General features: G+C 69.4%; 50 protein-coding genes (2 of these 50 only partly in view). 27 read left to right on the forward strand and 23 right to left on the reverse strand.

Going from position 1 to position 56,143, the window contains the following annotated elements:
• The 4 genes from BLP83_RS12095 to BLP83_RS12110 form a co-directional block, all read left to right on the forward strand.
• A protein-coding gene (locus BLP83_RS12095) for a general secretion pathway protein GspB (protein WP_176764170.1) crosses the window boundary here: on the forward strand, positions 1-41 show its 3' portion. Its footprint begins 856 nt before the window's first position; only the last 41 of its 897 coding nucleotides appear in the window; its start codon lies off the left edge, out of view; the stop codon is at positions 39-41.
• A gap of 16 nt (positions 42-57) precedes the next feature.
• Complete coding sequence (locus BLP83_RS12100) at positions 58-741, forward strand: rhomboid family intramembrane serine protease (protein ID WP_091243307.1); 684 nt, start codon at positions 58-60, stop codon at positions 739-741.
• Positions 742-842: 101 nt separating this feature from the next.
• On the forward strand, positions 843-1,163 hold the full coding sequence (locus tag BLP83_RS12105) for a DUF1820 family protein (protein ID WP_091243101.1): 321 nt from the start codon (positions 843-845) through the stop codon (positions 1,161-1,163).
• A gap of 30 nt (positions 1,164-1,193) precedes the next feature.
• The gene (locus BLP83_RS12110) at positions 1,194-2,051 is read left to right on the forward strand and encodes an NYN domain-containing protein (protein WP_176764171.1); all 858 of its coding nucleotides are present in this window, start codon (positions 1,194-1,196) and stop codon (positions 2,049-2,051) included.
• Positions 2,052-2,073: 22 nt separating this feature from the next.
• Here BLP83_RS12110 and BLP83_RS12115 read toward each other — a convergent pair whose 3' ends face one another.
• On the reverse strand, positions 2,074-2,502 hold the full coding sequence (locus BLP83_RS12115; RefSeq protein ID WP_091243106.1) for a universal stress protein: 429 nt from the start codon (positions 2,500-2,502) through the stop codon (positions 2,074-2,076).
• Between the two features lie 141 nt (positions 2,503-2,643).
• On the opposite strand from BLP83_RS12115, the gene BLP83_RS12120 reads away from it, so the two are divergent.
• Positions 2,644-4,029: a GGDEF domain-containing protein gene (locus BLP83_RS12120; RefSeq protein ID WP_091243110.1), complete on the forward strand. Its 1,386-nt coding sequence runs from the start codon at positions 2,644-2,646 to the stop codon at positions 4,027-4,029.
• Positions 4,030-4,308: 279 nt separating this feature from the next.
• On the opposite strand, the gene BLP83_RS12130 is transcribed toward BLP83_RS12120, so the two are convergent.
• From BLP83_RS12130 to BLP83_RS12145, 4 genes are all read right to left on the reverse strand, one after another.
• Positions 4,309-4,845, reverse strand: a complete 537-nt coding sequence (locus BLP83_RS12130) for a phosphatase PAP2 family protein (protein WP_091243112.1) — start codon at positions 4,843-4,845, stop codon at positions 4,309-4,311.
• Positions 4,842-5,978: a glycosyltransferase family 4 protein gene (locus BLP83_RS12135; RefSeq protein WP_091243309.1), complete on the reverse strand. Its 1,137-nt coding sequence runs from the start codon at positions 5,976-5,978 to the stop codon at positions 4,842-4,844. Before BLP83_RS12135 ends, BLP83_RS12130 begins: the two co-directional genes overlap by 4 nt.
• Before the next feature lie 266 nt (positions 5,979-6,244).
• The gene (locus BLP83_RS12140; RefSeq protein WP_091243114.1) at positions 6,245-7,237 is read right to left on the reverse strand and encodes a zinc-dependent alcohol dehydrogenase family protein; all 993 of its coding nucleotides are present in this window, start codon (positions 7,235-7,237) and stop codon (positions 6,245-6,247) included.
• Between the two features lie 201 nt (positions 7,238-7,438).
• The gene (locus BLP83_RS12145; RefSeq protein ID WP_218121247.1) at positions 7,439-8,569 is read right to left on the reverse strand and encodes a hypothetical protein; all 1,131 of its coding nucleotides are present in this window, start codon (positions 8,567-8,569) and stop codon (positions 7,439-7,441) included.
• Between the two features lie 112 nt (positions 8,570-8,681).
• Here BLP83_RS12145 and BLP83_RS12150 point away from each other — a divergent pair, with 112 nt between their 5' ends.
• Complete coding sequence (locus BLP83_RS12150; RefSeq protein WP_091243312.1) at positions 8,682-9,992, forward strand: metal-dependent hydrolase family protein; 1,311 nt, start codon at positions 8,682-8,684, stop codon at positions 9,990-9,992.
• Positions 9,993-9,998: 6 nt separating this feature from the next.
• On the opposite strand, the gene BLP83_RS12155 is transcribed toward BLP83_RS12150, so the two are convergent.
• The 3 genes from BLP83_RS12155 to BLP83_RS12165 all read right to left on the reverse strand — a co-directional run bounded on the left by BLP83_RS12155 (position 9,999) and on the right by BLP83_RS12165 (position 16,600).
• Positions 9,999-13,298, reverse strand: coding sequence for a hybrid sensor histidine kinase/response regulator (locus BLP83_RS12155; RefSeq protein WP_091243118.1), 3,300 nt, complete (start codon positions 13,296-13,298; stop codon positions 9,999-10,001).
• A gap of 16 nt (positions 13,299-13,314) precedes the next feature.
• A complete protein-coding gene (locus BLP83_RS12160) occupies positions 13,315-14,340 on the reverse strand; it encodes an extracellular catalytic domain type 2 short-chain-length polyhydroxyalkanoate depolymerase (protein ID WP_245680033.1) in 1,026 nt (341 codons plus the stop codon).
• An 85-nt stretch (positions 14,341-14,425) separates the two neighbouring features.
• A complete protein-coding gene (locus BLP83_RS12165) occupies positions 14,426-16,600 on the reverse strand; it encodes a TonB-dependent receptor (RefSeq protein ID WP_091243121.1) in 2,175 nt (724 codons plus the stop codon).
• 184 nt (positions 16,601-16,784) lie between these two features.
• Here BLP83_RS12165 and BLP83_RS12170 point away from each other — a divergent pair, with 184 nt between their 5' ends.
• Positions 16,785-18,098 carry a GntP family permease gene (locus BLP83_RS12170; protein ID WP_091243123.1) on the forward strand — a complete coding sequence of 438 codons (1,314 nt, stop codon included), beginning with the start codon at positions 16,785-16,787 and terminating at the stop codon, positions 18,096-18,098.
• Positions 18,099-18,204: 106 nt separating this feature from the next.
• Here the strand turns inward: BLP83_RS12170 and BLP83_RS12175 are convergent, their stop codons facing one another.
• From BLP83_RS12175 to BLP83_RS12210, 8 genes are all read right to left on the reverse strand, one after another.
• Entirely contained in the window at positions 18,205-19,659 is a 1,455-nt protein-coding gene (locus BLP83_RS12175; protein ID WP_091243125.1) for a S8 family serine peptidase, read from the reverse strand.
• Positions 19,660-19,859: 200 nt separating this feature from the next.
• Entirely contained in the window at positions 19,860-20,984 is a 1,125-nt protein-coding gene (locus BLP83_RS12180; protein ID WP_091243128.1) for a DUF4397 domain-containing protein, read from the reverse strand.
• 270 nt (positions 20,985-21,254) lie between these two features.
• The gene (locus BLP83_RS12185; protein ID WP_091243131.1) at positions 21,255-22,580 is read right to left on the reverse strand and encodes a sensor histidine kinase; all 1,326 of its coding nucleotides are present in this window, start codon (positions 22,578-22,580) and stop codon (positions 21,255-21,257) included.
• 327 nt (positions 22,581-22,907) lie between these two features.
• Complete coding sequence (locus BLP83_RS12190) at positions 22,908-23,633, reverse strand: response regulator transcription factor (protein ID WP_091243133.1); 726 nt, start codon at positions 23,631-23,633, stop codon at positions 22,908-22,910.
• A gap of 216 nt (positions 23,634-23,849) precedes the next feature.
• Entirely contained in the window at positions 23,850-24,566 is a 717-nt protein-coding gene (locus BLP83_RS12195) for a CsgG/HfaB family protein (RefSeq protein WP_245680034.1), read from the reverse strand.
• Positions 24,567-24,727: 161 nt separating this feature from the next.
• Positions 24,728-25,561: an amidohydrolase gene (locus BLP83_RS12200; RefSeq protein ID WP_091243139.1), complete on the reverse strand. Its 834-nt coding sequence runs from the start codon at positions 25,559-25,561 to the stop codon at positions 24,728-24,730.
• Positions 25,562-25,565: 4 nt separating this feature from the next.
• Positions 25,566-26,714, reverse strand: coding sequence for a pyridoxal phosphate-dependent aminotransferase (locus tag BLP83_RS12205; RefSeq protein WP_091243317.1), 1,149 nt, complete (start codon positions 26,712-26,714; stop codon positions 25,566-25,568).
• 160 nt (positions 26,715-26,874) lie between these two features.
• On the reverse strand, positions 26,875-30,975 hold the full coding sequence (locus BLP83_RS12210; protein WP_091243141.1) for a S8 family serine peptidase: 4,101 nt from the start codon (positions 30,973-30,975) through the stop codon (positions 26,875-26,877).
• A gap of 316 nt (positions 30,976-31,291) precedes the next feature.
• Here BLP83_RS12210 and ccmA point away from each other — a divergent pair, with 316 nt between their 5' ends.
• Genes ccmA through metX form a run of 10 tightly spaced genes read left to right on the forward strand, consistent with a single transcriptional unit; the run spans position 31,292 to position 39,430 of the window.
• The gene (gene ccmA, locus BLP83_RS12215) at positions 31,292-31,984 is read left to right on the forward strand and encodes a heme ABC exporter ATP-binding protein CcmA (RefSeq protein WP_091243318.1); all 693 of its coding nucleotides are present in this window, start codon (positions 31,292-31,294) and stop codon (positions 31,982-31,984) included.
• Positions 31,977-32,660, forward strand: a complete 684-nt coding sequence (ccmB, locus tag BLP83_RS12220; RefSeq protein WP_091243143.1) for a heme exporter protein CcmB — start codon at positions 31,977-31,979, stop codon at positions 32,658-32,660. The genes ccmA and ccmB overlap by 8 nt, the downstream gene beginning before the upstream one ends.
• Positions 32,657-33,406 (forward strand): heme ABC transporter permease, encoded by a 750-nt coding sequence (locus BLP83_RS12225; RefSeq protein ID WP_091243145.1) that lies wholly within the window; start codon positions 32,657-32,659, stop codon positions 33,404-33,406. The genes ccmB and BLP83_RS12225 overlap by 4 nt, the downstream gene beginning before the upstream one ends.
• On the forward strand, positions 33,403-33,594 hold the full coding sequence (ccmD, locus tag BLP83_RS12230) for a heme exporter protein CcmD (protein WP_091243148.1): 192 nt from the start codon (positions 33,403-33,405) through the stop codon (positions 33,592-33,594). Before BLP83_RS12225 ends, ccmD begins: the two co-directional genes overlap by 4 nt.
• 10 nt (positions 33,595-33,604) lie before the next feature.
• Entirely contained in the window at positions 33,605-34,156 is a 552-nt protein-coding gene (locus BLP83_RS12235) for a cytochrome c maturation protein CcmE (protein WP_091243151.1), read from the forward strand.
• 31 nt (positions 34,157-34,187) lie between these two features.
• Positions 34,188-36,167, forward strand: coding sequence for a heme lyase CcmF/NrfE family subunit (locus tag BLP83_RS12240; RefSeq protein WP_091243153.1), 1,980 nt, complete (start codon positions 34,188-34,190; stop codon positions 36,165-36,167).
• The gene (locus BLP83_RS12245; RefSeq protein ID WP_091243321.1) at positions 36,167-36,709 is read left to right on the forward strand and encodes a DsbE family thiol:disulfide interchange protein; all 543 of its coding nucleotides are present in this window, start codon (positions 36,167-36,169) and stop codon (positions 36,707-36,709) included. Before BLP83_RS12240 ends, BLP83_RS12245 begins: the two co-directional genes overlap by 1 nt.
• On the forward strand, positions 36,706-37,143 hold the full coding sequence (locus BLP83_RS12250) for a cytochrome c-type biogenesis protein (protein ID WP_091243155.1): 438 nt from the start codon (positions 36,706-36,708) through the stop codon (positions 37,141-37,143). Before BLP83_RS12245 ends, BLP83_RS12250 begins: the two co-directional genes overlap by 4 nt.
• Before the next feature lie 5 nt (positions 37,144-37,148).
• Entirely contained in the window at positions 37,149-38,315 is a 1,167-nt protein-coding gene (locus BLP83_RS12255) for a c-type cytochrome biogenesis protein CcmI/CycH (protein ID WP_091243157.1), read from the forward strand.
• On the forward strand, positions 38,312-39,430 hold the full coding sequence (gene metX / locus BLP83_RS12260) for a homoserine O-acetyltransferase MetX (protein WP_091243160.1): 1,119 nt from the start codon (positions 38,312-38,314) through the stop codon (positions 39,428-39,430). The genes BLP83_RS12255 and metX overlap by 4 nt, the downstream gene beginning before the upstream one ends.
• 114 nt (positions 39,431-39,544) lie before the next feature.
• On the opposite strand, the gene BLP83_RS12265 is transcribed toward metX, so the two are convergent.
• A complete protein-coding gene (locus tag BLP83_RS12265; RefSeq protein WP_091243162.1) occupies positions 39,545-39,700 on the reverse strand; it encodes a 30S ribosomal protein THX in 156 nt (51 codons plus the stop codon).
• Positions 39,701-39,857: 157 nt separating this feature from the next.
• Here BLP83_RS12265 and BLP83_RS12270 point away from each other — a divergent pair, with 157 nt between their 5' ends.
• Positions 39,858-40,346, forward strand: coding sequence for a DUF4442 domain-containing protein (locus BLP83_RS12270; RefSeq protein WP_091243164.1), 489 nt, complete (start codon positions 39,858-39,860; stop codon positions 40,344-40,346).
• Positions 40,347-40,550: 204 nt separating this feature from the next.
• Here BLP83_RS12270 and BLP83_RS12275 read toward each other — a convergent pair whose 3' ends face one another.
• Positions 40,551-41,021: a MerC domain-containing protein gene (locus BLP83_RS12275; protein WP_091243166.1), complete on the reverse strand. Its 471-nt coding sequence runs from the start codon at positions 41,019-41,021 to the stop codon at positions 40,551-40,553.
• A gap of 143 nt (positions 41,022-41,164) precedes the next feature.
• On the opposite strand from BLP83_RS12275, the gene BLP83_RS12280 reads away from it, so the two are divergent.
• Entirely contained in the window at positions 41,165-43,252 is a 2,088-nt protein-coding gene (locus BLP83_RS12280; protein ID WP_091243169.1) for a TonB-dependent receptor, read from the forward strand.
• A gap of 313 nt (positions 43,253-43,565) precedes the next feature.
• Here BLP83_RS12280 and BLP83_RS12285 read toward each other — a convergent pair whose 3' ends face one another.
• Both BLP83_RS12285 and BLP83_RS12290 read right to left on the reverse strand, forming a co-directional pair.
• Entirely contained in the window at positions 43,566-43,784 is a 219-nt protein-coding gene (locus BLP83_RS12285) for a hypothetical protein (protein WP_091243170.1), read from the reverse strand.
• 91 nt (positions 43,785-43,875) lie between these two features.
• Complete coding sequence (locus BLP83_RS12290; protein ID WP_091243173.1) at positions 43,876-44,442, reverse strand: hypothetical protein; 567 nt, start codon at positions 44,440-44,442, stop codon at positions 43,876-43,878.
• Positions 44,443-44,627: 185 nt separating this feature from the next.
• Here BLP83_RS12290 and BLP83_RS12295 point away from each other — a divergent pair, with 185 nt between their 5' ends.
• The 4 genes from BLP83_RS12295 to BLP83_RS12310 are packed head-to-tail and all read left to right on the forward strand — an operon-like array spanning position 44,628 to position 48,717.
• The gene (locus BLP83_RS12295) at positions 44,628-46,247 is read left to right on the forward strand and encodes an ATP-binding protein (protein ID WP_143006668.1); all 1,620 of its coding nucleotides are present in this window, start codon (positions 44,628-44,630) and stop codon (positions 46,245-46,247) included.
• Positions 46,248-46,266: 19 nt separating this feature from the next.
• On the forward strand, positions 46,267-46,635 hold the full coding sequence (locus BLP83_RS12300; RefSeq protein WP_091243178.1) for a hypothetical protein: 369 nt from the start codon (positions 46,267-46,269) through the stop codon (positions 46,633-46,635).
• On the forward strand, positions 46,622-47,953 hold the full coding sequence (locus BLP83_RS12305; RefSeq protein ID WP_091243180.1) for a hypothetical protein: 1,332 nt from the start codon (positions 46,622-46,624) through the stop codon (positions 47,951-47,953). Before BLP83_RS12300 ends, BLP83_RS12305 begins: the two co-directional genes overlap by 14 nt.
• Entirely contained in the window at positions 47,953-48,717 is a 765-nt protein-coding gene (locus BLP83_RS12310) for a response regulator (RefSeq protein WP_091243183.1), read from the forward strand. The genes BLP83_RS12305 and BLP83_RS12310 overlap by 1 nt, the downstream gene beginning before the upstream one ends.
• A gap of 16 nt (positions 48,718-48,733) precedes the next feature.
• Here the strand turns inward: BLP83_RS12310 and BLP83_RS12315 are convergent, their stop codons facing one another.
• The 3 genes from BLP83_RS12315 to gltX form a co-directional block, all read right to left on the reverse strand.
• Positions 48,734-50,407: a succinylglutamate desuccinylase/aspartoacylase family protein gene (locus BLP83_RS12315; protein ID WP_091243184.1), complete on the reverse strand. Its 1,674-nt coding sequence runs from the start codon at positions 50,405-50,407 to the stop codon at positions 48,734-48,736.
• Positions 50,394-50,900, reverse strand: coding sequence for a Fur family transcriptional regulator (locus BLP83_RS12320; RefSeq protein ID WP_091243187.1), 507 nt, complete (start codon positions 50,898-50,900; stop codon positions 50,394-50,396). Before BLP83_RS12320 ends, BLP83_RS12315 begins: the two co-directional genes overlap by 14 nt.
• Positions 50,901-50,964: 64 nt before the next feature.
• Positions 50,965-52,359 carry a glutamate--tRNA ligase gene (gltX, locus tag BLP83_RS12325; protein WP_091243189.1) on the reverse strand — a complete coding sequence of 465 codons (1,395 nt, stop codon included), beginning with the start codon at positions 52,357-52,359 and terminating at the stop codon, positions 50,965-50,967.
• Positions 52,360-52,558: 199 nt separating this feature from the next.
• On the opposite strand from gltX, the gene BLP83_RS12330 reads away from it, so the two are divergent.
• From BLP83_RS12330 to BLP83_RS12345, 4 genes are all read left to right on the forward strand, one after another.
• Positions 52,559-53,206 (forward strand): peptidylprolyl isomerase, encoded by a 648-nt coding sequence (locus BLP83_RS12330; protein WP_091243191.1) that lies wholly within the window; start codon positions 52,559-52,561, stop codon positions 53,204-53,206.
• 66 nt (positions 53,207-53,272) lie between these two features.
• The gene (locus BLP83_RS12335; RefSeq protein ID WP_091243194.1) at positions 53,273-53,983 is read left to right on the forward strand and encodes a UDP-2,3-diacylglucosamine diphosphatase; all 711 of its coding nucleotides are present in this window, start codon (positions 53,273-53,275) and stop codon (positions 53,981-53,983) included.
• A 96-nt stretch (positions 53,984-54,079) separates the two neighbouring features.
• Positions 54,080-54,577 (forward strand): LEA/WHy family protein, encoded by a 498-nt coding sequence (locus BLP83_RS12340; RefSeq protein WP_143006669.1) that lies wholly within the window; start codon positions 54,080-54,082, stop codon positions 54,575-54,577.
• A gap of 27 nt (positions 54,578-54,604) precedes the next feature.
• Positions 54,605-56,143: the 5' portion of an acyl-CoA dehydrogenase C-terminal domain-containing protein gene (locus BLP83_RS12345; RefSeq protein WP_091243198.1), read on the forward strand. It continues 258 nt past the right edge of the window; the window shows 1,539 of its 1,797 coding nt (coding positions 1-1,539); its start codon is at positions 54,605-54,607; its stop codon lies off the right edge, out of view.

Below are 56,143 nucleotides of genomic sequence, written 5' to 3' on the forward strand. Positions count from 1 at the left end.
TGGAGCTCGACGGTCGTCGTTATCTGTTGCCTCGTCCATGAGCTGGCGCGCATGAATGTGTTCGTGAGCGTGCCGGGACGCCGCCGTCCGCAGCGGCGCTGGGTGACGCCGCTGATCGTGGCGCTCAGCATGGCCGGCTTCGTCTGGCTGGCACCGCTGGAGCCCGCTGCGCGCGCGGAGTTCCTGCTGCGCTGGGGTACGGTGCCGGCCTCGCTGTTCTCGCCCTCGGTGCTGACCTCGGCCCTGCTCGACGGCCGCGCGCTCAGCCTCGTCAGCGCACTGTTCCTGCACGCCAACTGGCTGCATCTGCTGGGCAACTTGCTGTTCCTGCTGATCTTTGGCCTGCCCGCCGAGCGCAGCTTGGGGCCGCTGCGCTTCCTCGCGGTGTTCTTCCTCTGCGGCGTGGCCGCCAATCTGAGTGCGGCCTGGTCGCTGGACGGCACGGCGGCGGTGATCATCGGATCAAGCGGCGCGGTGTCGGGGTTGATCGGCGCCTTCCTCGTCCTGTTCCCGCGTGCCGAACTCGCCATCGTCCTGCCGCTGGGGGTGTTCCTGGAGTTCGTGCGCACGCCAGCCTCGGTGCTGATCGGCATCTGGGCCCTGCTGCAGCTGATGTTCGCCTACGTCGGCCCGACCTTTGGCGCGGTCGCCTGGTGGGCGCATCTCGCCGGCTTCGCGCTGGGCATGATCCTTGCCTTGCTCATGCGACGCGGCGTCGAACGCAAGCTGCGCCGGAGCTGAGGCCAGGGCGGATCGCCCCGGCTGGCTTTTGCGGCCACCCCGCGCGACGCCTATACTCCGCCGTTCGCCCTCGCCTGGCATCGCCCTTTCGCCCCGTTTGCATGAGCAGCCGTCTGTACAAGGTCACCTTCCTCAACGCCGGCAAGATCTACGAGCTCTACGCACGTCGCGTGGCCAGCAGTGCGCTGTGGGGCTTCACCGAAGTGGCCGAGTTGGTGTTCGACGCCAGCGATTCGCTGGTGGTGGACCCGACTGAGGAGCGCCTGCGCAGCGAGTTCGGCGACACCCGCGTCCTGCACCTGCCCATGCAGTCCATCGTCCGCGTCGAGGAAGTCGAGCGCCGCGGCCAGCTCAGCATCCGCGACTCCGCCACCGGCGAGAGCGTCATCACTCCCTTCCCGTTGCCGGGAAAACCGCGCTGACCGCGCCCCACGAACCCTATGGACGCTTGCATGAACCGAGTTGCCGTTTTCATCGACGCCGGCTACCTCTACGCCTCCGCCATCAAGCTGCTCACCGGCATCAAGCAGTCCCGCAGCGCGATCACCCTGTCCTACGAGGACTTCCTCGAGTACATCATCAAGCAGTCCGAAGCACTCACCCGACGTGAGTTGCTGCGCGTGTACTGGTACGACGGCACCAGCTCCGGTCCGACCGGCGCGCACCGCAAGCTGGCCTACCAGGCCAACGTCAAGCTGCGGCTCGGCATGGTCAGCCTGGCCGGTGAACAGAAGGGCGTCGACTCGCTGCTCATCATGGACATGGCCAACCTGGCGCAGAACCGCGCGATGAGCGATGCCGTGGTGCTGACCGGCGACGAGGACATCCGCGTCGGCGTGGTGCTGGCCCAGCAATATGGGGTGCGCGTGCACCTGGTCGGCATCGCCGATCCTGACGGCGAGCGCAACCAGAGCTCGATGCTGCAGCAGGAAGCCGATACCACCGGCCTGATCAGCCTCGAAGAACTGCAGAAGTTCGCCACCGTGAACGACCGCAGCGGCAGCGAGCACGGCGAAGACGATGAGTACGGCGACGACCCGGCTGCGGCCGCGATGGTCCAGCAGCTGCTGGATGAAGCCGCTGCCTCGCTGATCGCGATGCTGAACCCGGAAGAGCTGATCCAGGCCCGCATCGGGCTGGGCACCGGCGCGCAGTCGGTGCCGCCGATGCTGGATCGCCAGCTGCTCACCGTCGGCCGCCAGCGCATGCAGCGCGACCTGATGCCGCACGAGAAGCGCCAGCTGCGCGCCCGCTTCGTCACCCAGCTGAAGCGCGCCGCCCCGGACCCCAACGAGCCGGCCGAGGGCTGAGCAGCCGCGCCGACCGGCGCGGCTACTTCACCAGCAGCACCGGCACCTTCGACATGTGCACCACCCGCGTCGCCACCGAGCCCATCAACAGGTTGGAGACGGCTCCCATGCCGCGCGTCCCCATGATGACGGTGTCGCACCCCTGGGCCTCGACCGCGCGCGCCACCTGTTCGGCGACCCCGCCCAGCGCAGTATGGCTGTGGGCTTCGATGCCCGCGGCGGCCAGCTGCTCGCGGCCGCCGGCCAGCACCTCGTCGGCCGCGCGCAGGGCAGCCTTGCGCAGGCTGTCGAGCAGGCTGGCGGTGAGGTAGTCACCGTAGACGACCGGCTCGTCCTGCACGTTGAGCAGGTGGATCGACAGCCGCCCGTACTCGCGGACGAAATCGATCGCGTACTGCAGGGCGCGCTTGGCGCCATCGGAACCGTCGAAAGGAATCAGGACGCTGCGCATGGCCTCTCCTCACCTGGGTCGACCGGCCGGTCGGAGCCCCCAGTGTGCCGCGCGCGGAAGGCACCGACTTGAGCGCGGTCAAGCCACGCCGCGGCACGTGGCTTGCTACGCTGGCCCGCGCCCTCGCCGCCCGGCCCCGCCATGCCCGACAGCCAAGAACACTGGAAGGACAAGTACCTCGACGCGATCGACCGCTTCGAGCGCGAGGAAGCGCGCTGGAACCGCATGGACACGACCCTGCGCCGCGCCGTCGGTCGGCTGAGCATCGCCTGTCGCGGACTGGACAACCGCCTCGATGAGGAATTGACCGAGCTGACCCAGGCGATCCGCCAGAAAGTCGACATCGACGTGCTGGATCGGCGCATCGACGCCCTGTCGGAAGCCATCGTTGCGCTTGATGAGGCCCCCGCCGCGCCGGCCTTCAACCCGCCCCCTGAACTGAAGTCGCTGGCCAGCTCAGCGCCGGCAGCACCGCCGCCAGCACCGGGCGATCACGGTGCGGACCTGCTGAAACGCATGCTCGGCCAGCTGCGCCTGGAGCCGCCGCTGGCGGGCCAAGTCGAGGCCCTCGGTGAGCGCCTTCTCGGCCTCACCGACAAGGACGCCCTGGGCGGCGTCGCCGATGCCCTGGCCGATCTCATCAATCGTCAGCAGCAGCAGCTCGCTCGCGAGCGTCTGGGCATGGAGAGCCTGTTGGCCCAGGTCGACAGCCGGCTCGACGAGTTCGCCACCTATCTGCTGCAGGACCGCGACGCCCGGGTCGATGAGCGCGAAAGCCGCAGCGAGCTCAGCACCCGCATCAGCAGCGAGGTCGACTCGCTGGGCCGACAGACCCGCCAGGCCACCGAACTGGAGCAGCTCAAGGCTCAGGTCAGCACGCGCCTGACCGCGATCGACACCCACGTGCAGGACTACCGCAGCCGCGAGGAGCAGCGCATCGCCAAGCTGGAAGAGCGCGGCGACGCGATGCGCCAGCGCATCGACGAGCTGGAGCGCGAAACTTCGCAGCTGCGGCAATCGCTGCAGGCCGAGCAGCAGATGGCCGCCACCGACCCCTTGACCCGCATCCCCAACCGGCTGGCCTACCAGCAGGCCGTGGTCGACGAGATCAGTCGCTTCCGCCGCTTCGAGCGGCCTCTGGCGCTGGCGGTCTGGGACATCGACGCCTTCAAGGCGATCAACGACACCTACGGCCACAAGGCCGGCGACAAGGTGCTGTTTGCGGTGGCGCAGGTGCTGCGCAAGCACCTGCGCAGCACCGATTTCGTCGCCCGCGTCGGCGGCGAAGAGTTCGTCAGCCTGCTGCCCGGCGCCGAACTCGCCCAGGCCCAGCGACTGTGCGAAGAACTGCGGCGCAAGATCAGCGCGATTGGCTTCCACTTCGGCGGCAAGCCCGTCAAGGTCACGACTTCGGTCGGCCTGACCGCGCTGCGCCCGGAGGACGATGCCGACAGCGTCTTCGAACGCGCCGACCAGGCGCTCTACCAGGCCAAGCGCAACGGGCGGGACCGCTGCGAGGTGGGGTGATTGAGAGCCGGGATTCGGGATTCGGGATTCGGGATTCGGGATTCGGGATTCGGGATTCGGGATTCGGGATTCGGGATTCGGGATTCGGGATTCGGGATTCGGGATTCGGGATTCGGGATTCGGGATTCGGGATTCGGGATTCGGGATTCGGGATTCGACCGAAGGTCGTGGCGCCTTGGCGGGCATAGGACTGAAGTCGCGACACCCGCCCGGTCAAGTCTTGAAGCGCGCAGCGCGACTTGCGCGCTCTTGCGAATCCCGAATCCCCAATCCCGGCTCTCAAGCAAACGGCCACCCCATCCCGCCCAGCCACAGTGACGCGCCGCCGATGCCGCAGGCGATCGCGGTCGCGGCCAGGACATCGCTCGGATAGTGCAGCCCCAGCACCACGCGCGAGACGCCCACGCTGGCGGCGAACGGCACCAGCAGACCGACCAGCGCCGGGTAATGCGCCAGCGCGACCAGACTGAAGGCCACCGCGTGCAGGGTGTGGCCGGAGGGAAAACTGAATTCGTCCAGCGGGCGCACCAGCGGACGGATACGGCGGTCGGAGGCGAACGGCCGCGGCCGCTTCGTCCAGCGCTTCAGCGCCCGATACAGCAGCAGGGCGGCGGCGCCGGTGGCCGCGATGTGGGCGGAGGCGGCGAGCCCCTCGTAGCCATCCCAGAGGACGATGGCGGCCATCAGCACGTACCAGAACACACCATCGCCCAGGCGGCTGACGGCCGAGAAGTAGGCACGCACCCAAGCGCGGTGCCCCCAACGGTTGGCGGCAAGACAGAACGCGGCTTCGCCGCGGACGAAACGCGAATTCATGCAGCGCTCCTTTCGGCCAGATCAGTCAGCAGGGCAGCGAAATGCGCGGCGACGGCGGCCGGGCTCAGTTCTGCGACAGCCTGGCGCGCGTGCGCGCCGCACTGCCGACGGCCGGCGTCGTCCACGCCGAGTGCGAGCACCGCGGCGACATAAGCCTCCTCGTCCGCGCTGGGCACGGCAGCACCATGCCGACCGTCACGCAGGTGCTCACGCGCCGCGCCGTAGTCGAAGGCGACCGTGGCGACGCCGCTGGCCATCGCTTCGAGAGTGACGTTGCCGAAGGTCTCGGACAGGCTCGGGAACACGAAAAGATCAGCGCTGGCGAAGTGCGCGGCCAGCACCTCGCCGCGCAGCACGCCGGTGAAGAGGAAGTCGGGGTTGGCCGCCGCCAGCTCGGCGCGCGCCGGGCCATCGCCCACGAACACGAAGCGCGCGTCCGGGCGCTGCCGCTGCAGGGCGCGGAAGGCGCGTACGGCGAGGCCCAGGTTCTTTTCCGGCGCGATGCGTCCAACGTGGATCAGCAGCAGCTGCTCTGGCACGAGGCCCAGCGCCGCGCGCACGGACTCGGAGCGCCGCTGCGGCTGGAACAGCTGGGTGTCGACGGCGCGTCGCAGCAGACGGGGATGCAGGAAACCGTTCGCCCGCAGAAACGCCTGCAGCTCGAGCGTGGGTACCAGGGTGGCTCGCGCGCTGTTGTGGAAGCGTCGCATCCAGGCAAAAACCCAGGGGCGGAGGAAGCCGACACCGTAGCGGCTGGCGTAATCGTCAAAACGCGTATGAAAACCGGTGGCCACCGGAATCCCGAGTCGGTTCGCGGCCCGCACCGCCGACCAGCCGAGCGGGCCCTCGGTCGCCACATAGATCGCGTCGGGTCGCTGCGCCTGCCAGCGCGAAAGCAGGCGACGCCCGGCGGGCAAACCGAAACGCAGGCCGGGGTAGCGCGGCAGCTCCGCCCCGGGCATCAGCAGTTCGTCGCCACGCGCCTCGCTTTCGCTCTGGCGCGGCCGGACCACCTCGACCGCATGACCCAGCGCACGCAGCCCGCCCTCCAGCCCGGCGACGGTCAGGGCGACGCCGTTGACCTCGGGCGGATAGGTCTCGGTGACCAGCGAGAAGCGGCGCGCGTTCGACATGCCGCCAGCCTGTGCGGCGGCCATGTCGCTGCGGTGACGCGCGGGTTAAGTGCGGATGACAGCCGCTGGAGCGGAGACGCTCAGCCTAAGCCCGCTCAGTGCGATGAGGACGCAGGAACGGGCAAGCCATAACGCGGGCCGCTAATTGCAGCTCCGCGCCCCTCGCTCAGCCAAGGAACAGATCAGCCGCCAGGCGGGGCGCCTGGAAACGCCGCTCTGTCGAATCCCGAATCCCGAATCCCGAATCCCGAATCCCGGCTTCCGAGCTACTCCTCCGCCCCCGGCACCACCAGCACCTTGCCGCTGCGACCGCCGCGGGCGGCCTCGGCGACGGCTTCCTTGATCGCCGCCACCGGGAAGGTCGCGGCGATGCGCGCCTGCAGCTGGCCCTGGGCGATCAGCCGGGTCAGCTCGCCATAGACCTCGGCCTGCTCGGCGCGAGTGGCATGGCGGAACCAGCGCGCCAGCCAGAAACCGACCAGGCGCACGTCGCGGAACACCAGCGAGCCGGCCGAGATCTGGCAGGGCTCGCCGCTCATCATTCCGTAGTTGACCACGGTACCGCCGCTGGCCACGCAGCGGGCCAGACGCTCAGTGGCCACGCCGCCAACCGCATCGATGCCGAGCCGGATCTTCGCCTTGCCGGTGGCCTCGGCCACGCGCTGGGCGAGGTCATCGCCATCGACCAGCAGCACATCGCCGGGCGCGTCCTGCATCTGTTCGATCGCCGAACCACGGCGGACGACGTTGACGGTCTTGAGGCCACGCAGCTTGGCCAGCTCGATCAAATAGCCACCGACCGCCGAGTTGGCGGCATTCTGGATCACCCACTCACCGGGCTGCAGGTCGACGAACTGGCGCAGCATCAGCAGCGCGGTCGGCGGATTGATCGCCAGCATCGCCAGCTGACGCGCATCGGCGCCTTCCGGCAGCGGCACGAACTGCGCGGCCGGCGCCTGCACATGCGTGCTCCAGGTACCGCAGCCCACCGGCAGCAGCACCAGCTGGCCCGCACTGAAGCCCTGCACGCCCTCACCCAGCTGCTCGACGCGGCCGACGCCCTCATTGCCGCCAATCGCCGGCAGCGGCGGCAGCTGGCCGTAGTCGCCGGTGAGCGTCAGCACATCGCTGGGGTTGATGGCCGCCGCCACCACGCGCACGCGCAGTTCGCCGGGCGCAGGTGCGGGCAGCTCGAAGTCGACGGCGTGGATCACATCCTGCGGCACCGGGCCGCGGGTTTCGTATTGGGCGCGTTTCATGTGAAGCCTCGGGAATCGGGAATCGGGAATCGGGAATCGGGAATCGGGAATCGGGAATCGGCGCGAGCGTAGCAAGCCCGGCGCCGACAGCCTCGCCCAACGCATTCTGTCGCTGGGCGAAATGCATTCCCCGCGGCACGGACATCGACGCGCCGGGCCCAGCGTCACCCAAAGCGCCCCCCACAGCCGACACGCTGCGGCTCATCGTTCGCTGGGAGGTTCAGGCGCGAGCCCGGCTTCCATCAGCGACAGACGCAAGGCGGAAATCTCGGTGGCACCCGCTTCACGCATCCGCTGCATGACGAGACGCTGGTACCCCGGCTTCAGGAAGACCTCGGCCGCTCCTTGCTGCAGGTACTCGTATTGCAGTCTGGCCCGATCGGCACGCTCACGCTCGACCTCATTGCGCGCGATGCGCCGCATCAGAGAGGAACCCAGGGCCAGATCGATCGCGGATTCCGCGTCCCCCGTAAGCAGCTCAGCGACGCGCCAGCAGTCCGCAAGCGCCACAGCCTCGATGCCGGAGTCGAGCGCGCCGCAGAACTCGATCAACGCCTGCAGGCGTGGCAGCGCCTCGGCGAACAGCAGGCCAGTTAGAAACACCTGCGTGGACTCGACGGGGCTTGGGTCGAAGTCCAGACCAGAGGACGGCCGCACATCGGCTGCCACATCAGCCAGTCGTTCAAGATCAGCGCGCAGACCCTCATACATGTGGGCGTCGAGGCGGGTGCTGTTTGCCGCGGCCTTTATCCGCTCCGGAGTCCAGGACTCGTCGCCAGAGGACAGCAGCCAGACCTGCAGGTTGTCGGGCTCTGTGCGTCGCAACTCGGCGATCGCGCGATCTCGCAGTTCGGGGGCTTCGCGCTGGAACAGATCCCAGGTCATGGCCCACAGCAGCCTTGGATCCTCATGCGACCGCGAAGCCACCGAACTCAGCAGAGCCCGCACCCGATCACGTTCAGGCTGGGGTGGATCGAATCCCGACGCCGGGTCGCGACGGATGTCGCCGATCGAAAGCATGCGGGCGGCCAGCAGGCAGCTCGCAACCTCTCGTGCCGGCGGGCAGGCCCCCTCTGTCCGTTGGCCCATCAAAAGGCGCTCGGCGACTTCCTGCCAGTAGGCGTGCTCGGCTTTGCGGCTTGCCTCATCGCGCGCCGGCTCGTCCGAAGCCGCCATGCCATCGGGATCGGCAGCTGGGGTCGCGACTGCCGGGGACAGCACCCACGCGGGCAAGCCTAAAGCACAGGCCAAGAGATACGGGATCAAACGCATCGAAATCTTCATGTTCGGTTCCCAAGGGAAGGAGCCAAGCGTGACGTCGCGGTTGGTCATGCGTGACCGGCCACCCGCGCATCAGGACTTTACGGACATCGCCCACCGCCGTCTGCCGCCTACACTCGCCCTATGAGGGCCTGCCGGCCGACCCGCATTCCAGGAGTTGATCATGCACATCCGCACCCCGCTCGCCGCCGCACTTTCGCTCTGCCTCGCCCTGCCCGCCTCGGCCGCTGATCTGCTGGTACAGGCCGGGCGCTTGCTGGACGCGCCGGGCACGGCGCCGCGTGCGGCCAGCACCCTGCATGTGCGCGACGGTCGCGTGGTCGAGGTGCGTGAGGGGCATCTGGATGCCGCAGCCTTCGGACTGGCGTCGGCCGAGGTGCTCGACCTGCGCGCCCACTTCGTGCTGCCCGGGCTGATCGACAGCCATGTGCATCTGTCGTCCGACAAGGGCGGCGTCGCCGGTCAGCTGGCCGGCGTGCAGATGAACCCGGTCGATGTCGCCTACGAGGCGCAGATGAATGCGCGCAAGACGCTGATGGCGGGTTTCACCACGGTGCGCAACCTCGGGGATTCCGACGGCGTGATCCGCGCCCTGCGCGATGCGGTCAAGGCTGGCAAGGTCGAGGGCCCGCGCATCCTCACCGCCAACAGCAGCATCTCGGCAACCTCGGGCCATGCCGATCCCACGCTGGGCTTCCGCAGTGACCTGCGCGCCGCGGTGAATCGCAACGGCAACGTCTGCGACGGCGTCGACGCCTGCCGGCGTGCGGTGCGCACGCAGATCTCGGAAGGTGCTGACGTGATCAAGATGACGATCACGGGCGGCGTCAACAGCCGCATCGGTGCGGGCCTGGGCGTGCAGATGTTCGAGGACGAAGCCCGCGCCGTGGTCGAGACCGCGCGCATGTACGACAAGAAGGTCGCTGTGCACGCGCACGGTGCGGATGGCATCAACCTCGCTTTGCGTCTGGGCGTGGATTCGATCGAGCACGGCACCCTGCTCGACGACGACAGCCTGAAGCTGTTCCGCGACAGCGGCGCCTACTACGTGCCGACCCTGTCGACGGTCAACGGCTACCTGGAGCGGCTGGCCAGCAACCCCGAGGCCTACACCGGCGAGGTGCGCAGCAAGATCGACTGGCGCATCGGCATCACCGGCAAGGCGCTGGAGCGCGCGGTACCGGCGGGCGTGAAAATCGCCTTCGGTACCGACGCCGGGGTCAGCCTGCACGGCCGCAACGCCGACGAGTTCGAGCTGCTGGTGAAGTTCGGCATGAGTCCGATGCAGGCGATCGAAGCCGCGACCACGCACGCGGCCGATCTGCTCGGCTTGAAGGGCACGGTGGGCGCACTCACGCCGGGGCATGCGGCGGATCTGATCGCGGTCCAGGGCGATCCGCTGGCCGATGTCACCGTGCTGAAGCAGGTCGACTGGGTGCTGCGCGACGGCCAGGTGCTGAAGCGCCCGGAGTAGGGCCGCTCAGCCGCCCAAGAGCCGCGTCATCAGGCTGCGCAGGGCCAGCGGCTTGAGCGGCTTGTGCAGCAGCCAGCAGCCTGCGTCGGCGACGTCCGCGCGCACCGCCTCGCTGTGGTCGGCGGTGATGATGGCGCAGGGAATCCGCGTTGCCGGCTCGCCCAACCGGCGACGCAGCTCGATGCCGGTCAGGTCGCCGTCGAGGTGGTAGTCGAACAGCAGCAGATCCGGCGGCGTCGACGCGAGCGCCGCGCGGATACTCGAGGGCTCGGTCAGCGCCAGCACCTCGCAGCCCCAGCCGCTCAGCAGGGCCTGCATGCCGGCGAGCACGCCCGGGTCGTTGTCGACCACCAGCACGCGCGCGCGCAGGCTCGGCTTCGCCGCGCGCGCCGGGCGGTCTCCTGCGGGTGCCTGCGGCTGCGCGCGCGGCACTTCAACGGCGAAGCAGGTGCCGCGCTGCGGCTGCGAGCTGAGCGTGAGCGGCAGCGCCAGCAGGCGCGCGATTCTCTCGGCGATCGACAGCCCCAGCCCGAGGCCCTGACCGCCGCGGTCCAGCCGGCGGAACTCCTCGAAGATCAAGCGCTGATGCTCGGGCGCGATGCCCGGGCCCTGGTCGTAGACACCGATCGCGATGCGCCCCCCGCGCCGGCGCACGCCCAGCACCACGCGACCCGACTGTGCGTAGCGGACGGCGTTGGACAGGAAGTTCTGCAGCACGCGACGCAGCAGGTGGGGGTCGGTGCGCACCCACACATGCGTGCGCGTGGCACGCAGGCGCAGGCCCTTGTCCTGTGCCATCAGGCTGAACTCGGACGCCAGCCCCTGCAGCAGCGGATCGAGCGCGAAATCCTCGATCTTCGGCACCAGCCCGCCGGCATCGAGGCGCGAGACATCGAGCAGGCCGGACAGCAGGGTCTCGGCCGAGCTGAGCGCCGCATCGATCTGGCCCAGCGAATCGCGCACCGCCGGCTCGCTGCTGCGCTGCTGCAGGGCATGGGTGAACAGGTGCGCGGCGTTCAGCGGCTGCGCGAGGTCGTGGCTGATCGCAGCCAGGAATCGGCTCTTGGCCTGGTTGGCGCGCTCGGCCTCGGCGCGCGCGGCGCGGTATTCGGCGGTGCGCTCGGCGACGCGCTGCTCAAGGGTTTCATTGACCTGCTTCAGCGCGGCCTCGGCCCGCCGGAATTCGGTGACGTCGGTGAACGTTGCCACGAAGCCGCCGCCGGGCATCGGGTTGCCGCGGATCTCGACGATGCGCTCGTCAGGAAAGCGCCGCTCGGTGACGTAGGCGGTACCGGCGCGCATGTGGGCGATGCGCTTGTCCACCTCGCGCTCGATCTCGACGCCTCCAGCCAGGCCGCGCTGCAGGTTGTGCCGCACCAGCTCGGCCACCGGCACCCCGACCCGCAGCAGGTGATCCGAGAAACCGAACAGGCGCTGGTAGACCCCGTTCCAGGCGACGAGGCGCAGATCCGCATCGACCACGCTGATGCCCTGGGCCATGTTCTCCAGCGCCGCTTCCAGCAGGCGCTGGTTGAAGCGCAGCGCGTCGCTGGCCTCGCCGACGATGGCGGCGACGGTGTCGAGGTCGCGCCCATGCGCGCGCCTTGCCGCATCCAGCAGCAGGCGGGCCGAGGCCGCGCCCAGCACCGTGGCGAGCTCCGCTTCGATGCGCGCCTCGGCCGCGCCATCGACCAGGCTGTCGTCCTCGCCCGCCGGCAGCAGCGTGGCCAAGCGGGGCGTTGCAATGAAGCGGCCGGCGACTTCACCGAGGGTGCGGCGGTCGAGCGCGGCCAAGGGCCGCCGCTCGGCTTCGCCGCGCGCGCGCAGAGCCAGGGCCCAGGTCACCGCGCTGGCCAGCAGCAGGCTCAGCACCAGGGCGCGCGTGGTACGGCTCCAGCCCTCAAGACCAAGAAAGGTGTCGGGCGCGAAGGGCCCCGAGCGCAGCCAGTCGACCGGGCCGCCGAAGCCCTCCAGCAGGCTGGGCAGCAACAGCAGCCAGCACCACAGCGCAAAGCCGGCCAGCAGACCGGCGAGCACGGCGCGCGGCGGCGTCTGCGGTCGCCACAGCGCAAAGCCCAGCGCCGGCGCGAGCGTGGCAACCGCCGAAAAGCTCAGCGCGCCGATGTCGGCCAGCGCTTCGGAGCCGGCGATGGCGCGGCTGTACAGCCAGGCCAGCAGCACCACGGCCAGGATGATCAGGCGCCGCTGCAGCAGCACGCTGCCGCGCAGGTTGCCGCCGGCACGCTGGCTCCAGCTGCCGCGCAGCAGCAGCGGCGCCAGCCAGTGGTTGCCGATCATCAGGCTGAGCGCCAGGGTCGACAGGATCACCATGCCGGTCGCCGCCGACAGTCCACCCAGGAACGCCAGCAGGGCCATGCCGCTGTCGCCGCCGGACAAAGGCAGTGCCAGCACGTAGAGGTCCGAAGGCACGCCCAGCGGTGCCAGCACGGCCGAGCCGGCGGCGGCGATCGGCAGCACCGGCAGGGCGATCAGCAGCATGTACAGCGGGAACAGCCAGCGTGCGGTGCGCAGGTGCTGTTGCTCGCGGCACTCGACCACGCCGACGTGGAACTGGTGCGGCAGGGTGAACATGGCGAGCACGCCCAGCGCGATCAGCGCGGGGAAGCCGCTGGCGCCGTCGGCCACAGGCGTCGGCGGCGTGCTGACGTCGAAGTTCGCCGCGACGTAGCCCCCCAGCAGCAGCATGGCCGCCAGCTTGAGCAGCGATTCGACCGCCATGGCCAGCACCAGGCCGCGGTTGTGCTCGGCGGCGCTGGCGCTGCGCGCGCCGAACAGGATGGCGAACAGGCCCATCGCCAGGGCCACGTAGAGTGCGCTGTCCTGCCAGGCCGGCGTATCCAGCGCGCTGCCGCGGGTGAGCAGGCTGAAGCTCATCGCCACCGCCTTCAACTGCAGGGCGATGTAGGGCAACACGCCGAGCACGGCGATCAGGGTGACGACCGCCGCGAGGGCGGAGCTCTTGCCGAGCCGTGTCGCGATGAAGTCGGCCAGCGAAGTCGCGCGATGCGCCTGGGCAAGCTTGACCAGCTTCATCAGCAGACCGATGCCCAGCGCGTAGAGCAGCATCGTGCCGATGAAGGTCGGCGGCAGCCACCAGCCGGAGCGCGCAGCCTGGGTGACGGTGCCGTAGAAGGTCCAGCTGGTGCAGTAGACCGCCAGAGAAAGGCTGTAGATCCACGACCACTGGCGCTCGAGAAGCGCAGGCCGGCGCTCGCCCAGCACGGCCGCACCGAACAGCAGGCCCAGCCAGAGCAGGCCGGCGCCGAGCAGCAGGGCCTCGCTCATGCGCGCTCAGCCCGGCTCAGACTCCGAGCGCCTCGAGCGCACGCGCCATCCAGCGCAGCTGAGCGCCCTCGCGGGTGTCGTAGTGCTCGCCGGTGTAGCCCCACCAGTCCCAGCATGCGTTCGGATTCAGAGGCGCGAAGCTCGCGCGGGTCTGCGGATAGAGTACGACCACCCCGTAGGCATCGGCCCAGCGGTTGAAGCCGCCCTCGCGCACGAAGGCCTCGCCAACTTTGTCGGCGTTCTGCTGGCAGCCGTGGAAGGCCAGCAGCAGGCCGCAGCTTTCGCTCTCGCACTGCGGCGGCACGTAGAGGTAGCCGCTGTCGGCGAGGATCGGGTCGGGGCCGTCGCCATTCAGCGCGCTCTGGCTGAAGCTGCGCAGCTGGCCCGCCGGTTCTTTCGCCGGGCGCGGCGGCGCGCCGAAGAGTTGCTCGAACGCGAGGCCCGGCGCATCGAGCCCGCAGCGGCCGATGTAGGGCGCGGGCGGGTCGAGGCATTCATCGCCCTCGCCCGCCAGCGGCAGCAGGTGACCGAAGGCGCCGTCCAGTCGCGCCTCCACGACCAGTGTCGGCACGTCCTGCTGCAGCGCGCGATAGAGCTCGACGGCCGCGGCGCCCACCGCAGGAGCCACCTTGCGGTCCTCGCGTCCGTGCAGCACCAGCACGCGATCGCCGTCCAGCCCCTGCAGCGGCGCCAGCGCACCGGCCGCCGCACGCTCGCGCACGCGTTCGGCGAGTGCAACGCTGTCGGGCGCCGCCGGCTGCGCCTGCATGCAGGGCCCGAGCGCGGCGTTGAGGTCGCCCTGCGCGCAGCCGTAGGGGCCGCCAGCGATCAGCGCTGCGCCGTGGATGCGCTCGGCATACGCAAGGTGCACCTGCGCCGCCATGTAGGCACCGGAGGACAGCCCCGCCACGGCAACGCGCTCGGCGTCGATGCGCAGCGCAGGCAAGGGCGGCGTCTCCGCTTGGCTGCTGCAGGCGGCCAGCATCGCAAGCAGGCAGGCCGAGAGGGAAAGACGGGCGATCGCGGCGGCAACGGGGTTCATCGGAAGGCACCTCAAAAAAAGCGGCCGGGCCTCGCGGGAGGCACCGGCCGGTGCGGGGGGAGCCGCTTGGAAAATTACCGGCGCATCAGAAATCGTACGTGGCCGTCAGGCTGTAGGTGCGCGGCGCGCCGTAGAAGCCGGTCAGGATGCCGAGCGCGCCGATGTTGTAGCCGGTGGTGCGGTATTCCTTGTCGGCCAGGTTGGCGCCTTCCAGAGCGAAGCGCCAGGCGCCGGCGGTCTGCCAGATCAGGCCCGCGGACACCAGCCCGTAGCCGGGCTGCTTGATGGCTTCGGACAGGTCGGTGGTCGGGTAGACCTCGCTCTGGTAGCTGTAGCTCAAGCGGGTCGACAGGTTGCCGCCGCTGGCCAGTGGCAGCGAGTGCAGGGCGCTGATCGCCATCGAACGCTCGGGTGCGTTGGTGAAGCGCTGGTTGCCGGCAACGTTGACGTTGTTGGTGATGAACTCGTCGTACTTCGCATCGAGCCACGCGAAGTTGCCCTGCAGGCTGAAGTTCTGCGTCAGCAGCGCCTGGTATTCGAGCTCCACGCCCTTGACGGTGCCCTCGCCGGCGTTGGTGAAGTCGCCGAAGAAGATCGGCGGGTTGCTGCCCGGCACCTCGGTGAACACCGACAGCTGGATATCCTTGTAGTCGCTGTTGAAGTAGGCGAGGTTGACGAACAGCCGGCTGTCGAAGAAGGCGTTCTTGGCACCGATCTCGAAGGTGGTCACCGTCTCGTCGTCGAAGGGCAGGCGCGAACGCGGCACCGCCGTAGCCTGGGCGCGGATGTTGAAGCCGCCCGACTTGAAGCCGCGGCTGGCCAGCGCGTACAGCAGCACTTCATCGCTCAGCTTGAAATCCAGAGAGACCTTGGGCGAGAAGTTCTGGAAGCTGACCGAATCCTCGAAGTCAGCCGCCACCACGCCGTTCGGGCGGGTGAAGGTGGCATCGGTATAGCCGATGTTGTAGACGTCGGCGGTCTTCTTCTCGTCGGTGTAGCGGCCACCCACGGTGAGTGCCCAGCGCTCGGCGAAGTCCCAGGTGAACTCGCCGTAGACCGCCACACTGTCGGTATCGACCACGCCCTGGGTGTCGCCGAAAGACAGGCCGAAGAAATTGTTCAGCACCTGGCCACCGGCCGAGCCGGTGAACCAGTACAGACCGGCAACGCCGCGCACGGCCCCGGCCGCGTCGTAATTGAGCTGGAATTCCTGCGAGGTCTGGTCGTCCGAGTAGAACGCCTTGACGTCGGCGATGGTGTTCGGAAGCGTGTCGAAATCGATATTGGTCTCGGTGTCCGACTCGCGATAGGCGGTGACCGACTTCAGCACCCAGGCATCACCGAGGTTCCAGCTGAAGGTGGCCGAGGCGCCCTTCATCGAAGTGTCGTTGACGTTGGGCATGCCGTTGCGCACGTCGTAGCGATCGTTGAGAGGGAGCAGCGTCGGCGCCGCAAAGTTCGGGCCCAGCATCTTGGCGCCGCGCACCCCGCTCTGGTCATCCATCCAGTCGACGGTGAACTTGGCGCTGAAGTCCGGCGAGCCGAGGTAGCCCAGGGTGGCGCGCGCGGCGAGGATCTCCTTGTCCGAAACGTCCTGTCCGGTGCGCACGTTTTCGCCGAAACCGTCGCGCGACAGCGAGGCCACCGCCACGCGGGTGACCCAGCCCGCCCCGAGCGGCAGGTTGACGCTGGCCTTGGCGTCCAGCTGGCTGTAATTGCCGACGGTGACCGAGCCGCGGCCATAGAAGTCCTCTTCCAGCGCCGAGGACACGTACTTGATCGCGCCGCCAATCGTGTTCTTGCCGTACAGCGAGCCCTGCGGGCCACGCAGCACTTCGATGCGCTCGACGTCGAACACATCCAGCAGGGCGCCCTGCGGGCGGGCGATGTAGACGTCATCGAGGTAGAGACCCACTCCGGGATCGACACCCCAGAGCGGATCGCTCTGGCCGACGGCACGGATGTAGGCGGTCAGCGTGCTGGAGGAGCCGCGCGCCGCATAGACGGTGAGGTTGGGCACGAAGCTGTCGAGATCGCTGATGTCCTCGACGTTGAGCTTGTCGAGGCCGTCGGCCGTGAATGCCGTCACCGCCACCGGCACTTCCTGCAGGGACTCCTCGCGCTTGCGCGCCGAGACCGTGATGGCGTCGAGCGTGTTCGGCTTCGCCTCCTCGCCCTGCGCGGGCGCCTGCTGCGCGTGGACGGCGTACGGTGCGGCCAGCAGTGCACCGATGATGAAGCTGAGCGGCTTGCGCATCATGTGGATTCCCCTCCAGGACTTTCTGGGTTTCGCGGCGCCTGGGCGACGGGCGCAGGCTGCCGATGCTGCGCAAGCCTAGGTGCGGGCCGACAGGCGGGCACTTGTACCTTCGTACAGTGACGGCGCGCAGCCTGCTCTGCGAATACTCGCCGCCGTCGACTGCATTCCTTCGCGTGCCCTGCCCATGCTCAGCCTGATCGGGCTCATCACCGCCCTGCTGCTCCTGATGCTGCTGACCATTCGCGGCATGAACCTGTTCGTCGCCACGCCGCTCTGCGCGCTGCTGGTCGCGATCACGTCGGACATCGCGCTGCTGCCGCCGCTGGCCGGCGAAGGTCAGGCCAATGTGGTGACCGCCTACATGGGTGGCTTCACCAGCTTCATCGCCAGCTGGTTCTTCATGTTCCTGCTGGGCTCGATCTTCGGAAAGCTCATGGAGGACACCGGTGCGGCCGACAGCGTGGCGCGCTGGATCGTCACCGGCATCGGCGCGCAGCGCGCGGCGCTGGCGGTGGTGGTGGCCTGCGCAATCCTGACCTACGGCGGCGTCAGCCTGTTCGTGGTGGCGTTTTCGGTGTACCCGACCGCGCTCGCCCTGTTCCGCGAGGCCGACCTGCCGCGGCGCTTCATCCCGGCGGCGCTGGCCTTCGGCTCGGTGACCTTCACCATGACTTCGGCGGGTTCGCCCGAGATCCAGAACTGGATTCCCATCCAGTACCTCGGCACCACGCCCTGGGCCGCCTGGCAGGCCAGCCTGATCACTGCGGTGTTCATGGCGCTCACCGGCTATGCCTGGCTGGTGTGGATGCTGAAGCGCGCCAAGCGGCGCGGCGAGCACTTCGAAGCCCGCGACAACGATCCGCAGCCGCGGGACATCACCCTGCCCCCGGTGTGGCGGGCGCTGGTGGGCCCGGCACTGGTGCTGGTGGTCAGCTTCGTCTTCCACGACAGCCTGCAGACCTCGGCTCTGATCCTTGCCCTGCTGGCCGGCTGCGTCGGCGTCTATGCACTCTGCTTCCGCTCGCGTCGGGATCCGGGCAAGGCGATTGCCGAAGGCAGCACGGGCGCGCTGATCGCGATCGGCAACACCGCCGCCGTGGTGGGTTTCGGCGCGGTCGCCAAGGTGGCGCCGGCCTTCATGCTGGTGGTCGACTGGGTGACCCACCTGCCCGGCGGCGGCCTGGTCAGCGCCGCCGTGGCGGTGAGCCTGGTCGCTGCGATCACCGGTTCGGCTTCGGGCGGCCAGGTCATCGCCCTGCCCATCCTCGCGCCGATCTTCCTCGGCCAAGGCGTGAATCCGGACCAGCTGCACCGCTCGGTCGCCATCTCTTCGGGCGTGCTCGACTCGCTGCCGCACAACGGCTATGTGGTCACCACGATCCGCGCGATCTGCGGTGAAACCCATCGCGCCGCCTACGGCCCGATGGCGGCGCTGACCGTGCTCGTACCGGGCCTGGGCCTCGCCCTGTGTCTGCTGCTGTTCGCGCTGGGACTCTGAGACTGCGGTGCTTGCCTGCGTCCCTTGCCGAATCAACGGACACCTTGCGCCTGGCGCAGAGCGGGGCCAACAGAATCAGCCGCCCTGATCGCAAGCCAGCGACGGGCTAGCGGGTTGGCTGGGCCTCGAATCCATCCGCGAACATCGGACCGGAAGATTCGGCGGCCAGCTGGATCGCCAGCAGCGCGTCGATGCGTCCATGACCCGCGACCGGATTCGGATACGTGGTCGGTGCCACTCCGCCACAGGTCTGGCTGAGGCTCATCGGCACCACCGCGCGCGTCAGAAGCGCCTCCAGCGCCTCGGGGTTGCGCCGGTACTGCGGATAGGCCGACATCACCAGGGCAGCAACGCCCGCCACATGCGGTGCCGCCATGCTGGTGCCGGTCATGCTGCCGTAGCCGCCACTGTTCAGGGCCGAACGGATCGTGGTGCCCGGGGCGCTCAGGTCGGGCTTCATGCGTCCGCTGCCGTCGATCGTGACCGGGCCGCGTGAGCTGCTGCTGTTGATGGTGCCGTCGAGACGGCTGTTGCCGACGGTGAGCGAGCCCGCGAAGTAGGCTGGCGGATCGGTGATCGAACCGCAGGCGGATCCGGAATTGCCTGCCGCCGCAACGAACAGGATGCCGGCGGCACGCAGATTGTTGACCGCCGCTTCCAGCAGCGCGCTCTGCTGCGTGGTGCAGCCTTCGCTCGGCGGGCAGCCCCAAGAGTTGTTGATGACGTGCGGGGCGAGCAGCGGCTGCGGGTTCTGGCCGGCGGCATCGGTCGGCGCCAGGAACCAGTCCATGCATTCGAGGTAGGTCGCCGGCGAGCCGTCGCCCGCATTCATGTTGCGGCAGGCGATCCACTTCGCCTGTGGGGCGATGCCGATCTGGTTGCTGCCGGCGAGGCCCACCATGGTGCCGACCGTGTGGCTGCCGTGCGAGTGGTCATCACAGGGCACAGGGCTGTCGGCACCGCAGCTGCTGCCGGTGGCATGCACGGCATCGTGCCAGTGATAGGCATGGCTGACCGTGCCGCCGCTGTTGCCGCGGTACTGCTGGATCAGGGCCTCGTGGTCCCAGCGCACGCCGGTGTCGGCGCCGGCCACGGTGATGCCCTGCCCTTCGTGGCCCAGGGCCCAGACCTCGGGCACGCGGATCAGGCTGAGGCTGGCTTCCGCCGCCAGGACCGAGGCGCCGGCTTCAATCGCCTTGATGGGCTCGGGAAGCTGCGGCTTGAAACTGCGCTCCGGCACGACCGCGGCGACGCCCGCCTCCGCGGCCAAGGCAGCGCCTGCGCCCGCCGGCAATTCCATCAGGCTGGCATTGACCACCGTGTAGTGGCGCAGCAGGCGTCCGCCTTGGGCCTGGGCCAGCCGCGCCGCGCGCTCGCGCTGCGAAGCCGCCGCGGCGCTGAGCCTGCGCCAGGCTTCCATGGCGCGATTGTCGCCCTGCAGGTCCGCCACCGGCCGCAGATCCGCCTGCGATTCCCAGACGACCAGCACCGGACCGGCCTCGTTTACGGCAGCGTTGGCAGCGCCGGGACCGGCGAGCAGAGCAAGTGCGAGGCTGAGCATGGGGACGTCCGTGGCGAGGCTGCCGGGGCTTCAGGCTAAACCATCGCCGTCCCGATCGCGCCGATGCTCACGCTGACCGTGCGGCGCGCGGCGTGGTGGGAGCCCACGTCGACGCCCGGCGCCCACGCGCTGCACGGGCGCGGGACCGCGTGCAGCGCGAGGCGCCCACACAAGACCTGCAGGCCTTGTGTGGGCTCCGATCAGAACGAACAGACTCCCGAGGGCGTCAGGTTGACCAGCGGGATGCTGCGCGTCGGCTGGCCATCAAGGCGGATTTCGGCCACTGCGGTGCGGCAATCCTCGAAGTCGACACGAACCCGCCCGACCTGGGTGGTCTGCACGGGGTCGGAAGCGAGGAAGCGTCCACCGGTGGTGTTCAGCACGGCCAGCTCGGCGCTGCGATTGTTGAAGCCGCCGCCTGTCGCCGCGGTCGCACCGAGACCCGCGGCCGCACTGTCCAGGGTGAACCAGATCTTGTTGCCGTTGGCATCAAAGGCGTACCAGCTGCCGAGCAGGCGGTTCTCATCGGGCTTGGGCGTGAAAGCGAAGCCCTGGCCATTGAACTCCGGCGTGTACCAGTGGCCGCTGACCGAGGCATCGACCGGCGCTTCGGTGGGCAGCGCCCCCAGCGGCAGAGCGGTGAACCCGAGCGGCTGGTTGACCCCATCGCCGGTGGCCAGCACCGACAGCACCGCGCCTGCAGGCAGATCGACGGGCGCGAGGTCGATCAGGTTGCGGCTGCCATCGGGCGTGGCCACCTTGAGGTCGTAGTTGCCGGCGGGAATCTCGAGATAGCCGCTGGCCGCGAAGAAGGGCACCTCGCTCAGCCCACCCACCACGGCGCCACGGTCCGTGCGGATCGACACGGCGGTGGAGGCCGCATCCGGCCCGAAGGGCGCGGCATGGATGACGCGCAGCTTGAGGTTGCCGGAAGCGGGCGGGCGGTTGTCGTCGACCAGCGGCTGCAGGGCCAAGGGCTGGCCGTTGGCGCCGCCGGTCGCAAGCACGGTGTAGTCGGTGTTGTCGGTGAGGGTGACGCTGGCGCGGATCGCCACCGTGGTGGTGCCGGTCGGTAGCACCTCCAGCGTGTAGGCGCCGGCCGGCAGCGCGATGTAGTTGGTGAACTCGCCGTAGCGCACATTGGTGAGCGCGGTGGTGCCGTTGATGCGCACGTCGACGGCGGTGGCCGCGAGGCTGTCGCTGAAGGGCGCGAAATGACCAACCAGGACGCGGGCATCGGCCAGCGCAAGCGTGGGTGCGAGCATCAGCAGGCTGGTGAAGCCAATCGACAGCAGGGGAGCGCAGGTCTTCTTGATTGTGTTCATGAGGGTCTCCAAAAGGTCACGCCGGAACTGCGGCGCGCCGAACTTGTACCCAGCTGAACGTCAATCCGCTTTGCAGGGAACCTGAAGCGCACCTCAAGACGCGGCCACATCGCGTGCACGCAGCTCAAGAGCCCGTGCGCGCCCCCCTCAAGACGCCGTGCGCGATGGCGGACCAGCGGCCGGCAGCGGGGGGACGAGCGGCACGGCCCCACGTGCGCGGTGCTGCGGGCGCCGCCTGTCGCTCGTTCGCGGAACAGCCAGCGTGTGTGCTCAGGCCGGGCCGAGCGCAGCCGTCGTGCGTGCATCCGACACCGCCGGGAAGCGCACGCGCGCGCAGGTGCCCTTGCCGGCCTCGCTCTCCAGGGTGACCGGCCAGCCGAAGCGGGTCGACAGGCGACGCACGATGGTCAGCCCCACGCCTTGGCCACCTTCCTTGCGCATGCCGCCGCGGAAGAAGGGATCGAAGGCACGCTCCAGCTCCTCAGGCGTCATCCCGCAGCCGGTGTCCTGCACGCAGACATGGTCCGCGTGGATGTGCACCACCACGCTGCCCTGCTCGGTGTAGGCGCAGGCGTTGCGGATGAGGTTCGACAGGATCACCCGCAGCACGCGCGGGCTGCCGTGCAGCGAGAAGGCTGCATGCTCCTCGACCCGCAGGTCGACGGGCTTCTCGCCCAGCAGCGGCCGCACTTTCTCGACCTCGTCCGCCACCACTTCGTTGATGACGAAATCCTCTTCCGGCAGGTCGGCATCTCCCTCTCGGGCGAGGATCAGGAAGGATTCGATCAGGCCCTCCATGTCGCGCGCGGAGCCGAGGATGCGCTTGATCTGGCGCTTGGCGTAGGGCGGCAGCTCGTCTTCGGCGCAGAGCATGTCGCAGGCGATGCGGATGACGGTGAGCGGGCTGCGCAGCTCGTGGCTGGCGTCCCGGGTGAAATCGCGTTCGCGCTGCACGAAGGCGTCGATGCGCGAGGCGAACTCGTGCAGGGCCTGGGCCAGCACCAGCACCTCGCCTTCGACGTCCAGCGGCAGCTGCTCGGGCGAAAGCGCCTCCAGGTTGGGCTTCTTCGGATCCCAGTGCTGGACCACGCCCGCCAGCCAGATCACCGGCGACACCGCGCGGCGCGAGATGCGGTAGGTGGCCCAGGCGATGATGTAGATCACCACCAGCACCAGCACCAGCGGCACCGCGCCGAAGAAGAACGCGAGCGCGTTGACCTGCTCTGCATCGAACACCAGCAGCAGGGTGCCACCCTCGCCCTCCTGCACCAGCACCAGCGAACCGCCGCGCTCGGCCGGCAGGCTGTAGTAGCCGGGAACAAGGCCACGCAGATTCTCGGGCAGCACGTTCTCGCTCTCACCGTGTCGCTGCAGATACCCCTGCATGTTGTAAGTGTCGGGCGGCATTGCAGTGGGGTCGCGGGCGAGGCGCGCGCGGAAATGCGCGGCCTCATCGGTCAGCGCACGCTGGATGAGCACGTCCTTGAGCACGGCTGAGGCACCGTACACGCCGAGCACGGTGGCGCAGCTGATGGCGGCGATCTGGAGGATGAAGGCCGCCCAGATCTTGCGGCGCAGGCCGGTGGAGATGCGCATTGTCTTAGCCGGGATTCGGGAGTGGGGATTCGGGATTCGCTGCCGGCGGCGTCGATGCTGCGGGCTCGGCGAGCATGTCGCACAGCGATGGAGGTGGCCGTGAAGCGACTTGGACTGCTCGCTGCAACGATACCGACTGCACCAGCGATTGGAGCGCTTGCCAACGAAAAGAAAAGCGGGCTCCGCGCATTGCGCGGAGCCCGCGTGTCGGTCGTATGGCCGTTGCGCGAGCGAAACACCGGTCTTGGGATCAGCGCGCTGCAACGCCTCCTGCCACGCGCTGCTTTTGCGAATCCCGAATCCCGAATCTCCAATCCCGGCTCAGAATCACCCCACCCGCTGCGCCGGCTCGGTCTCCAGTTCGGCAAGGCGGTAGCCTGCGCTGTGGATGGTGTGCAGCAGCTGCTTCTCGAAGGGTTTGTCGATCACCTTGCGCAGGTTGTAGAGATGGCTGCGCAAGGTGTCGGAATCGGGCAGCGCATCGCCCCAGATCTCGCGCTCGATGTCGCGACGGCTGACCACGCGCGGCGACTCGCGCATCAGGATGGTGAGCAGCTTGAGGCCGATCGGCGAAAGCTGGAGATCGCGCCCGCCGCGGGTCAGGCGCAGGGTCGCGGTGTCCAGCACCAGGTCACCGACCTTGAGCACCTCGGCGCTGACCTGGCGGCGATCGCGGCGGATCAGCGCGCGCACGCGGGCTTCGAGTTCCTGGATGGCGAAAGGCTTGACCAGGTAATCGTCGCCGCCGGCTTCGAGGCCACGGACCTTGTCGTCGAGCGTGTCGCGCGCGGTCAGCATCAGCACCGGCGTGGACTTCTTCGCCTCCTGGCGCAGGCGGCGGCAGACTTCGAGGCCGTCGATGCGCGGCAGCATCAGGTCGAGCACGATGACGTCGTAGCTGTTCTCGACGGCGAGGCGCAGGCCGTCGGCGCCGTCGCTGGCGTAGTCGACGCCGAAGCCTTTGCGCTCCAGGTACTCACCCACCATTTCCGAGATGTTGCGGTTGTCCTCGATGAGGAGGATCAGCCCTTGGGATTCTTCGCGTGACTTCATGGCCGTGCTCCGGGGGTCGTTTTCACGGACGTGAATTGACCACGGGCCGGGTGAGTCGGGCGTGAACCCTCGTTGACGCCGCAAAGAGGATCCGTGATCCCCCGCGGCATGGCCGCGCCAGCAAGGCCGCCCCTGCGCAGAACCACATCCGACAGGCGAAAACAACGCGCCCCGGCAAGCCGGGGCGCGTCGATGGACGGTGGGATGGAGCAGCTTTCAGTCAACGCTGAGGGAGCTGCGGGTGCGCTCGCGACGGCGATCGTCGGCGGCATCGAACTCGCGCATGCAGCGATCCTGCTTGACCATCACGCATTCGAGGTAGTCGGTGATCATCACCAGGGCCGCACGGATCGCCTTGCCGGCAGGGGTGTTGTTCTCGTTGGCCAGGGCGCCGCCGAAGCCGCCGCGGTACAGACCGACGCTCATGCCGCCGCTTTTGGCCTCGCCCTCGATGGTGCGGACGAACTCGATCTCGCCGGTCTCGGTATTGACCACCCGCAGGTCGACGGCCACGTAGGCCTTGCTCGACTTCCCACCCAGCGAGACGCCGCGGAAGCTGATGCCACCCCCGGTGCTCGCGGTGTCCTCTTCGTAGCTGGTCACGGTGCCCATGATCAGGTACTTGGCGCCGGTCAGCTGGCCGATGCGGGCGCCCTGGCCGGGGGCCATGCGCCCGGACGCAGCAAGGTTCTGCTCCTGCAGCACCGATTCGAGGCGCGAGCGCTCGACCACGCTGAACGCGCGCGTGGCGACCAGTTCGTTCGACAGCATGCCCGACAGTTCCCAACCCACGCCGCCGCGCCACCAACCGGCACCCGACTCGTTCTTGAACTCGTCGACCGCCACCGTGATGCGTTCGCCACGCTGGGCGCTCGCCGGCGGTATGCCAACCAGCGCCGCCACTGCCAGAACGCAGGCCATCATCGACTTCATCATTGCGACTCCTCCCTGTTGAACCCTGGGCAGCGCCCGGTCGCGGACGTCACCCCCGAAAACCCCGCGTGAAAGCCTACGCCTTCGCCGCGGACTCAGACAGCACTAACGTGGCAGGGCGAGGAAATGCGCCATCCCACGGCCACCGGCGGCGGCCCCGTTCAGGAAGGGTCGCGATTCCAGAGGATCTGGAAGCGGTCGGCGTCGAGCTGAGCCGGGAAGCGTTGGCGATGGGCACGCAGGCCCTCGGCGTCGAGGCGGGTGGTCACCACCTGCGGCAGGGCGCCGAGCTCGACCAGGGGCTGACCCAGGGCATCGAGCGCGACGCTGTCTCCCGCATAGGCAATCGCGTTGCCATCGACGCCCACGCGATTCACACCGACCACGCAGGCCAGATTCTCGATGGCGCGCGCGCGCAGCAGGGTCTGCCAGGCGTAGCGGCGGGCGGCCGGCCAGTTGGCGACCCACAGGATCAGGTCGTAGTCGAAGCGCTGCGCGGCCTCGTCGAAAACGTTGCGGGCGAACACCGGGAAACGCAGGTCGTAGCAGACCTGCAGGCAGATTCGCCAGCCGCACCACTCCACCACCCGCTTCGGCCCGCCGGCGGCATAGCGCTCGTGCTCGCCGGCCATGCGGAACAGGTGGCGCTTGTCATAGTGGGCAAGAGCGCCATCGGGCGTGGCGAACAGCAGACGGTTGAACACGTGGTCGCCTGCGCGGATCACCATCGAGCCGGTGATCGCGGCACCGACCTCGACGGCGAGCCCGCGCAGCCAGGCCACGCTGGGGCCGTCCATGGTTTCGGCCTCGCCGATGGCCTCGTTGGAGAAGCCCGAGGTGAAGGTCTCGGGCAGCACGACGAGATCTGTCTGGCCGGCCAGCGGCCGCACCAGCTCGCCGTAGAGGGCGCGGTTGGCGGCGGCGTCGTGCCAGACGGTGGCGGCCTGCACCAGCGAAACGCGCAGGTCGCGGCTCGGAGCGGTGGGAGCATTCATGGGCTCAGACCTTCGCCAGACGCTCGACCGCTGCGGCCATGGTGGCCTCGGTCTTGGCGAAGCACAGTCGGATCACCCGCTGGTGGGCGGGCGCCTCGGCGTAGAACGGCGACAGCGGAATCGCGGTGACGCCCTTCTCGACGGTGAGCCAGCGACAGAACTCGAGGTCGTCCATGTCCGAGATCGCCGAGTAGTCGACCAGTTGGAAGTAACCGCCGGGCACCGGCAGGCACTCGAAGCGGGTGGCAGCAAGCTGGGCACGGAAGGCGTCGCGCTTGCGCTGGTAGAAGTCCGGAAGCTCCAGATGATGCTCGGGATGCTGTTCCAGCATCTCAGCCAATGCCCACTGCGCCGGCGCGAAGCTGCAGAAGGTCAGGTACTGGTGGACCTTGCGGAACTCGGCGGTCAGTGCCGCCGGTGCCACGGCATAACCCAGCTTCCAACCGGTGCAGTGGTAGGTCTTGCCGAAGCTCGACACCACGAAGCTGCGCGCGGCGAGCTCGGGGTGGCGCAGCACGCTCATGTGCGGAGCGCCGTCGAACACGATGTGCTCGTAGACCTCGTCGGAGAGCACGAAGATGCCGGTGTCGCGAACGATGTCGGCGAGCGCATCAAGATCGGCCTGGGCGAACACCGCGCCCGAGGGGTTGTGCGGCGAGTTGACGAGGATCATCCGCGTCTTCGGCGTCACCGCTTCGCGCACGCGCTGCCAGTCGACGCTGAAGTCGCCTGGTTTCAGCGGAATGTGCACAGCGACGCCGCCGGCGAGATCGACCGCCGGTTCGTAACAGTCGTAGCAGGGGTCGAGCAGGATCACCTCCTCGCCCGGCCGCACCACCGCGTGGATCGCGGCGAAGATCGCCTCGGTGGCACCGCTGGTGACGGTGATCTCGCGCTCGGCGTCGATCTTCGCGCCGTAGAGCGCCAGCGTCTTCGCCGCGATCTGTTCGCGCAGCGGAGCGACGCCATGCATCGGCGCGTACTGGTTGCGGCCAGCGCGCATGGCGCGCACCAGCGCGTCCTGCAGGAAGGCCGGCGTCTCGAAATCGGGAAAACCCTGGCCCAGGTTGACCGCACCGTGCTGGGCGGCCAGCTGCGACATCACGGTGAAGATGGTGGTGCCCACCTTGGGCAGCTTGGTCTCGATCTGCATCGTGCTCTCGCGGGCGGCGTCGAAGGGGCGCGCAAGGGTAGCGGAATCACCCGCGGTCGGAGGCATTGGCGGCGTGACACCCGCGCGCGAAAGCCATTGGCCCGCATCGATCACTCTCCCGCAAGCACGCCTGCCGGAGCGAATCCACGCCTGCTCCGGCTCAGGGAGGGCAACCGAGACTGCTGGATAGACGATTCATCGGATGGCTGCGCACCCAGCTCCCGGACAGCGGCGGCGCGAAGTCGATGGCGGTGTCGAGCCGCACCGGCTGCCCATTGGCATAGACGACCTCAAGGCCGCCCGCCGGCTGCGATTGCAGCGCGCCGTACTCACACAGCGGGCAGTTGCCACGGAACTGCAGCAGCTCGATCGGGCCCGCGCCGAACGGTCGACCCGTGCCCAGCACCCAACGCGGCCAACCCCCCTCGTCGTAGAGGAAGCTGGCCACCGTCTCGGCCTCGGGCGACACCTCGAGGCTGTAACCGAAGCCGGAGTTCGAGAAGTCGTACCAGAGGCCGTTGAGGTCCAGGGCCTGGCCCTGTGCCGCGGCGCAGCGCTGGCTGCCGATCCACTGCAGGGGCTCGCTGCCGAACTGTCCGTCCAGTTCGTAGGCGAACTGCAGGCGCTCATTGGCGATCGGCGCGAGCACCAGCCGGCCGACCTCTACTCCGCGCGACACGCTGCCGTTCCAGGTCATACGCAGGATCGGCGCCGACCATCGCGCGTCCGCGCCCCCGGGCGCCGGCGCCGAGCCGATGTACCAGGTCGGCGTGCCGTCTTCGAGGTAGGTGTACCAGACATAGCCCCAGCTGCTGCCGAACTGGTACAGAAACAGGCCAGACCCGCTGCGCTGCGGGTTGTACCAGGCACCGAAACGTGGCTGTACAAGGCGCGGAGCATCGAGCTCCAGCCTCACCGACACCGTGGCGGACTCGGCCCCGGTGTTGCGGAGGATCGCCCACATGCGGCCGGGCGCGAGCTGGGCGCGGGCGAGCTCTACCCCCACCCCGCTACCGACCACGCCATTGCCCGCGGCCGAGAGGTTCGGCGGGGGCGAGGCGAAAGGCATGCTCGGAGCCCCGTCGCGCGCGACGTCGATACGGACGTCGGAAGCGCCCCGGGTGGACACTTGCATCCGACTCGCCTCGGCCGGCAGGTCGATGAAGAACGCCGTACGCGTCTCGCCGGGCGCCAGGCTTACGCTGAGCTCCTCGCCCTCCAGCAGCGGGCGCGGCGTGGCCAAGGATTCGTCCCGGCGCAGGCTGACCGGAATGCGAGCGAAGGCCTCGGCGCCTGCCCGCGCACGCAGGCTCAGCAGGAAGGCGCGCGGCTCTGCCGCCCGCCAGTCCGGAGCGTTCCATGACAGCCGAAGCGGAATCGCGCTGCCGGCAGGTGCCAGGGCAGGCGCCGTCGCGACGACCTGGCGCCCCGCCGCGGGCTGCGGATCCAGCAGGGCGGCGCGCAGCTCCACCTCGGTCTCGGACTGGCCCGAGCCGGATTCGTTGCGGGCCATGACCCAGACCTTGTTCAGGCTGCCAGTCTGGGCAAGATCCAGCTCACAGCGCGGCGCGCTGCCGCGCGTGTTGCAAAGCTGCTCGACCTCGTCCGGGCGCCCGTTGCCGTTGTAATCGATGCCTGCATACAGGCCCAGCGACGCATCGCCGGCCGCCGAGGCCACGGCACTGAGGCGGAAGCGCCGCGGCGCCGCCGAGGCCGCCGGCAAATCCAGAAGCAGGCTTGCGGCCGCCGACTGCGGGCCGGTGTAGGCGCTGCCGATGGCGGCCGCACCCAGGCGGCGACGTTCGACGCGGACCGGCACCAGGGCCCCCGCTTCGATCTGCAGATCCGCCAAGGCCGCAAGCCCGGACAGGCTGAGCACGCGCAGTCCGGCATCGGCCACCGCGCCCAGATCAAGGCGCTCGGGTAGCTCACCCGGGTCCGCGTAGATCGCCAAAGGCAGGCTGAGTACGCCGGGGGCGTCAAGCCGGGTCAGCTTGACCTCGCCATCCAACCACTGGCCGATATCCGCGCCTTGTCCAAGGTCGATGGCGATGTCCAAGCGCCGGCTGGCGCCGGCCGCCAGCTCAAAGCTTTCCGGCTGCACGCGGGCGATGCCGCCCGGCAGGCGCACGCTGGCCTGCCAGCGGCCACCTCCGGCCACGTCGCGCAGGGTGCGCGACAGGCTGCAACTGCCGCGGCAGCGCTCGTGCAGGAGCCCGGGCAGGTTGAGCTGGCGCGGCTCCCCGCCCAGCGCCGGCCGCGCCTGCCGGAACTCGGTGCCCGAAACCTCGAGCGCCAGCCCCACCCGCGCCGCCGCCGCCACGTCCAGGCCGCCCGCGCCGACGTCGATGCGCCGCGCCGGCGAGACCGCGTCATCGGCGACCAGTCCCGAGCGGGCACTGAGCATGAGGGCCGACTGGATCTGGTCGACCCGCCATTCCGGGCGCAGCGCGCGCAGCAGGGCCGCCGCACCGGCCACATGCGGGGCCGCCATCGAAGTGCCGCTCATCGTACGGAAGCTGCTGCCCGTGGGCGCGGCCGCGAGGATGCTGGTGCCCGGTGCGGCTATCGAGGGCAGCATCACACCGCCGTAGCTGATCGGGCCGCGCCCGCTGCTGGCGGCGAGGCGATCGCCGAGGCTGGGATCCTCGATCAGGCGGGCACCCTCGATGCGCGCGCGCTCGCCGCCGGCGAAAAGCCAGGCCTTGAGCTGCTCGCCGGCGCGGTAGCCGAGATGGGTCGAAGGCAAGGAATGGGCGTCGGCGAACACCGTCTCGCCATCGCCAACGGTATTGAGCAAGATCATGCCGCCGCCGCCGGCGCGGCGGACGTTGTCGCTCTTGGCCAGCCGCGCCTGGGTGCCGCGCAGGCAGACCACGATCTCGCCGTTGAACCGGTTCGGATTGCCTGCCCAAGGATTGCTGCTGCCATCCGGCTGGCTGTTACTGTCCAGCCCCAGCCCCTCGCCGGTGCCGCAGCCGGGGAAATCGGTGGGGAAGACGACCTTGGCTGGCCCGTAGCCCGGGGTCGAACCCGCACCCAGTAGGCTCCCGCCGCCCGGCGCCGGCGCCGTACCGCCGTTGAAATCCAGCAGGCGGCTGCCGATGCTGCGGTCATGGCTGATGTTGGCGACGCTGATCACCCAGGGCGAATTGCCGGGCGAGGTGACGCTGCCGGGCTCAGGGCCTTCGTTGCCGGCTGCCACCACCGGCACGATGCCGGCCTCGCGCGCCGCCAGCAGGGCCAGCGCGTCGCTGCTGGCCCAGGGGTCGCGCGGCGTTCCGCCGATCGAGTAGTTGATGACGTCGACCCCGTCGGCCACCGCGGCATTGATCGCCGCAACCAGCCAGCTGCCCAGGCAATCGGCCTCGACTTCGCAGGCCTTGTACGAGGCGAGGTGGGCATGCGGCGCCACGCCCGACACTTCACGTTCGAGGGCCTGCCCGGCCACGTTCACGGCGGCACGCAGGCGATTGCCCACCGCGGTGCCAGCGACATGCGAGCCGTGGCCGTCTAGATCGAGGCCGTTGTCCGGCTCCTTGCTGCTGGTGCCGGTGGAAAGATCGCGCAGCACCACCAGCTTGCCGTTGCAGGGCGGACTGTTCGCACTGGCACAGAGCGAGGGCGCGACGCTGCGCGCGAAGCTGTGGACATGTCCGTCGATCGGCCCCTGCCCGGCAAAGGAGGGGTGCGCGGCGTTCAGTCCTGTATCGATGACCCCGACCAGCACCCCTGCGCCGCGCGTCGGCGCACCGGCGGCGCCGGACCAGACGGCCGGCGCGCCAACCCAAGCTGGGCCGGCATCAGTCATCGGCTGGCGCACGAAATCCGCTTCAACCCGGCTGACGCCAGGCAGCGCAGACAGGCGCTCGGCCTCGGTCGGTGTCAGCTCCAGCACGACGGCATTCAGCACCAGGTCGATCGAAGCCAGCGGCTTGAGCTCGCGGCCCAACGCGCTGCCGGCGGACTTCTCGAAAGTCGCGCGCTCGTCCGCCAGAAAGCCGCGATAGGCCTTGACCTCCGCGCTCGCGACGTCCAGTCGGGTCTTGCCGGCCGTGCCCGGGTGGGTTGGCGCAAGCGCGCGCTTGCGCGGATCCGCCGCCCCCGCGAACCCCTCGAACAGGGCCGTGGGCGGCGACTGCAGGTGGACGATGTAGCGCTGCGCTGCATCGCCATCGCCCGGATCGGCGACGACGCGGGCCGTTGGCGTCAATGAGAGCGCCAGCAGGCTCGACAGCAGGAGAGGACGAAGGACGGGCATGGACGCGGCATCGTTCAGGGCGAGGGGGCGGGCGGGCGCGTCGGGCGCGGCTTCTGTATCAACCCGGCCAAGGCAGTGTAACTAGCGGATGGAAAAGCGAAAGTGCAGATCTGTAGCGCGAATGTAGTCGATCCGCAGCCCCGCCCCCGAAATCGGAGAGCGGCGCCGATAACGCAATCAAATCAAGCACATCGCCAAGGCGCCACCATCCCGGATCGCAGCCGCGGCGGATCCGTGGGGGCAGCCGCAGCCTGACAACCAGACTTGATCCAGCGCATCGACGCCCCCTGCCACCGCCGGTAGCATGCGCGCCCAGATGAACACCCCCCTCCTGACAGACATCGAGCCCGAGCGCGCGCCGCCGCTGCTCCAGGTTCGCCAGCTGGCCTTTGCCCGCAACGACGACCCGATCTTCGGACCGCTCGATTTCCACGTCGACGCCGGCGAAGCGGTGCTCGTCCACGGCGCCAACGGCCGCGGCAAGACCACCCTGCTGCGCGTGCTGGCCGGCCTGCTGCCGGCGCAGTCCGGCGAGGTCAGCATCGACGGCCTTCCGGCCAGTCGCGAAGCGGTGGCGCGCAGCTGCGCCCTGCTCGGCCATCTGCTCGGCCACAAGGGTGAACTCACCGCCGAGGAGAATCTGCGTTTCGCCCGCGGCCTGTTCGGCCAGCGGCCGGGCATCTCGCCGGTAACCGCGCTGGCCGCGGTCGGCCTCGCCGGCTTCGAGGACAGCCCGGCGCGCCAGCTGTCAGCGGGCCAGAAGAAGCGCCTCGCGCTGGCGCGGCTGCTGCTGGTGCCGGCCCGGCTGTGGCTGCTCGACGAACCCTACGCCAACCTGGACCTTGAAGGCATCGATCTGGTCAATCGCCTCGTCGCCCACCACCTGGGCCGCGGCGGCGCGGCGCTGATCACCAGCCACGGTGCCTACGCCACCGGCGCCGTGCGTACCCGCACCCTCAGCCTCGATCCGCTGCCGGCGAACGATGCCATGGAGACCACGCATGGCTGATTCCTCCGCACTCACCGCCTTCGGCGCAATCATCCGCCGCGACCTGCTGCTGGTCTGGCGTCGCCGCGGCGACGCCCTGAACCCGGTGCTGTTCGCCCTGCTGGTCGCCACCCTGTTCCCGCTGGCGATCGGCCCCGAGAAATCCACCTTGGCCCTGATCGCGCCCGGCGTGGTCTGGGTGGCCCTGCTGCTCTCGGGCCTGCTGTCGCTGGACACCCTGTTCCGCGGCGATCTGGAGGATGGCAGCCTCGAGATGCTGCTGCTGGCCCCGCAGCCGCTGGCGCTGATGCTGTTCGGCAAGGTGCTGGTGCACTGGCTGACCACCTCGGTGCCGCTGCTGATCGCCACCCCGCTGCTGGCCGAGCTGCTGTACCTGCCGCATGAGCTGCTGCCGGTGCTGATGACCTCACTGCTGCTGGGCACGCCGCTGCTCAGTCTGGTCGGCGGCATCATCGTCGCCTTGACTGTCGGCATGCGGCGCTCGGGTATGCTGCTGGCCTTGCTGGCGCTGCCCCTGTACGTGCCCATCCTCATCCTCGGGGCGGGCTGCGTGGCGGCTGCCGCGCAGGGGCTGCCCTACACCGGCGCCCTGCTCCTGCTGGGTGCCGGCCTGGCCCTCCTGACCATTCTCGCGCCGCTGGCCACGGCCACCGCGCTTCGGATCGCGATGACATGAACCCCGTCCTGCTGTGGTTCCACAAGATGGGCTCGCCGCCCAATTTCTATGCCTTCGCCGGGCGCTGCCTGCCCTGGCTGTACGGCATCGCCATCCCGATGATCCTGTGGGGCTGCTGGGCCGGCCTGTATGAAGTGCCGGCCGACTACCAGCAGGGCGACACCTTCCGGATCATCTTCGTGCACGTGCCGGCGGCCTGGATGAGCCTGTTCATCTACGGCGTGATGGCGGTCAATGCCTTCATCGCCCTGGTTTGGCGGATCAAGCTGTCCGAGCAGCTGGCGATGAACTGCGCGCCGATCGGTGCGGCCTTCACGGCGATCACCCTGCTGACCGGCGCGATCTGGGGCAAGCCGATGTGGGGCACCTGGTGGACCTGGGATGCGCGCCTGACTTCCGAGCTGGTCCTGCTCTTCCTCTACCTCGGCGTGATGGGCCTGTACGCCGCCATCGAGGATCGCCGCGCCGCCGCCCGCGCCGCCAGCTTCCTGGCCTTGATCGGCTTCGTGAACGTGCCGATCGTGCATTTCTCGGTGGAGTGGTGGAACACCCTGCACCAGGGCGCGACCATCCGCCTGTTCGGCAAGTCAAGCATGGACCCGAGCATGATCGCGCCGCTGATCGCACTCGCTTTCGGCACCAAGCTTTGGTTCATGGGCTCGCTGCTGGCACGTACCCGCGTTGCCATTGCCGAGGCCGAGCGCAGCAAGGAGTGGGTGCGTCGGGCGCTGGGAGGTGCGGCATGAGCGGCTGGCTGGACATGGGCGAATACAGCGCCTTCGTATGGGCCTGTTTCGCCATCTTCTTCGTCTTCCTGCTCTGGGATCTCGTGCAGCCGGCCTGGCGCTTGCGCCGCCTGCAGCGCGAGATCGCCCTGCGCGCGCGTCGCGAGGCGGCCCGCTCGGCGACCACGACCGAGCATCCGATTCCCTGAGGAGCCCCCCATGAACCCCGTGCGCAAGCGTCGCCTGATTGTCGCCAGTCTGATCCTGGGCGCCGGCCTCGTGGCCGGTAGCCTGGTCGCCCTGGCCCTGCAGGAAAACCTGAACTACCTGCATTCGCCGACTGAAGTCATGGCCGGCAAGGCGCCCGAGTCGGGGGTGTTCCGACTGGGCGGCGTCGTGCTGGAGGAAAGCGTCGAGAGCGGCCGCGTCGAGGCCACCCGCGAGGTCGAATACCGCTTCAAGGTGACCGACCGCGAGGCCGACTTCCCCGTGGTCTACCGCGGCGTGCTGCCCGACCTGTTCCGCGAGGGCCAGAGCGTGATCGCCAAGGGCCGCATCGAGGAGGGCGTGTTCGTCGCCACCCAGGTGCTGGCCAAGCACGACGAGACCTACATGCCCGCCGAGGTCGCCGACAAGATGACCCAGGCGCGGATCGCCCGCGCCGAAAAGCTGAAGCAGGAAGCGGAAGCCCTGCGTGCGGGCGACGATGCCGTGGAAGCCGTCGAAGCCGCGCCCGCAAGCCCGCCCGCCGACGGCAAGAGCGGCTACTGATGCGGCCTGAGCCGCGCCCGAGATCGATGGCATGACCCCTGAACTTGGCAACTTCGCCCTGGTGCTGGCCCTGGTGCTGGCCCTGGTGCAGTCCTCCCTGCCCCTGTACGGCGCCTGGCGCGGTCACGCCGGGCTGATGGCGCTGGCGCGCTCGACCGCCTACGGGCAGTTCGCCTTCTTGCTGCTGAGCTACCTGATCCTGACCGCGGCCTTCATCCAGCAGGATTTCTCGGTCGCCTACGTGGCCAACAACAGCAACACCCTGCTGCCCATGATGTACCGCATCTCGGCCGTGTGGGGCGCGCACGAGGGCTCGCTGCTGCTGTGGGTGCTGATCCTCGCGATGTGGACGGTGGCGGTGGCCGCGTTCTCGCGCAGCCTGCCCCTGCACGTGGTGGCGCGGGTGCTGGCGGTCATGGGCTGGGTCAGCGTCGGCTTCCTGCTGTTCACTCTGCTCACCTCGAACCCCTTTGATCGCCTGCTGCCGGCGCCGCCCGAGGGCCGCGACCTCAACCCGCTGCTTCAGGACCCGGGCCTGATCTTCCACCCGCCGATGCTCTACGCCGGCTACGTCGGCTTCGCGGTGGCCTTCGCCTTCGCCATCGCGGCCCTGCTGGGCGGCCAGATGGACGCGCAGTGGGTGCGCTGGAGCCGGCCGTGGACGAACGTGGCCTGGGCTTTCCTTACGCTCGGCATCGGTCTCGGCAGCTGGTGGGCCTATTACGAACTGGGCTGGGGCGGCTGGTGGTTCTGGGACCCGGTCGAGAACGCCAGCTTCATGCCCTGGCTGGTGGGCACCGCACTGATCCATTCGCAGGCGGTGACCGAGAAGCGCGGCAGCTTCGCCGGCTGGACCCTGCTGCTGGCCATTGCCGCGTTCTCGCTGTCCCTGCTGGGCACCTTCCTGGTCCGCTCGGGCGTGTTGACCTCGGTGCATGCCTTCGCCTCGGACCCCGAGCGCGGCATCTTCATCCTCATCTTCCTGCTGGTTGTGGTCGGCGGCTCGCTGCTGCTGTACGCGCTCCGCGCCGGCGGCATCGAGCGCGGCAAGCCGGCCGCGCCGCTGTCGCGCGACACCCTGCTGCTGGTCAACAACCTGCTGTTCAGCGCATCCACCGCAATGGTGCTGATCGGGACGCTGTACCCGCTGCTGGCCGATGCCCTGAATCTCGGCAAGATGTCGGTGGGCCCGCCCTACTTCAGCCTGCTGTTCACCGCGCTGATGGTGCCGGTGGTGCTGCTGATGCCCTTTGGCCCCTTCTCGCGCTGGCAGCAGGAGCAATGGGGCCGTTTCGCTCCTCTCGTCAAGCTGGCGTTCTCGCTGACCGTGCTGGTGACTGCCCTGGCCTTCTTCAGCATCGAGGACGGCACGCTCAAGACCTGGGCGGGCGTGGCAGGGGCCACCTGGGTGATGGCCGGCACCGCGCTCTACGCCTGGAAGCGCTGGCAGTCCGCGCCGGCCGGCCGCCGCTTTACTGCCGAGATAAGCGGCATGCTGCTCGCGCACTTCGGTGTCGGCGTGTTCGTCGCCGGCGTGCTGCTGGTGGAAAGCACCAGCATCGAGCGCGACCTGGCGCTGAAGCCGGGCGAGGCGACCGAGCTGCGCGGCTTCCGCTTCGAGTTCGAGGGCGTGGCCCACCGCGAGGGCCCGAATTTCGATGCCGACCGCGGCACCGTCCACATCTATGTCGATGACCGCCGGATCGCCACGCTGCACCCCGAAAAGCGCGCGTACAAGAGCGGCGGCCAGATCATGACCGAGGCCGGCATCGACCCCGGTGTCACCCGCGACCTCTACGTCGCGCTCGGCGAGCCGCTCGGCGATGGCCAAGCCTGGTCGGTGCGGGTCTACGTCAAGCCCTTCATCCGCTGGATCTGGTTCGGCGCCCTGCTGATGACGATCGCCGGTTTCGTGGTGGCTTTCGATCGGCGTTTCCGCCGGGTGCCTGCGGCTGAAACGCTGCCCATTCCGGCCAGCACGACGCCCGAAGCGCTCGGAGCCCGCGCATGATCCAGCGTCTGTTGCCGCTGATCGTGTTCCTGCTGCTGGCCGCCCTGCTCGGTGCCGGCATCTGGCTGTCGGCCGTTCGCGATCCCAACGCGATCCCCTCGCCGCTGATCGGCAAGGCGGCGCCGGCCTTCGAACTGCCCAGCCTGCACGAGCCCGACCGGCTCGTGCGCAGCGAGGAGCTGCTGGGCCGGCCCTACCTGCTCAACGTGTTCGGCAGCTGGTGCCCGGGCTGTCGTGACGAGCATCCGGTGATCGAACGGCTCGCCCGCAGCGGACAGCTGCCGGTGGTGGGCTTCAACTGGAAGGACGAGCGCGCGGACGCCCTGCGCTGGCTCAACCAGTTCGGCGACCCCTATGCGCTGATCGTGGTCGACTTCGAAGGCCGCACCGCCATCGACTACGGCGTGTATGGCGCCCCCGAGAGCTTCCTGATCGGCGCCGACGGCACCGTGCTGTACAAGCACATCGGCCCCATCACCTGGGCGGACATCGAGCGCGAGATCCTGCCGAGACTTGCCGGCGCTGGCGGAGTCAGTCCATGAGCCGCCTGCTCGCGGCGATGCTGGGCCTGCTGCTCAGCCTGTCGGCCGTGGCCATCGACCCGCTGCCCTTCCGCGACCAGGCCGAGGAGGACCGCTTCCGCAAGCTGGCTGCCGAGCTGCGCTGCGTGATGTGCCAGAACCAGTCGCTGGCCGACTCCAACGCGATGATCGCGCAGGACCTGCGGCGCGAGGTGTTCAACCTGATGCGCGAAGGCAGGAGCGACCAGCAGATCAAGGACCACCTGGCCGCGCGCTACACCGACTTCGTGCTGTACCGACCGCCGCTGCAAGGCGCGAACTGGCTGCTGTGGCTGGCTCCGGCGGGCGTGCTGGTGGCCGGCGCCATTGCGCTTGCGGTGATCGTCCGCCAGCGCAGCCGCGGTCTGAAGGGCGAATCCGCCGAGCGCGACTCCACCACCGACGAGGAGTGGTAAACCCGATGTTCTGGATCCTGGCCGCGGTGCTTGGCATCGCTGCGCTCGCCTTCGTGCTGCGCCCCCTGTTGAAGCCCCCCGTGCTCGACGAGCACGCCGACAAGCGGCGCGCGTTGCGCGCGGCGGCCGCGGCCGGCGCGATTGGCGAGGACGAGCTGCACGAGCGTCTGCTGGCGCTTCCCGTCGAACCCGCTCCGCAACCGACGCCGGTTGGGGTCGTCATGGCCATGGCCGTGCTGGTGCCCGCGCTGGGCTTCGGGCTGTATCTGCAGGTCGGCTCTCCGGAGGCCCTCGATCCCGCGGCGCAGGTGGCGCCACCGGCGCCCACCACCATGGAGGAAGCCATCGCCGCGCTCGAGGCCCGTCTTGCGGCTGAGCCCAACGATGTCGAGGGCTGGGTGCTGCTGGGCCGCAGCCGCCGGGCGCAGGAGGATTTCGCCGCCGCCGAAGCGGCGATGGCCAAGGCCTATGCGCTGGCGGCCGACAACGTAGAAGTGCAGATCGACTATGCCGAGGCCAAGGCCTTGGCCACGCCGAGTCGCCGCTTTCAGGGCGAATCGTTGGCCCTGCTCCAGCAGGCCTATGCGCGCGAGCCAGGCAATGCCCGCGCGGCCTGGCTGCTGGGTATCGCCGCCATGCAGGACGGGCGTCCGGCCGATGCGGCGAAACTGTGGGAGCCGATCCTGGCGCAGATGCCGGCGGACGCGCCCGCGCGCCCCGCGCTGACCCGCCAGATCAACGACGCCCGCCAGCAGGCGGGGCTCGCGCCGCTGCCCGAGGCCAGCGCGCCGACGGCGGCAGCGGCCACGCCCTCGGTCGAGTCCACCGGCGCACGCATCGAGGTCGCGGTCGAATTGGCCGCGGAACTCGCCGCGCAGGTGCCGGCCGACGCCGTGCTGTTCGTGTTCGCACGCGCGCCAGAGGGCCCGCGCGCACCGCTGGCGATCCAGCGACTTTCCGCCGCATCGCTGCCGACGACGCTTGTGCTGGATCAAAGCATGGGCATGATCGAGGGCATGAATCTCGGCACCTTTCCTGAAGTCGTGGTCGGCGCGCGGATCTCGGCCAGCGGCAATGCCAGCCCTCAGAGCGGCGATCTTGAAGGCCTGAGCGAGCCGCTACCGGTCAGCACGGGCCGCGCCCGCGTCGTCATTGATCGCGTACTGCCGTGACCGAGTTCATTCCGCCCGCCACCCGCTGGTTCGACCTGCCCTCGCCGTTTCCGATGAAGCGCGGCGGCTGTCTCGATGGCGGCCGTCTGGCCTACGAGACCTGGGGCACGCTCAACGCCGAGCGCAACAATGCGGTGCTGGTCCTCACCGGGCTCTCGCCCAGCGCACACGCGGCCAGCCATCCCGACGATCCGGAATCGGGCTGGTGGGAAGCAATGATCGGCCCCGGCAAGCCGATCGATACCGGTCGCTGGTTCGTGATCTGCGTGAACTCCCTCGGCAGTTGCCGCGGCAGCAGCGGCCCGGCCTCGATCAATCCGGCCACGGGCAAGCCCTGGCGGCTGTCCTTCCCCGAGCTGTCCGTGGAGGACGGCGCGCGCGCGGCCTATGCGCTGGTGCGGGGCCTCGGCATCGAACAGCTCGATACCGTGGTCGGCTGCTCGATGGGCGGCATGACCTCCCTGGCCTTCCTGCTGCAGCATCCGCTGGCGGCGCGGCGCATGCTCAACGTCTGCGGCGCGGCCCACGCCCTGCCCTTCTCGATCGCCGTGCGTTCGCTGCAGCGCGAGGCGATCCGCCTCGATCCGCTGTGGAACGGCGGCGACTACAGCGATTCGGCCTATCCCGAGAACGGCATGCGCATCGCCCGCAAACTGGGCGTGCTGACCTATCGCTCGGCGATCGAATGGCACGGACGCTTCGGCCGCGTGCGGTTGGACAGCGAGCTGCGCGAGGACGACCCCTTCGGCCAAGAGTTCCAGGTCGAGAGCTATCTCGAGGGCCATGCGCGGCGCTTCATCCGCCAGTTCGACCCGAACTGCTACCTCTACCTGTCGCGCTCGATGGACTGGTTTGACTGCGCCGAATACGGCGAGGGCGACGTGCTGCGCGGGCTGGCGCGCATCCGCCTGCAGCAGGCGCTGGTGATTGGCGTCGAAACCGACATCCTGTTCCCGATCGAGCAGCAGGCGCAGATCGCCGAAGGCCTGCGCCGCGGCGGCGCCGACGTGCACTTCGCCAGCCTGCCCTCGCCGCAGGGCCATGACGCCTTCCTGGTCGACTTCGAGCGCTTCGGCCCGCTGATCCAGGATTTCATGCGCGCCGCCGCTGGCTAGTCGCCGAAGCGGTGCGGCAGGCGCCGCGGCGCGATCCCCACGCCAAAACGCGAACACCCCGCACGGGCGGGGTGTTCGGAACGCCTGCGGCGGCCATTGACCGCTGCGCGGAGCTCAGGCCTTCTTGCGGGCCGGGGCCTTCTTGGCCGGAGCCACCGGCGCGGCCGGAACGACCGACTTGGCCGTCGCCTTGCTACCGTGCGGACGGGCGTTGCCGTAGCTGCCGTTGTAGATCTTGCCCTTGCGGGTGCGGGTATCGCCCTTGCCCATGATGTGCTCCTCGGAACTGTGTTAAAGCGGGTCGCTTCGGAAAGCCGCGTAGCCTACCACCTCGGGCGGGCCGCGCAAACCGCGAAGCAGCCCAACGCCAGCCCGCGCATCGGCGATGCCTCGCCGCCTGCGACGATCGCCGCCACCCGGAACTGACATGACAGAAAGCCGCCTTGCCCGCCGTCTCCGCCAGCTTGACCGCCTGCCGGCCGTCCTGCGCCCGTGGCTGCGCGACCGGGTGCTGGGCCGCGCGGTTCCCCTGGTGGGAACCGCCGGCATTCACTTCGAGCAGGTCAACGGCGAAGGAGTGATCCTGCGCCTCGCCAACCGTCGCCGCGTACAGAACCACATCGGCGGCGTCCATGCCGCCGCCATGGCCCTGCTGGCGGAGACGGCCAGCGGCTTCTGCCTGGGCTGGCATCTGCCGGACGACCGCCTGCCGCTGATCAAGAGCCTGCAGGTCGACTTCCTGCGCCGCACCCAGGGCGCACTGCAGGCAAGCTCAAAGCTCGATCCGGCGCAGATTGCGCATGTCCTGGCCGCGCCCAAGGGGGAACTGCTGGTGCCCGTGGAGGTGAGCGACGAGACGGGCGAAGTGCCCATAGCCTGTCGAATGCTCTGGGCCTGGGTGCCCCGCGCGCGCTGAGCGCCAGCCCGCCATTGGCAGCATGTTGAAAACTCCCTTCCGGGGAGTTCTTCAAGTCGGCGGTCCGGCGCCGATCCGCACCGCCTCACGACAAATCAATCGCTTACGCGCTTGCTTCGTCGTCCCGGCCATCCCTGGCTGGCCCAGCAGGCTGCTTTTCAACAGCCTGCTCGGCGGGGAATCGAGGATCAACCGAGATTCGGCTCAATCGTGCCGACAGGCCGCGTCGTGGATATGCGCAGCGCGCTGCAGACGCAGGTTGCGCAGGTGGGCGAAGGCGATGAAGGTCCCGCCCAAGGTCATGAGCACGGCATGCAGCACCAGATCGTGGTGCCAGTGCCCGAAACTGCCGAACCAGATCAGGCCAAGGCCGGGTGCCGCAAGCACCATCGCCGAGCGCCGCCGATGGCGCCTGAACCCATGAGCAAGGCTGGCGATGGCCAGCAAGGTCGCGAACACCACGAAACCGCGTTCCAGCCACTCCGAGGCCAGCAGGCTGGAGCCCAGCGCCGGCAGCACGGCCAGCAGAAAGGGCCAGGACGCGCAGTGCACGGCGCAGACCGCCGAGGCGATGGCGCCGATACGGTCCGCACGCTCGCCGAGTTCGACTCCGCGAACCTGCGAAGAGTCGGCCGCGGCAAGCGAGGATTCGAGACAGGCGCTGGTCGATGACATCAGGATTTCCGGGCGGTGAGGGGCGCGCGTGGACTGCCACGGCCCAGTGAGGGTGATAGTATAACGTCCAATTTCGAGACCGAGGGCGCTGCCGCGCCCTTGTTTTTGCCCAACAAAAGCAACGTTATAACAACGGAGCCTCTATGCCGCGTCATCCGCTCAGCCTCGCCGTCGCCGTCCTCCTGCCGGGCCTTGCGCTTGGACAGAACCCAGGCAGGGCATCGCACGATCTTGACCGTGCAAAGCAACTCGACGAACTGATCGTCACCGCCAGCCCGCTGCGCTCGAACGCCGAGAACGTCGTGCAGCCGGTCGAGATCCTGGCCGGCGAGACCCTGGACGACCGTCGCGCCGGCACCTTGAGCGAGACGCTGTCCGGCGTGCTAGGCGTGCAGACCTCATTTTTCGGCACCGGCGTCGGCCGGCCGATCATTCGTGGCCAGGAAGGCGCGCGCGTGCAGGTGCTGAACGAAGGCATCGGCAGCCTCGACGCCTCGACGACGAGCGTGGACCACGCGGTGAGCATCGATCCGTTCCTGGCGGACCAGATCGAGGTGCTGAAGGGCCCGGCCACGCTTCTGTACGGCCCGGGCGCGATCGGCGGCGCCGTGAACGTCGTCGATGGTCGGGTTCCCACGTTGCTACCCGAGGCAGCGATCAGCGGCCGCGCCGAACTTCGCGCGGGCAGCGTCGCCGACGAGCGCAGCGGCATGCTCCGTCTGGACGGGGCGCGCGGCCGCATCGCCTGGCATCTCGACGGCTTCCGCCGCGACACCGCCGACTACGAGATCCCGGGCTACGCGCGGCATGCGCACGACGATGCGCATGAGGAGCATGACGAGCCCGGACACGAGGACGAGGAGAATCCCTTTGGCCTGCTGCCGAACAGCGCGGTCGACAGCCGCGGCGGCGCCGCAGGCGCCAGCTACATCGGCGAACGTGGCTTCATAGGGCTTGCGCTGAGCCGCTTCGAATCCCTGTACGGCGTGCCCGGCCACGCCCACCACGCGCACGAAGAGGACCACGACCCTGCGCATGGCCTCGACAAGGCCGAAGAAGAGGAAGAAGAGGTGCGCATCGATCTCGGGCAGACGCGCTGGGATCTGAAGGCGGGCCTGTTCAATCCCCTTGCCGGCATCGAGTCGATGAACCTCCGCATCGGCGCCAACAACTATCGGCATTTCGAACTGGAGGGCGAGGAGATCGGCACCCGCTTCGACAACGACGCCGTGGAAGCCCGCGCGGATCTCGTGCATGCCCCCATCGGCGGCTGGCAAGGCGCGCTTGGCGTGCAGACCTCGCGCCGCGACTTCAGCGCGCTGGGCGAAGAAGCTTTCGTGCCGCCCTCGCTGTCGCGCGACCTCGGCCTGTTTCTGATCGAGGAGCAGAACCTCGACCGCTGGAAGCTGGAATGGGGCCTGCGCGCGGACCGCGTGCGGATCGAGGCGGATGGCCATGAGCGCCGCAGCTTCTCCGGCTTCAGCGCCTCCGCCGGCGCGCTGTTCCGCCTCAACGAGGCACTGCACTTCAGCGCCGGCTTCGATCGCGCGGAGCGCGCCCCGAACGCCGAGGAACTGTTCTCGGACGGGCCACACCTGGCGACCCGCGCCTACGAGCTCGGCAATGCCGCGCTCGGCAGTGAGACCGCCCGCCAGCTCGAACTGGGTCTGCACCTGCACGCCGGTCCGCTGAGCGGCAAGCTGTCGGCGTACCGCAACCGGATCGACGACTTCATCTACCAGGCAAACACCGGCGCAGAGGAAGAGGGCCTGCCGGTGCTGCAGTGGTCGCAGGCCGATGCAACCTTCCACGGCATCGAGGGCGAGCTGAAGTGGGCGATGTTCGACAATGCCAGCGGCGCGTGGAGCCTGCGCCTGTCTGGCGATGCGGTAAATGCCAGCCTGGATGCCGGCGGCGCGCTGCCGCGAATCGCCCCCGACCGCACCGGCCTCGCCTTGGACTGGAGGCTGCAGGGCTGGCGCGCCAGCATCGATGCGCAGCGCTACGCGACCCAGAATGCGGTCGCCGAGTTCGAGGAGCCCACCGCCGGTTTCAGTCTGCTGAACGCCAGCGTGGCCTACCACTGGGACGTGCAGAACTTTGGCTGGGAAGTCTTCCTGCGCGGCAGCAACCTCGGCAACCGTGAGGCGCGCATGCACACCTCGGCGCTGAAGGAGGACGCCCCGCTGCCCGGCCGCAATCTGGTGGTCGGCCTGCGCGCGTTCTTCTGATCGGCTCTGAGACCAGCAAGACTGCCCGCATCCCGCGCTCCGGCCATGTCGGCCGGAGCGTCGCGGGCGCGGGCACACCTGCGAATCGAAGGCCGTGGGGATAGCCCGCCGTAGTGGTTAAGAAGCGGCAGATGCGCGCCGTCCATGGCGCGCCCGAAACTCTGCACAGGCAGAGGGATGAAGCGCGAAGCCTCAAAGCGGCTCGCGATGAAAAGCCCAGATCATAAGGACGCCAATGGGGAGGACACGCACGGAATGAGGCGATGGCAGCGCGCAGCGCAGGACGCGGTCGACGGCCCCGCGTGACAGCGAATCAACGCACGCTGGCGCTGGCGCCCGCCGAAGACGAAAGCCCGCGCGGCGCGACGGGCGCATGCAGGGCCAACTGCAGGGCCAGGCTTAGCAGACCCAGCAGCAGGAAGAACGAGACCAGGGTCCGCCGCAGACGCAGTACGTTGCGCGCGGGATGCACGCCGGTCAGCCAGAACGCGCCGCCTGCCAGCAGCAGGAAGGCGAAGCAGAGAATCAGCATCGGACACCTCCTCGAATGGCTTGCTCACATCCTCCGGTCGGAACCGCAGGCGCCGGGCCTGCCTGGCACCTGCGGGGACCGTCCATCGCCGCTAGTCGCGCAGCGGCACATCCCACAGCAGCACGCCATCGCGCAGGCTCAGCAGGTGCTCGCCGGCCTCAACACCAGGGCCCAGGCGCAGGCTGCGCGCGCGCACGCCGCCAACGCCGTCGGCCAGCAGATCAGTCACTTCGCCAACGATGTCGAGGCGCCAGCGGATCTGGCCGCCGTCCATCGCCACTGCCAGCAGCTGGGTGCGGGTCTCCTGCCCTTCCATCTCGCCGCCGCGGGCAAGCGCGAGGTAGAGCAGCTCGCGGTCGTCGACGAGCGCGGTCACCGCGCCTTCGCCGAGACCGAGGATCCAGGCTGTGCGGCCCTGCGCATCAAAAAACCTGAGTTCCACCTCTGGCGGTTGCCGGCTGTCATCGGCCACCAGCCGCTCGCTGACCAGCACGGTGTTGCCGCGGGCGTCCGCCCACAGTCCGCGCGCGCTGAGCTCACCCGAAACAGCCGGCGCCGCCTGCACGTCGGCACTGCCGGACTGCACGGCGCTGACCAGGGCCGCCAGCGTCAGGGCCAGTACGGCGATCGGCACCAGGGCACGCACGGAGAACGACATCGGCGGTTTCCTCGCAGGGGCGCCGCGGGGCGGCTTTCTGGCCTGTAGGAAACCACGTGCCTGCCGCGCATTCAGTCCGCCAAATGTGGCGCCTGCGTAGGCCCGGCCGGGCAGCGCTCCGCATGTGTGCGCAGTTTGTACGGGCTTTGTAGCGCCGGCCTCGGCAGCGTCGTCACCGTGCTAGCGTGCGCATCCTCGACAGCACGCCTCCGCCCACCCAACAACACGCCGTGTCCAGCCTGTTCGTCCGCCTCTACGTGGGCCTGATCCTGGCGATGCTGCTGATCGCCGGCGGCGTGGTGGCGACGCTCAGCCTGCTCGAAGCCCAGCGCGCCGCGCGCTACCGCGAGGCCGTGCTGTCGGCGCCGATGCAGCTGATGGCCGAGGGCGTCGCCCGCCACGCGGGCGAGGAACGGCAGCGCTGGATCGACATCGCTGCACGCCTGCTGACCTCCGAACTGCGGGTGGAGACCACGCCGCAGCCGCCGAGCGAGCTGGTGGTCGAGCGCATGGGCGAGCAGCAACACCGCGCCCGTCTCGCCCTGCCCGGCAGCGACAACGAGCAGCTCGTGCTGCTGTTCCAGAACTGGACTGAACAGCAGTGGCGGGCCACGACCTTCCTGCTGCTCAACGAACTGGGCCGTCTGCCGGCTGGCGAACAGCGTGAGGCCCTGCAGCGGATCGCCGACCGCCTGCCCTACCCGCTGCGCCACCTGGGGCTCGACGAGGTCGATCTCGACCCGCGCCAGCGCGAGCGCATCGCCGCCGGCGAAGTGGTGATGCAGATCGAATGGCGCGACGGCGGGCGCCCCAGCACACGCTTCTTCGCGCCCTATGGCGAGCGTGGCGACGTGCTGGCCGTAGGCCCGGTGCCGAGCCTTGGACCGCTGCCGGCCTCGACGGTGCTGATGCTGATCGTGGCGGCCGCATTGGCGTTCTCGGGCGTCGCCGTGTGGGCCATCCGCACGCTGGAGCGACGGCTGCAGCACATCGACCGCGCACTGGCGCGCTTCGGCGCTTCCGACTTCGAACTCGGCGAGCTGGGCCCAGCCTCCCCCGATGCCATCGGCCGCCTGGCCCAGACCACCCACCGCATGGCCGGGCGCATCCGCAGCCTGCTTCGATCCCAGCAGGAACTGGTGCAGGGCATCTCGCACGACCTGCGCACGCCGGTGGCGCGGGTGCGCCTGCGCCTCGAACTGCTGCAGGCCGATGCCAGCCAGCAGGAGCGCATCGCCGGCATCCGCCGCGACCTCGACGAACTGGAAAGCCTGATCGACGCCGCGATCACGTATTCGCGCCTCGACGAGGGCGGGATTGTGCTCGCCTCGCAGCCCATCGATGTCGCCCAGGAGCTGCGCGCGGTGGTGCAGGACCAGCGTGTGCTGGCGCGGGACATCGAGCTCTCGACCGATCTGCAGGTGCCGGCGCGGCCGCTTGCCGCCGATCGTGCCCTGCTCAGGCGGGCGGTGCAGAACCTGCTGGGCAACGCCCTGCGGCATGCGCGCTCGCGCGTCGAGGTTGAACTGCGCGAAGCGGTCAGCGGAATCAGGATCGCGATCGAGGACGACGGCCCGGGCGTGCCCGAGAGCCAGCGCGAGCGCATTTTCGAGCCGTTCTCACGACTGGACGAGAGCCGCAGCAAGGCCTCCGGGGGTTACGGGCTCGGGCTGGCGATCGTCCGCCGGATCGCCGAGCGGCACGGCGGCCGGATCGCCTGCGGCGCTGCCCGTCTCGGCGGGGCCCGCTTCGAGCTGGAGCTGCCCTGGGGGATCGCCAGCGCCCACTCGCCTGCACATCCATGAACAGCTACACTCGCGCGCTATGAAGACCCTGCCTCTCGCGCTGTTGGCTGTCCTGACCTGCCCGGCCCTGGCGTCCGCCCAGGCCGCAGACCCCGCAGCCGACGCCCGCGAAACCACGCCCGACAAGGCCATGGCGCTCGCGACGGTGGCTGCCAAGCCCGCTGCCGAGGACTGGGGCATCTGGAACCGCGCGCCGCGGCGCGCCGGGCGCGATCCGCTGCTGGCTCTGGGCCAGCGCGAGCGCGCCCCCACCCCCGAACCGATCGACGCCGCCGCCCGCGGCGATTCCACCTCCGGCACCGCCGGCCGTGGCGACATCGATCTGAATGCCTGGGACAGCGGCCGCATCGAACTGCCGCCGCCGCCCAAGCCCGATGCTGGCAACTGAGCGCGGTCCAAGCCGCCCCTCCCTACCCCACGCCCCCTGGCTGCGCACGCCGCTGCGGGTTCTGTGTGCCTGCATCTGCCTGCTGGCGCTGGCCGCGCCCGCGCCCGCCGTATCGTTCGACTGCAGCGATGCGGACCGCTGCCTGCAGTCCGCCTTGGAGGCGCGAGAGCGCGAGGGCGAACAGGCTGCGCTCGCCCGGCTCGACGTCCTGATCGCCACCCACCCACAACGCCTGCGAGCGCGCGCCGAACGTGCGCTGAGCCTGTACCGCCTGCATCGCATGCAGGAAAGTATCGATGAGATTGACGGTTTGCTCGCCCGCGATCTGCCGCGCAACGTGCGCGCCAACCTGCAGGCTCTGCGCGACGAAGCCCGCTACCGCCTGACCTCGCGCTCGACCACCCGCTTCGGCCTGCGCGTCGCGCTGGGCCATGACGACAATGTCGCCAGCTTCGCCGACTTCGATGCCCGTCGCGAAGGCAGCAGCACGGCGATCGGCACAATTGGAGGGCGGCCCGACGAGTACGCCGAGGCCGGCGGCCGCATACGTCTGCGCAGCGTCGGCGTCGGCCGCTTCAACAGCCGCTTCGACGCCGACCTCAACCTGCGCAACTACCACCGTGAGAACGCATTCGACCTGCAGGACCTGCGCCTGCGCGGCGGCGTCGAGTGGCGGCCGAGCGGCCTGTTCGGCATGTCGCTGGCGCCCGGCCTGCGCCACCTGCGCCGCGCCGACGATGCCCTGCTGAGCGACGGCAGCCTAGAGCTGGCGGCAGGCCTGAGCCATGACCCGCTGTCGCTGCGGCTCGGCGTGGAGCGCGCCTGGCGTCGCTACGACAGCTCAGCCTTCAGCGGCCTCGATGCCGACCACTGGGCCGGCAGCCTGCGCAGCCAACTGCTGTTCGGCCGCGAGATCCAGTGGTGGGTGGCTCTGGATCTGGAGTACCGCGAAGAGGCCGCGCGCAACCCGGTGCAGTCGCGCGACCTCAAGCGCTCAAGCCTGCATGCCGGCCGCAGCAGCGAGCACCAGGAGTGGTCGCTGAGCCTCGATGACAGCCGCTACCGCTATGGCGGACGCAACCAGCCCCCCTTCGCCTATCTGCCGGGGTTCGCGGTCGCCGACGGCGACCCGCCAAGCCCGGTGGCGGTCGGCGTCGACCGCTTGATCTATCGCAGCCTGGAAGCACGCTACCGCTACCACCTCGACACGCGCTGGAGCCTGCAGCTGCGACTGCGACGGCAGCTGTCGGCGATTGGCGGCGTCGAGACCTCCTTGGACCGCACCAGCATCGACATCGGCATCGAATGGAACCGTTGATGAGCGAATTCGCTGACACCGACAACCCGCGCCTGCTGGTCGTCGAGGACGACCCCGAACTCGGCAGCCTGCTGCAGGAATACCTGGGCGCGCAGGGCTACAGGGTCGACCTCGAACCGAATGGACGCGCCGCCGTCCAGCGCATCCTCGGCGAACCCTATGCGCTGGTGATCCTCGACCTCATGCTGCCGGGCGAAGATGGCTTCGGCATCTGCCGGCAGGTGCGGCCCCACTTCCACGGCCGCATCCTGATGCTGACCGCGCGCGAGGACAGCATCGACCAGGTGCTGGGCCTGGAGCTGGGCGCCGACGACTACGTGCGCAAGCCGGTCGAACCGCGCGTGTTGCTGGCGCGGGTGCGCGCCCTGCTGCGGCGGGAACTGGCGGCCGGCAACTCCCTGCCCGGCGCCGCGCCCACCGCCTCGATACAGGCGCCGGCGGTGCTCAGCGTCAGCGGCATCACCCTCGACGAGGGCGCGCATGAGGTGCGCGTGCACGGCGAGCCGGTCGACCTCACCGAGGCCCAGTTCGGCCTGCTGAGGCTGTTCCTGAAGAATGCCGGAGTGGTGTTGTCGCGGCAGGAGCTGTTCAGCGGGCTGCGCGGCATCGACTACGACGGCCAGAACCGCGGTATCGATCTGCTGGTCTCGCAGCTGCGCGCTCGCATCGGCGACGATCCCACCCAGCCGCGCCTGATCAAGACCATCCGCGCCCGCGGTTACCTGTTCGCCCGGCCGGGCGAAGAGCCGCGCGGCGAGGGCTGACGCGGCGCCGAATGGCCTACTCGTAGTTGTCGACGGCCTCTTCGTCGCCGAGCGGCTCCTCGGCGCTTTCGACTTCGCTGCCGATCCGCGCGTCCTCCAGCGCGTCCGCCGGCGCCTCGCCGTTGGCGGGTGGACGCCCGGCGTCCTCCTCGTAGGGCAGCACCGCCTGGCCGGTCTCGGCCTGGTTGACCGCCCCGGTCTCGCTGGTTTCCTCGCCGAGGTGGAAGATCGCATAGCCCGGCAGCACCACCTGGTTCAGGGCCATGCCGATCACCCGCCCGGACACGCTGGCGACGATGTCGGTTTCGGCGTTCTCCAGCGGATCGACGATCACCCCGATGCGCTGGCCGCGCTGCACGCGGTCGCCGAGCGCCACGTCGCTGATCAGCATGCCGCCACGGTTGGCGCGCACCCAGCGAGACTCGTAGAAGATCGCCTGCGGCTCCAGCCACTCCGGGCTGTCGCGCACCATGCCCAGTTTGTGCAGCAGGGTCAGCACGGCCTGCAGGCCGGCGTCGATCTCGCGCGGCTGCAACTCACCGGGGCCGCCGACCTCGAAGGTGACGGCAGGAATACCGGCCTGGGTCGCGGCCACCCGCAGCATGCCGCGCGAGCCTGCGCTGTGCAGCACCGGCGTGGCGCCGAAGCCGCGGGTGAACTCAAGCACATGCGGGATGCGCAGGTCGGCACGCACCTGCGGCAGGTTGATGCGGTCGAAGCTGCCGGTGTGCATATCGACCAGGGCATCGCAGTGGCGCGCCAACTGGTCAAAGAAGCTGTAGGCGATACGCGAGGCGATGCTGCCGGTCGGGCTGCCCGGGAAGAAACGATTGAGGTCGCGCCGGTCCGGCAGGTAGCGCGAGTTGCGGCTGAAGCCGAACAGGTTGACCACCGGCACGCCGACCACCGTGCCTGCCAGCGGGCTGGGCGCGACCTGCGACATCACCCGCCGCACCACTTCGACCCCATTCAACTCGTCGCCGTGCACGGCGGCGGTGAGGCAGAGCACAGGCCCCTGACGATCGCCGTGGACCACGTCCACCGGCGTGCGCATGTCGCCGCCGGCATAGGTCTGGCTGGCATTCCAGTACAGACGCGTGCGCGTGCCGGGCGCGACCTCGGCACCGAGCAGACTGAAGGCACGGATCAGCCGCGGGCCGACGAAGTCGCGGCTGTCCGGGTCGCCGGCGGGCTCGACCGCCGGCGGACCTGCATCCGGCTGCCCCGGCCAGTCGTAGGCCAGGCGTAGCCGGGTGGCCTCATCAAGCTCGGCGCTCTGGACAGCCTCGTCGGCTTCGTCCGCCGGCGATGTTCCCACTGCGTCCATGCCGGCGCCTGCGGGGCCGTCCGGCGGCGACGGCATGGGCGGACCGACGAATTGCGGATGCCCCGGGGTGGCGGCCGCTGCGCCGCCCTCAAGCGCGGGCGGCAAGGCTTCGGGCAGGACCTCGGTCTGCGCCCGCGCATCCTGCTCCAGCGCAGGCAGCGGCACGGTCTCGCCCCCTTGCGGCGGGTCGACGGCGACCGGATCCGGCCATGGCCCCAGCTCGATCGGCGGCGTGAGCCGCTGCTGCGGAGGCTCGACCGCCTGGGTCAGGCCAGCGGCCAGCGCGAGCAGCAGGGCGCACCCGCTTCGCCGGCCCGCGGCGAGACCGCGGCGGGCAGCGCGGGATGCCTCAGCGGGCCGCATTCACCGCCCCGCAGTCAGCGCACAGGCCGTGCACTTCGAGCGTCTGCGCGTGCGGCTCGAAGCCGAGTGCGCGCGCCTGCTGCAGCAGCAGGCGGGTCACCGCCTCGTCTTCCAACTCCACGGTAGCGAGGCAGCGCTTGCAGATCAGGAAGGGCACCGAATGCTGGTGGCGCGGATGGTGGCAGCCGACGAAGGCGTTGATCGATTCCAGCTTGTGGATGAAGCCGTTCTCGAGCAGGAAATCGAGCGCGCGGTAAACCGTGGGCGGCGCCACCGGACCGCGCTCGTCACGCATCTGCTCCAGCAAGGCGTAGGCCTTGACCGGCTTTTCCGCTTCGGCGATCAGGCGCAGCACCTGCTCACGCAAATGGGTCAGGCGCAGGCCACGCTCACGGCACACCGACGCCACCTCGGCGAGGTAGGCGGCGGCGTCATGGACATGGCTTTCGGGGTGGCTGCAGGCCTGCTGGCCGGGCGCGTGCGAGTGCGACATGGGCCGGGATCATAGCACCGCCCCCCAAGGCCTCCGGCCCCGCCGCAGCAGCCCGGCGACAGGCTCAGCCGATACGTGCCAGGGCCTCTTCGAGGCGCTTGAGGGCACCGGCGCGACCCGCCAGGTAAACCGTGTGCTCGATCGAGGGCGAGACCGTGCCGCCGGTGGTGGCAACGCGCAGCGGCTGGGCAACCTTGCCCATGCCCAACTCCAGTGCGGCGGCGGTGGCCTCCAGCGCGCCGTGCACGGCGGCCGGGCTCCACTCGGCCAGCGCGGCAAAGCGCGCGTGGGCCTCGCGCAGCACAGCCGCCGCCGGCTTCATGTGCTTCTCGACCGCAGCCTCGTCCCAGGCCTGGATCGGCCGGTACCAGAGCGCCGCGCGCTCGGCCATTTCCTTCAGGGTCTTGACGCGATCGCGCAGGGCGACCACCACGTCGGCGGGGTTCGGCCCCGAGGCGAGGTCGTAGCCCGCCTGCTCCAGATGCCAGTGCAGGTGCTTCGCGACCTCGGCCGGATCGTCGGTCTTGAGATAGTGCTGATTCAGCCAGGCCAGCTTGTCGAAATCGAAGCGCGACGCCGCGCGGTTGACGTCGTCGATCCGGAACAGGCGGATCATCTCCTCGATCGAGAAGATCTCCTGGTCACCGTGGCTCCAGCCCAGACGCACGATGTAGTTCAGCAGCGCGTGCGGCAGGTAGCCGTCGTCGCGGTACTGCATCACGCTCACCGCACCATGGCGCTTGCTCAGCTTGGCGCCGTCGGCCCCCAGGATCATCGGCAGGTGCGAGAAGCGCGGCACCGCCGCACCGAGTGCCTCGTACAGGTTGATCTGGCGCGGGGTGTTGTTGACGTGGTCGTCGCCGCGGATGACGTCGGTGATGCCCATGTCGAGGTCGTCGATGACCACCGCGAAATTGTAGGTCGGGTAGTCGTCCGAGCGGATCAGGACCAGGTCATCCAGCTCGGTGTTCGACCACTCGATGCGACCCTTCACGCGGTCGTCGAAGACCACGCTGCCCGCCAGTGGGTTCTTCAGGCGGATGACCCGGTTGGGGTCGTCGCGGCGCGGCAGGTTGAGTTCGCGCGAGCGACCGTCGTAGCGGGGTTTCTCGCCGCGCTCGGCGGCGGCGGCGCGCATCGCGTCGATTTCCTCGCGGGTCTCATAGGCGTAGTAGGCCTTGCCGGCCTGCACCAGCTCCGAGGCCACCTGGCGGTAGCGCTCCAGCCGATGGGTCTGGAAGATCGGGCCTTCGTCCGCCTCCAGGCCAAGCCAGCGCATGCCGTCGAGAATCGCGTCCACGGCCTCCTGGGTGCTGCGTTCGCGATCGGTGTCCTCGATGCGCAGCACGAACTGCCCGCCTTCGTGGCGCGCGGCGAGCCAGCAATAGAGCGCCGTGCGGGCGCCGCCGATGTGCAGGTAGCCGGTGGGACTGGGAGCGAAGCGGGTGCGACAGGTCATGGCGGGGCCGGGCGGCGAAAACGGGCGCGGATTGTAGCAGCGCCATCGGGAACCTCCGGCCGCGGGCAGGGGTCCAGCGGCGCGCGGCGCGACCCGCTTGCTGCCTACAATGCCAGGCCCGGCCCTCACGGCCGGCGCCGGCCGTCGCCGCCGAGCGCACCACCGTCATCCGATTCCCTTCGCCCAACGAGGAGCCGACATGCTTCGCAGCCTTGCCCTGACGCTCGCCTTCCTGCCCTTCGCCAGCTTCGCGCAGGACACCGCCCCCAGCGCCGCCGCGGCGCCGGCGCCCGCACCCGCCGCCAGCGAGCAGCCGGCCGCCCCCGCGCCGCGCGTCGCGCTCACCACCAATCTCGGCCGCATCGTCATCGAGCTCGACCCGGTCAAGGCGCCGAAGTCTTCCGAGAACTTCCTGCAGTACGTGCGTGACGGCTTCTACGCCGGCACCGTGTTCCACCGCGTCATTCCGGGCTTCATGGCCCAGGGCGGCGGCTTTACTGCCGACCTGCAGCTGAAGCCGACCCGCGCGGCGATTCCGAACGAGGCCAACAACGGTCTGTCCAACCTGCGCGGTACGGTCGCGATGGCGCGCACCAACGATCCGCACTCCGCCACCGCGCAGTTCTTCATCAACGTGGTCGACAACCAGCGCCTCGACTTCGTCTCCGAGCAGGACGGCCTGTGGGGTTACGCGGTGTTCGGCAAGGTCGTCGAAGGCATGGAGGTGGTCGACAAGATCATCGCCATCCCGACCGGCGGCCAGGGCCCGCTGCCGCGCGACGTGCCGCTGGAGCCGGTGCTGATCGAGAGCGCCGAGATCGTCGCCGAGGCACCCGCCGCCGGCTGAGGCACCGCGGGCCCGGCACCGCGCCGGGCCCGTCCACCCCCTGAGTCACCGCTGACCGAGGCCGGCGTGAGCCATCACTTCATCTCCGACCTGCACCTTGACGCGACGCGTCCCGAAATCACCGAACTGTTCCTGCGCTTCCTGCGTGATGAGGCCCAGCAGGCCGAGGCGCTGTACATCCTGGGCGACCTGTTCGAGGCCTGGATCGGCGACGACGCACCCGGCGAGTTGGGCATCGAGGTGGCGCGCGCGCTTTCGGCCTGCGCCCGCGCCGGCACGCGCCTCGCCTTCATGCGCGGCAATCGCGATTTCCTGCTGGGCACGGCCTATGCCCGCAGCGCGAGCCTGCAGCTCCTGCCCGACCCCTGCGTGGTCACGCTCGATGGCGAACCCACCCTGCTGCTTCATGGCGACCTGCTGTGCACGGCCGACCTCGCCTACCAGCGCTTCCGCGCCGAATGCCGGAAGCCGGAATGGAAGGCGGCTTTCCTCGCCCGCCCGCGCGCCGAGCGCGAGGCCTTCGCCGCGCAGGCGCGCGGGGAGAGCCAGCGCTACCAGGCCTCGCTCGAGTCCGACACCACCGACGCCCAGCCCGGCGCGGTCGCCGAGATGCTCACCCTCTACGGCGTGCGGCGCATGATCCACGGCCACACCCATCGACCGGCGGTCCACGAGCTGCCTGGCGGGGCGCGCCGCTACGTGCTGGGCGACTGGTACGAACAGGGCAGCGTGCTGCGCGTGCGCGGCGACCACTGGCAGCTGGACCGGCTCGGATAGGGCCGCAGGCATTCGCTCTCTGCCCGCGCCTGCGGCTTGACGCAGCCGCTGCGATCCGGGCTGTTATCCTCCCCCACCGTACGCCGGAGCACGGACATGCTGCCCTCCCCTCGCGACGCCTTCGCCCTTGCCGCTCGATGGATGCTCCTGGCCGTGCTCGCCGGATTGGTCGGTGCCTGCGCAAGCGGCGGCCCCAAGAAGCGCATCTTCCCGCCCAGCGCGAGCGTGCAGGAGCTGCGCGTGCTTGCGGACGGACGCTGGGAGCTGCAGCTGCGCGTGCAGAACTTCAGCACCGTGGCGACGCGCTTCGACCGTGTCGAAGCCGAGCTCGTCCTCGGCGGCGAGCCCGCGGCCCGCATCGACGAGGTGATCGACGACACGTTTCCCGCCAGCAGCGCCGAGGTCATCAGGATCGAGCTGCAGGCCTCGGCGAGCGCCGCCGAAGCTGTGCGCAGCGCGCTCGACAGCCGCCGCGGACTTGGCTACCGGCTCGAGGGCCATCTCACCACCAGCGAGCCCGGCAACCGCCGCGATCGCTTCGAATTCGACAGCGCGCTGACCCCGATGCCGGGGCTCGAAGGCGTGCTGCGCTGACCCACCACCTCACTGCGAGACTCCTCCATGAACAGCTACCGCGCTCCCGTCCGCGACCTGCGCTTCGCCCTGCATGACCTGGTCGGCCTCGAGGCCCACGCGGCCAAGCTGCCCGGCGGCGAGAACTTCAACCGCGAGCTGGTCGACGCGGTGCTCGACGAGGCGGCGCGGTTCGCCGAGCAGGTGCTGGCGCCGCTCAACATGAGCGCCGACGCCGAGGGCTGCACGCACGACAAGGACAGCGGTGCGGTGCGCACGCCGAAAGGTTTTCGCGAGGCCTACGCGCAGTTCGTCGAAGGCGGCTGGAGCGGCCTGACCGCGCCCGAGGAGTTCGGCGGCCAGGGTCTGCCTGAGCTGGTCGGCGCGGCCTTCAAGGAAATGCTGGACGCCGCCAACCTGAGCTGGGGCAACTACCCGCTGCTTTCGCACGGCGCCACCGAAGCGCTCAAGCACCACGGCGAAGCCTGGCAGCAGGAGGTGTTCCTGAAGCCGATCGTCGAGGGCCGCTGGACCGGCACCATGTGCCTGACCGAGCCGCACTGCGGCTCCGACTTGGCTCTGCTGAAGACCCGCGCCGAACCCCAGGCCGACGGCAGCTATGCCGTCACCGGCACCAAGATCTTCATCACCGGCGGCGAGCACGACCTGACCGACAACATCGTGCATCTGGTGCTGGCGCGCCTGCCGGACGCGCCGGCCGGCACCAAGGGCATCTCGCTGTTCATCGTGCCCAAGCTCAAGGTGGCGCGCGACGGCACCGTCGGCGAGCGCAACCCGGTGCGCTGCGGCAGCATCGAGCACAAGATGGGCATCCACGGCTCGGCCACCTGCGTGATGAACTTCGACGGCGCCCAAGGCTGGCTGATCGGCCAGCCCAACAAGGGCTTGAATGCCATGTTCACCATGATGAACTCGGCGCGCCTGGCGGTCGGCATCCAAGGTCTTGGGCTGATCGACCGCGCTTACCAGAACGCACTGGCCTACTCGCGCGACCGCCTGCAGATGCGCTCTCTGTCGGGCCCGAAGCGCCCGGACAAGCCGGCCGATCCGCTGATCGTGCACCCGGACATCCGCCGCATGCTGCTGACCTGCAAGGCCTTCGCCGAGAGCGGCCGGGCGCTGGCCCTGCACGCGGCCAGCCTCGTCGACCTGGTCGACAAAGCACAGACGCCGGAGGCGCGCGCCGAAGCCGATGCCCTGCTCAGCTTCCTCACCCCGATCGTCAAGGGCGTGCTGACAGAGGCTTCGGTGGAGTGCACTTACCACGCTCTGCAGTGCTTCGGTGGCCACGGCTACGTGCGCGAGTGGGGCATGGAGCAGCTGGCCCGCGACGCGCGCATCACCACCATCTACGAGGGCACGACGCAGATTCAGGCACTCGACCTGCTGGGCCGCAAGGTGATCCAGCAGCAGGGCGCCGGCTTCAAACTGTTCCTCGGCATGATCGTCGACTTCTGCAGCGCCAATACCGGCAAGCCGGAGATGGCCGAGTTCATCGCGCCGCTGGCGCAGTCCGCGCAGGACTGGCAGCAGCTGACCCTGGAAATCGCCCAGCGCGTACAGAAG

The sequence above is a fragment of the Aquimonas voraii genome (assembly GCF_900101825.1).
Classification (GTDB): domain Bacteria; phylum Pseudomonadota; class Gammaproteobacteria; order Xanthomonadales; family Xanthomonadaceae; genus Aquimonas; species Aquimonas voraii.

Bases quoted from the DNA above. Each gene is read 5' to 3' on its own strand.
- BLP83_RS12190 (WP_091243133.1), bottom strand. From the start codon at position 23,633: ATGAAGTCACGCGAAGAATCCCAAGGGCTGATCCTCCTCATCGAGGAC.
- BLP83_RS12210 (WP_091243141.1), bottom strand. From the start codon at position 30,975: ATGCCCGTCCTTCGTCCTCTCCTGCTGTCGAGCCTGCTGGCGCTCTCA.
- BLP83_RS12250 (WP_091243155.1), top strand. From the start codon at position 36,706: ATGAGCCGCCTGCTCGCGGCGATGCTGGGCCTGCTGCTCAGCCTGTCG.
- BLP83_RS12205 (WP_091243317.1), bottom strand. From the start codon at position 26,714: ATGCAGATCGAGACCAAGCTGCCCAAGGTGGGCACCACCATCTTCACC.
- BLP83_RS12175 (WP_091243125.1), bottom strand. From the start codon at position 19,659: ATGCTCAGCCTCGCACTTGCTCTGCTCGCCGGTCCCGGCGCTGCCAAC.
- BLP83_RS12255 (WP_091243157.1), top strand. From the start codon at position 37,149: ATGTTCTGGATCCTGGCCGCGGTGCTTGGCATCGCTGCGCTCGCCTTC.
- BLP83_RS12120 (WP_091243110.1), top strand. From the start codon at position 2,644: ATGCCCGACAGCCAAGAACACTGGAAGGACAAGTACCTCGACGCGATC.
- BLP83_RS12200 (WP_091243139.1), bottom strand. From the start codon at position 25,561: ATGAATGCTCCCACCGCTCCGAGCCGCGACCTGCGCGTTTCGCTGGTG.
- BLP83_RS12315 (WP_091243184.1), bottom strand. From the start codon at position 50,407: ATGCGGCCCGCTGAGGCATCCCGCGCTGCCCGCCGCGGTCTCGCCGCG.
- BLP83_RS12130 (WP_091243112.1), bottom strand. From the start codon at position 4,845: ATGAATTCGCGTTTCGTCCGCGGCGAAGCCGCGTTCTGTCTTGCCGCC.
- BLP83_RS12195 (WP_245680034.1), bottom strand. From the start codon at position 24,566: ATGAAGTCGATGATGGCCTGCGTTCTGGCAGTGGCGGCGCTGGTTGGC.
- BLP83_RS12150 (WP_091243312.1), top strand. From the start codon at position 8,682: ATGCACATCCGCACCCCGCTCGCCGCCGCACTTTCGCTCTGCCTCGCC.
- BLP83_RS12265 (WP_091243162.1), bottom strand. From the start codon at position 39,700: ATGGGCAAGGGCGATACCCGCACCCGCAAGGGCAAGATCTACAACGGC.
- BLP83_RS12180 (WP_091243128.1), bottom strand. From the start codon at position 20,984: ATGAACACAATCAAGAAGACCTGCGCTCCCCTGCTGTCGATTGGCTTC.
- BLP83_RS12110 (WP_176764171.1), top strand. From the start codon at position 1,194: ATGAACCGAGTTGCCGTTTTCATCGACGCCGGCTACCTCTACGCCTCC.
- BLP83_RS12140 (WP_091243114.1), bottom strand. From the start codon at position 7,237: ATGAAACGCGCCCAATACGAAACCCGCGGCCCGGTGCCGCAGGATGTG.
- gltX (WP_091243189.1), bottom strand. From the start codon at position 52,359: ATGACCTGTCGCACCCGCTTCGCTCCCAGTCCCACCGGCTACCTGCAC.
- BLP83_RS12155 (WP_091243118.1), bottom strand. From the start codon at position 13,298: ATGAGCGAGGCCCTGCTGCTCGGCGCCGGCCTGCTCTGGCTGGGCCTG.
- BLP83_RS12135 (WP_091243309.1), bottom strand. From the start codon at position 5,978: ATGTCGAACGCGCGCCGCTTCTCGCTGGTCACCGAGACCTATCCGCCC.
- BLP83_RS12300 (WP_091243178.1), top strand. From the start codon at position 46,267: ATGAAGACCCTGCCTCTCGCGCTGTTGGCTGTCCTGACCTGCCCGGCC.
- BLP83_RS12145 (WP_218121247.1), bottom strand. From the start codon at position 8,569: ATGACCAACCGCGACGTCACGCTTGGCTCCTTCCCTTGGGAACCGAAC.
- BLP83_RS12330 (WP_091243191.1), top strand. From the start codon at position 52,559: ATGCTTCGCAGCCTTGCCCTGACGCTCGCCTTCCTGCCCTTCGCCAGC.
- ccmD (WP_091243148.1), top strand. From the start codon at position 33,403: ATGAGCGGCTGGCTGGACATGGGCGAATACAGCGCCTTCGTATGGGCC.
- BLP83_RS12225 (WP_091243145.1), top strand. From the start codon at position 32,657: ATGAACCCCGTCCTGCTGTGGTTCCACAAGATGGGCTCGCCGCCCAAT.
- BLP83_RS12170 (WP_091243123.1), top strand. From the start codon at position 16,785: ATGCTCAGCCTGATCGGGCTCATCACCGCCCTGCTGCTCCTGATGCTG.
- BLP83_RS12270 (WP_091243164.1), top strand. From the start codon at position 39,858: ATGACAGAAAGCCGCCTTGCCCGCCGTCTCCGCCAGCTTGACCGCCTG.
- ccmA (WP_091243318.1), top strand. From the start codon at position 31,292: ATGAACACCCCCCTCCTGACAGACATCGAGCCCGAGCGCGCGCCGCCG.
- BLP83_RS12280 (WP_091243169.1), top strand. From the start codon at position 41,165: ATGCCGCGTCATCCGCTCAGCCTCGCCGTCGCCGTCCTCCTGCCGGGC.
- BLP83_RS12160 (WP_245680033.1), bottom strand. From the start codon at position 14,340: ATGAACCCCGTTGCCGCCGCGATCGCCCGTCTTTCCCTCTCGGCCTGC.
- BLP83_RS12290 (WP_091243173.1), bottom strand. From the start codon at position 44,442: ATGTCGTTCTCCGTGCGTGCCCTGGTGCCGATCGCCGTACTGGCCCTG.
- BLP83_RS12340 (WP_143006669.1), top strand. From the start codon at position 54,080: ATGCTGCCCTCCCCTCGCGACGCCTTCGCCCTTGCCGCTCGATGGATG.
- ccmB (WP_091243143.1), top strand. From the start codon at position 31,977: ATGGCTGATTCCTCCGCACTCACCGCCTTCGGCGCAATCATCCGCCGC.
- BLP83_RS12165 (WP_091243121.1), bottom strand. From the start codon at position 16,600: ATGATGCGCAAGCCGCTCAGCTTCATCATCGGTGCACTGCTGGCCGCA.
- BLP83_RS12275 (WP_091243166.1), bottom strand. From the start codon at position 41,021: ATGTCATCGACCAGCGCCTGTCTCGAATCCTCGCTTGCCGCGGCCGAC.
- BLP83_RS12235 (WP_091243151.1), top strand. From the start codon at position 33,605: ATGAACCCCGTGCGCAAGCGTCGCCTGATTGTCGCCAGTCTGATCCTG.
- BLP83_RS12285 (WP_091243170.1), bottom strand. From the start codon at position 43,784: ATGCTGATTCTCTGCTTCGCCTTCCTGCTGCTGGCAGGCGGCGCGTTC.
- BLP83_RS12185 (WP_091243131.1), bottom strand. From the start codon at position 22,580: ATGCGCATCTCCACCGGCCTGCGCCGCAAGATCTGGGCGGCCTTCATC.
- BLP83_RS12105 (WP_091243101.1), top strand. From the start codon at position 843: ATGAGCAGCCGTCTGTACAAGGTCACCTTCCTCAACGCCGGCAAGATC.
- BLP83_RS12320 (WP_091243187.1), bottom strand. From the start codon at position 50,900: ATGTCGCACTCGCACGCGCCCGGCCAGCAGGCCTGCAGCCACCCCGAA.
- BLP83_RS12310 (WP_091243183.1), top strand. From the start codon at position 47,953: ATGAGCGAATTCGCTGACACCGACAACCCGCGCCTGCTGGTCGTCGAG.
- BLP83_RS12240 (WP_091243153.1), top strand. From the start codon at position 34,188: ATGACCCCTGAACTTGGCAACTTCGCCCTGGTGCTGGCCCTGGTGCTG.
- BLP83_RS12305 (WP_091243180.1), top strand. From the start codon at position 46,622: ATGCTGGCAACTGAGCGCGGTCCAAGCCGCCCCTCCCTACCCCACGCC.
- BLP83_RS12115 (WP_091243106.1), bottom strand. From the start codon at position 2,502: ATGCGCAGCGTCCTGATTCCTTTCGACGGTTCCGATGGCGCCAAGCGC.